The 56,591-nt window shown below is 68.7% G+C and carries 49 protein-coding genes (2 of these 49 cut by a window edge); 29 read left to right on the top strand and 20 right to left on the bottom strand.

What is annotated here, in order from left to right:
* Both SYV04_RS16045 and SYV04_RS16040 read right to left on the bottom strand, forming a co-directional pair.
* Nucleotides 1-2,850: the 5' portion of a Kelch repeat-containing protein gene (locus SYV04_RS16045; RefSeq protein ID WP_321546657.1), read on the bottom strand. Its footprint begins 1,557 nt before the window's first position; only the first 2,850 of its 4,407 coding nucleotides appear in the window; it begins with the start codon at nt 2,848-2,850; its stop codon lies beyond the left edge, outside the window.
* A 98-nt stretch (nt 2,851-2,948) separates the two neighbouring features.
* The gene (locus SYV04_RS16040; protein ID WP_321546656.1) at nt 2,949-3,665 is read right to left on the bottom strand and encodes a hypothetical protein; all 717 of its coding nucleotides are present in this window, start codon (nt 3,663-3,665) and stop codon (nt 2,949-2,951) included.
* A gap of 113 nt (nt 3,666-3,778) precedes the next feature.
* Here SYV04_RS16040 and SYV04_RS16035 point away from each other — a divergent pair, with 113 nt between their 5' ends.
* Both SYV04_RS16035 and cmk read left to right on the top strand, forming a co-directional pair.
* Nucleotides 3,779-4,747: an acetyl-CoA carboxylase carboxyltransferase subunit alpha gene (locus SYV04_RS16035; RefSeq protein ID WP_321546655.1), complete on the top strand. Its 969-nt coding sequence runs from the start codon at nt 3,779-3,781 to the stop codon at nt 4,745-4,747.
* A 13-nt stretch (nt 4,748-4,760) separates the two neighbouring features.
* On the top strand, nt 4,761-5,450 hold the full coding sequence (gene cmk / locus SYV04_RS16030) for a (d)CMP kinase (protein WP_321546654.1): 690 nt from the start codon (nt 4,761-4,763) through the stop codon (nt 5,448-5,450).
* A gap of 15 nt (nt 5,451-5,465) precedes the next feature.
* On the opposite strand, the gene SYV04_RS16025 is transcribed toward cmk, so the two are convergent.
* The gene (locus tag SYV04_RS16025; protein WP_321546653.1) at nt 5,466-7,601 is read right to left on the bottom strand and encodes a transglycosylase SLT domain-containing protein; all 2,136 of its coding nucleotides are present in this window, start codon (nt 7,599-7,601) and stop codon (nt 5,466-5,468) included.
* A 356-nt stretch (nt 7,602-7,957) separates the two neighbouring features.
* Between SYV04_RS16025 and SYV04_RS16020 the strand changes: the two genes are divergently transcribed.
* Nucleotides 7,958-8,191 carry a hypothetical protein gene (locus SYV04_RS16020; RefSeq protein WP_321546652.1) on the top strand — a complete coding sequence of 78 codons (234 nt, stop codon included), beginning with the start codon at nt 7,958-7,960 and terminating at the stop codon, nt 8,189-8,191.
* A gap of 11 nt (nt 8,192-8,202) precedes the next feature.
* Here the strand turns inward: SYV04_RS16020 and SYV04_RS16015 are convergent, their stop codons facing one another.
* The 3 genes from SYV04_RS16015 to SYV04_RS16005 all read right to left on the bottom strand — a co-directional run bounded on the left by SYV04_RS16015 (nt 8,203) and on the right by SYV04_RS16005 (nt 11,290).
* Nucleotides 8,203-9,714, bottom strand: a complete 1,512-nt coding sequence (locus SYV04_RS16015) for a CAP domain-containing protein (RefSeq protein WP_321546651.1) — start codon at nt 9,712-9,714, stop codon at nt 8,203-8,205.
* Entirely contained in the window at nt 9,714-10,010 is a 297-nt protein-coding gene (locus SYV04_RS16010) for a DUF721 domain-containing protein (protein ID WP_321546650.1), read from the bottom strand. Before SYV04_RS16010 ends, SYV04_RS16015 begins: the two co-directional genes overlap by 1 nt.
* Before the next feature lie 98 nt (nt 10,011-10,108).
* Complete coding sequence (locus SYV04_RS16005; protein WP_321546649.1) at nt 10,109-11,290, bottom strand: hypothetical protein; 1,182 nt, start codon at nt 11,288-11,290, stop codon at nt 10,109-10,111.
* A gap of 163 nt (nt 11,291-11,453) precedes the next feature.
* Here SYV04_RS16005 and SYV04_RS16000 point away from each other — a divergent pair, with 163 nt between their 5' ends.
* From SYV04_RS16000 to SYV04_RS15975, 6 genes are all read left to right on the top strand, one after another.
* Nucleotides 11,454-14,069 (top strand): carboxypeptidase regulatory-like domain-containing protein, encoded by a 2,616-nt coding sequence (locus tag SYV04_RS16000; protein WP_321546648.1) that lies wholly within the window; start codon nt 11,454-11,456, stop codon nt 14,067-14,069.
* A gap of 95 nt (nt 14,070-14,164) precedes the next feature.
* On the top strand, nt 14,165-15,043 hold the full coding sequence (locus tag SYV04_RS15995; protein ID WP_321546647.1) for a GGDEF domain-containing protein: 879 nt from the start codon (nt 14,165-14,167) through the stop codon (nt 15,041-15,043).
* A 28-nt stretch (nt 15,044-15,071) separates the two neighbouring features.
* Nucleotides 15,072-15,986: a pirin family protein gene (locus SYV04_RS15990; protein ID WP_321546646.1), complete on the top strand. Its 915-nt coding sequence runs from the start codon at nt 15,072-15,074 to the stop codon at nt 15,984-15,986.
* 13 nt (nt 15,987-15,999) lie between these two features.
* Entirely contained in the window at nt 16,000-16,326 is a 327-nt protein-coding gene (locus tag SYV04_RS15985; RefSeq protein ID WP_321546645.1) for a hypothetical protein, read from the top strand.
* Between the two features lie 74 nt (nt 16,327-16,400).
* Nucleotides 16,401-16,919, top strand: coding sequence for a GNAT family N-acetyltransferase (locus SYV04_RS15980; RefSeq protein WP_321546644.1), 519 nt, complete (start codon nt 16,401-16,403; stop codon nt 16,917-16,919).
* 254 nt (nt 16,920-17,173) lie between these two features.
* Nucleotides 17,174-17,671: a hypothetical protein gene (locus SYV04_RS15975; RefSeq protein ID WP_321546643.1), complete on the top strand. Its 498-nt coding sequence runs from the start codon at nt 17,174-17,176 to the stop codon at nt 17,669-17,671.
* Nucleotides 17,672-18,119: 448 nt separating this feature from the next.
* Here SYV04_RS15975 and SYV04_RS15970 read toward each other — a convergent pair whose 3' ends face one another.
* Complete coding sequence (locus tag SYV04_RS15970) at nt 18,120-18,638, bottom strand: hypothetical protein (RefSeq protein ID WP_321546642.1); 519 nt, start codon at nt 18,636-18,638, stop codon at nt 18,120-18,122.
* 199 nt (nt 18,639-18,837) lie between these two features.
* Here SYV04_RS15970 and SYV04_RS15965 point away from each other — a divergent pair, with 199 nt between their 5' ends.
* On the top strand, nt 18,838-19,395 hold the full coding sequence (locus tag SYV04_RS15965) for a regulatory protein RecX (protein ID WP_321546641.1): 558 nt from the start codon (nt 18,838-18,840) through the stop codon (nt 19,393-19,395).
* A gap of 4 nt (nt 19,396-19,399) precedes the next feature.
* On the opposite strand, the gene SYV04_RS15960 is transcribed toward SYV04_RS15965, so the two are convergent.
* Nucleotides 19,400-21,172 (bottom strand): lysophospholipid acyltransferase family protein, encoded by a 1,773-nt coding sequence (locus SYV04_RS15960; RefSeq protein ID WP_321546640.1) that lies wholly within the window; start codon nt 21,170-21,172, stop codon nt 19,400-19,402.
* 3 nt (nt 21,173-21,175) lie between these two features.
* Entirely contained in the window at nt 21,176-22,147 is a 972-nt protein-coding gene (locus tag SYV04_RS15955) for an SDR family oxidoreductase (protein WP_321546639.1), read from the bottom strand.
* Between the two features lie 107 nt (nt 22,148-22,254).
* On the opposite strand from SYV04_RS15955, the gene mutL reads away from it, so the two are divergent.
* The 7 genes from mutL (at nt 22,255) to SYV04_RS15920 (ending at nt 28,159) form a co-directional block, all read left to right on the top strand.
* Nucleotides 22,255-24,054 carry a DNA mismatch repair endonuclease MutL gene (gene mutL, locus SYV04_RS15950; protein WP_321546638.1) on the top strand — a complete coding sequence of 600 codons (1,800 nt, stop codon included), beginning with the start codon at nt 22,255-22,257 and terminating at the stop codon, nt 24,052-24,054.
* Between the two features lie 77 nt (nt 24,055-24,131).
* A complete protein-coding gene (locus SYV04_RS15945; protein ID WP_321546637.1) occupies nt 24,132-24,287 on the top strand; it encodes a hypothetical protein in 156 nt (51 codons plus the stop codon).
* The gene (locus tag SYV04_RS15940; RefSeq protein ID WP_321546636.1) at nt 24,287-24,967 is read left to right on the top strand and encodes a ligand-gated ion channel; all 681 of its coding nucleotides are present in this window, start codon (nt 24,287-24,289) and stop codon (nt 24,965-24,967) included. The genes SYV04_RS15945 and SYV04_RS15940 overlap by 1 nt, the downstream gene beginning before the upstream one ends.
* A 163-nt stretch (nt 24,968-25,130) precedes the next feature.
* A complete protein-coding gene (locus SYV04_RS15935) occupies nt 25,131-26,153 on the top strand; it encodes a tetratricopeptide repeat protein (protein ID WP_321546635.1) in 1,023 nt (340 codons plus the stop codon).
* Nucleotides 26,154-26,326: 173 nt separating this feature from the next.
* Nucleotides 26,327-26,839, top strand: a complete 513-nt coding sequence (locus SYV04_RS15930; RefSeq protein WP_321546634.1) for a hypothetical protein — start codon at nt 26,327-26,329, stop codon at nt 26,837-26,839.
* A gap of 154 nt (nt 26,840-26,993) precedes the next feature.
* Nucleotides 26,994-27,539 carry an ester cyclase gene (locus SYV04_RS15925; RefSeq protein WP_321546633.1) on the top strand — a complete coding sequence of 182 codons (546 nt, stop codon included), beginning with the start codon at nt 26,994-26,996 and terminating at the stop codon, nt 27,537-27,539.
* A gap of 119 nt (nt 27,540-27,658) precedes the next feature.
* Entirely contained in the window at nt 27,659-28,159 is a 501-nt protein-coding gene (locus SYV04_RS15920; protein ID WP_321546632.1) for a VOC family protein, read from the top strand.
* A gap of 2 nt (nt 28,160-28,161) precedes the next feature.
* Here the strand turns inward: SYV04_RS15920 and SYV04_RS15915 are convergent, their stop codons facing one another.
* The 7 genes from SYV04_RS15915 to SYV04_RS15885 form a co-directional block, all read right to left on the bottom strand.
* The gene (locus SYV04_RS15915) at nt 28,162-29,787 is read right to left on the bottom strand and encodes a peptidase associated/transthyretin-like domain-containing protein (protein ID WP_321546631.1); all 1,626 of its coding nucleotides are present in this window, start codon (nt 29,785-29,787) and stop codon (nt 28,162-28,164) included.
* The gene (locus SYV04_RS15910; RefSeq protein ID WP_321546630.1) at nt 29,784-30,371 is read right to left on the bottom strand and encodes a hypothetical protein; all 588 of its coding nucleotides are present in this window, start codon (nt 30,369-30,371) and stop codon (nt 29,784-29,786) included. The genes SYV04_RS15915 and SYV04_RS15910 overlap by 4 nt, the downstream gene beginning before the upstream one ends.
* A 71-nt stretch (nt 30,372-30,442) precedes the next feature.
* Nucleotides 30,443-32,326, bottom strand: a complete 1,884-nt coding sequence (locus SYV04_RS15905) for a sigma 54-interacting transcriptional regulator (protein ID WP_321546629.1) — start codon at nt 32,324-32,326, stop codon at nt 30,443-30,445.
* A 23-nt stretch (nt 32,327-32,349) separates the two neighbouring features.
* Nucleotides 32,350-33,339 carry a hypothetical protein gene (locus tag SYV04_RS15900; RefSeq protein WP_321546628.1) on the bottom strand — a complete coding sequence of 330 codons (990 nt, stop codon included), beginning with the start codon at nt 33,337-33,339 and terminating at the stop codon, nt 32,350-32,352.
* Entirely contained in the window at nt 33,336-35,171 is a 1,836-nt protein-coding gene (locus SYV04_RS15895) for a protein kinase domain-containing protein (protein ID WP_321546627.1), read from the bottom strand. Before SYV04_RS15895 ends, SYV04_RS15900 begins: the two co-directional genes overlap by 4 nt.
* A gap of 21 nt (nt 35,172-35,192) precedes the next feature.
* Nucleotides 35,193-36,290 carry a 6-phosphofructokinase gene (locus tag SYV04_RS15890; RefSeq protein ID WP_321546626.1) on the bottom strand — a complete coding sequence of 366 codons (1,098 nt, stop codon included), beginning with the start codon at nt 36,288-36,290 and terminating at the stop codon, nt 35,193-35,195.
* A 164-nt stretch (nt 36,291-36,454) separates the two neighbouring features.
* Nucleotides 36,455-36,934: a tetratricopeptide repeat protein gene (locus tag SYV04_RS15885; RefSeq protein WP_321546625.1), complete on the bottom strand. Its 480-nt coding sequence runs from the start codon at nt 36,932-36,934 to the stop codon at nt 36,455-36,457.
* Between the two features lie 80 nt (nt 36,935-37,014).
* On the opposite strand from SYV04_RS15885, the gene SYV04_RS15880 reads away from it, so the two are divergent.
* From SYV04_RS15880 to SYV04_RS15870, 3 genes are all read left to right on the top strand, one after another.
* On the top strand, nt 37,015-37,677 hold the full coding sequence (locus SYV04_RS15880) for a cyclase family protein (protein ID WP_321546624.1): 663 nt from the start codon (nt 37,015-37,017) through the stop codon (nt 37,675-37,677).
* Nucleotides 37,678-37,864: 187 nt separating this feature from the next.
* On the top strand, nt 37,865-39,256 hold the full coding sequence (locus SYV04_RS15875) for a serine/threonine-protein kinase (protein WP_321546623.1): 1,392 nt from the start codon (nt 37,865-37,867) through the stop codon (nt 39,254-39,256).
* 20 nt (nt 39,257-39,276) lie between these two features.
* Nucleotides 39,277-39,945, top strand: coding sequence for a hypothetical protein (locus tag SYV04_RS15870; RefSeq protein WP_321546622.1), 669 nt, complete (start codon nt 39,277-39,279; stop codon nt 39,943-39,945).
* Here the strand turns inward: SYV04_RS15870 and SYV04_RS15865 are convergent.
* On the bottom strand, nt 39,933-42,542 hold the full coding sequence (locus SYV04_RS15865) for a hypothetical protein (RefSeq protein ID WP_321546621.1): 2,610 nt from the start codon (nt 42,540-42,542) through the stop codon (nt 39,933-39,935). The genes SYV04_RS15870 and SYV04_RS15865 overlap by 13 nt on opposite strands.
* A gap of 276 nt (nt 42,543-42,818) precedes the next feature.
* On the opposite strand from SYV04_RS15865, the gene eutB reads away from it, so the two are divergent.
* The 3 genes from eutB to SYV04_RS15850 all read left to right on the top strand — a co-directional run bounded on the left by eutB (nt 42,819) and on the right by SYV04_RS15850 (nt 47,377).
* Nucleotides 42,819-45,221, top strand: coding sequence for an ethanolamine ammonia-lyase subunit EutB (eutB, locus tag SYV04_RS15860; protein ID WP_321546620.1), 2,403 nt, complete (start codon nt 42,819-42,821; stop codon nt 45,219-45,221).
* 101 nt (nt 45,222-45,322) lie between these two features.
* Nucleotides 45,323-45,790 carry a cyclic nucleotide-binding domain-containing protein gene (locus tag SYV04_RS15855; protein WP_321546619.1) on the top strand — a complete coding sequence of 156 codons (468 nt, stop codon included), beginning with the start codon at nt 45,323-45,325 and terminating at the stop codon, nt 45,788-45,790.
* 6 nt (nt 45,791-45,796) lie between these two features.
* On the top strand, nt 45,797-47,377 hold the full coding sequence (locus tag SYV04_RS15850) for a M20/M25/M40 family metallo-hydrolase (RefSeq protein ID WP_321546618.1): 1,581 nt from the start codon (nt 45,797-45,799) through the stop codon (nt 47,375-47,377).
* A gap of 122 nt (nt 47,378-47,499) precedes the next feature.
* Here SYV04_RS15850 and SYV04_RS15845 read toward each other — a convergent pair whose 3' ends face one another.
* Nucleotides 47,500-47,691 (bottom strand): tyrosine-type recombinase/integrase, encoded by a 192-nt coding sequence (locus tag SYV04_RS15845; protein ID WP_321546617.1) that lies wholly within the window; start codon nt 47,689-47,691, stop codon nt 47,500-47,502.
* 210 nt (nt 47,692-47,901) lie between these two features.
* On the opposite strand from SYV04_RS15845, the gene SYV04_RS15840 reads away from it, so the two are divergent.
* From SYV04_RS15840 to SYV04_RS15830, 3 genes are all read left to right on the top strand, one after another.
* Nucleotides 47,902-48,258: a hypothetical protein gene (locus tag SYV04_RS15840; RefSeq protein ID WP_321546616.1), complete on the top strand. Its 357-nt coding sequence runs from the start codon at nt 47,902-47,904 to the stop codon at nt 48,256-48,258.
* 657 nt (nt 48,259-48,915) lie between these two features.
* On the top strand, nt 48,916-49,821 hold the full coding sequence (locus SYV04_RS15835) for a DUF6310 domain-containing protein (protein ID WP_321546615.1): 906 nt from the start codon (nt 48,916-48,918) through the stop codon (nt 49,819-49,821).
* Nucleotides 49,818-50,573: a DUF5953 family protein gene (locus SYV04_RS15830; protein ID WP_321546614.1), complete on the top strand. Its 756-nt coding sequence runs from the start codon at nt 49,818-49,820 to the stop codon at nt 50,571-50,573. Before SYV04_RS15835 ends, SYV04_RS15830 begins: the two co-directional genes overlap by 4 nt.
* A 210-nt stretch (nt 50,574-50,783) precedes the next feature.
* Here SYV04_RS15830 and hflX read toward each other — a convergent pair whose 3' ends face one another.
* Entirely contained in the window at nt 50,784-52,172 is a 1,389-nt protein-coding gene (hflX, locus tag SYV04_RS15825; protein ID WP_321546613.1) for a GTPase HflX, read from the bottom strand.
* Between the two features lie 131 nt (nt 52,173-52,303).
* Between hflX and SYV04_RS15820 the strand changes: the two genes are divergently transcribed.
* A complete protein-coding gene (locus tag SYV04_RS15820; RefSeq protein ID WP_321546612.1) occupies nt 52,304-53,581 on the top strand; it encodes a DEAD/DEAH box helicase in 1,278 nt (425 codons plus the stop codon).
* A gap of 27 nt (nt 53,582-53,608) precedes the next feature.
* Here SYV04_RS15820 and SYV04_RS15815 read toward each other — a convergent pair whose 3' ends face one another.
* On the bottom strand, nt 53,609-55,327 hold the full coding sequence (locus tag SYV04_RS15815; RefSeq protein WP_321546611.1) for a B12-binding domain-containing radical SAM protein: 1,719 nt from the start codon (nt 55,325-55,327) through the stop codon (nt 53,609-53,611).
* Nucleotides 55,328-55,457: 130 nt separating this feature from the next.
* Here SYV04_RS15815 and aqpZ point away from each other — a divergent pair, with 130 nt between their 5' ends.
* A complete protein-coding gene (aqpZ, locus tag SYV04_RS15810; RefSeq protein ID WP_422723948.1) occupies nt 55,458-56,303 on the top strand; it encodes an aquaporin Z in 846 nt (281 codons plus the stop codon).
* A 227-nt stretch (nt 56,304-56,530) separates the two neighbouring features.
* On the top strand, nt 56,531-56,591 hold the beginning of the coding sequence (locus SYV04_RS15805) for a hypothetical protein (RefSeq protein WP_321546609.1). Its footprint extends 404 nt past the window's final position; the window shows 61 of its 465 coding nt (coding positions 1-61); its start codon is at nt 56,531-56,533; its stop codon lies off the right edge, out of view.

Below are 56,591 nucleotides of genomic sequence, written 5' to 3'. Positions count from 1 at the left end.
GGTGGCCGGCGAAGAGCAAGGGTCGAAGGCCGCCCCATCCAGGCTGCACTCGAAGAGCGCTCCTGCCTCGTTGCTTTCAAAGAGGAAGGTGGCGAAGGTCTGGTTAGACGGGTTGGCCGGAACAGCGACCAGAACAATCTCCGGAGGAGTCAGATCGATGGCCCAGGAATAGCTGGCCGGAGTGGGGTCCGCGTTGCCAGCCACGTCGCGCGCGCGCACCTGGAAGGAGTGGATACCCTCGGTGAGTCCTGCGTAGGTGGTTGACGAGACACAGGGACTGAAGGTGTCCCCATCCAGACTGCACTCGAAGACAGCCCCCGAGTCCGTCGAGACGAAGGAGAAGGTAGCGACGCTCTGGTTCGAAGGGTTGGGCGGCGTGTAGATGATCGTCGTGTCCGGAATCAGCTCGGCTACACGAATCACCTGCAGGCCGGTGAGGGCGTTGACGGTGAGGGACAGCAGGTAGTGGCCCTCAGGCACCATCGGCAGGGTGGCTGTGACATGCCCAGGGGAGAAATCATGGAAGGGGAAGGCAAACAGCCGGCCCTGTTGCATGTCCATCAGGCTCAGCAGCGGAAAGTCCGTGGGGGAGCTGTGGGTCGTGCCGCTGCTGGCCTCCGAGAGGCCACGGAGGAGCGTACCGTAGGCGCTGAAGATGCTGCCCGGCTCCAACGTGTCGCCAGGTGCGGGGATGAAGAGCCTGGGTTTCCAGAAAGGAATGGTCCCCGTGGGCTCATACTCCTCGGCGCTGGAGAGCTCCCCCGCGTTCCCAAGGCCCCCCGTGAGGAGCAGCTGGCCCGAGGGGATCACCGTGGCGGTGGGCGAAGTGCGGCCGGCGCTTTGGAGGCCAGTGGTCTTCGAGATGCCGGTGACCGGGTCATACTCCTCGGTGACGAGGAGCCGGATGGTGTTGTCTCCCGAGGTGATGATCACCTTGCCGGAAGGCATCAGCACGGCGACGTGGTTGCGGCGTGGCGTTGCCAGGTTGCCGGTGCTGCTCCAGGTACCCGTGGCCGGGTCATAGACCTCGGTGCTGGTCAGCGCGGTGGAGGAGGTTTCCCCCCCTGTGACGAGCACCTTGCCCGAAGGCAGCAGCGTGGCGGTGTGGCGGGAGCGGGCCCGCGACAGAGCGCCGGTGAGGCTCCAGGTACCGGTGCTGGGATCGTACAGCTCGGCGATGGCAAGCGCGCCCGAGGTGCCAACTCCGCCGGTGACGAGCACCTTGCCCGAGTGCAGCAAGGTGGCCGTGTGGTAGGCGCGGGCCCGGGTCAGGATGCCCGTGGCACTCCAGGCGTGGGTGTCCGGATCGTACACCTCCACGCTGGCCAGAGAGGCGGTGTACCTCCCTCCGACGGCGAGCACCTTGCCCGAGGGCAGCAACGTCGTGGTGTGCCCCGAGCGGCTCTGGGCCAGGGTCCCGGCAGGGCTCCAGGTGCCGGTGAGTGGGTCGTACTCCTCGGTTTGGGGAAGATCGATCGTGGAGCCCGTGCCGCCGGTGACGAGCACCTTGCCCGAGTTCAGCAGCGTGGCCGTGTGGAAGAGGCGGGCCTGGGACATCGCGCCCGTGGGAGTCCAGGTGAAGTTCGTCGGGTCGTACAGCTCGGCGCTGGCATGAAGGGTGGTGGAAGCGTATCCCCCCGCGACGAGCACTTTGCCCGAGGGCAGCAGCGTGCCGCTGTGGCCCTGGCGGCCCACGCTCATGGGGACGGTGGAGCGCCAGACGCCCGCGGAGGGATCGTACAGCTCGACGCTGCTCAGAGCGTCCGGGTCGTTTCCCCCTCCCACGACGAGCACCCTGCCATCGGGCATCAGCGTGGACGTGTGCTGGTAGCGGACCTGGGACATGGAGGGAGCGGCGCCCCAGGTGCCCGTGGACGGGTTGTACAGCTCGGCGCTGGCCAGCGTGTCCACCTGCTTTCCCCCCATGACGAGCACCTTGCCCGAGGGCAGCAGCGTGGCCGAGGAGCGGTCGCGGGCCTGGGCCATGGAGCCCGTCGGGCTCCAGGTGTTGGGGACCGGGTCGTACAGCTCGGCGCTGGCCAGCAGACCCAGGCTGTCGTTGTATCCCCCCGCGACGAGGACCTTGCCCGAGGGCAGCACCGTGGCGATGTGGTCATAGCGCGCGGTGATCAGGGGGCTGAGGGTGCTCCAGGTGCCGGTGGCCGGATCGTAGAGATCGTTGCGGTTCTGCGCTCCCTCGGGATTGCCCACGCCTCCGGAGACGAGGACCTTGCCCGAGGGCAGCAGCGTGGCGGTGTGCCAATAGCGGGCCTTCGGGAGGGCCCCGGTGGCGCTCCAGGTGCCGGTGGCCGGGTCGTACAGCTCGCTGCTGGCCAGATAGATGCCGCTGATCCCGGCGGTGACGAGCACCTTTCCCGAGGGCAGCAGCGTGGCGCTGTGGCCCTGCCGGGCCCGCGCCATGCTGCTGGTGGGCATCCAGGTGTTGGTGGTCGGATTGTACAGCTCGGCGGTGGCCAGGGTGCTGACCCCGGTTGCCCCGCCCGCGACGAGGACCTTGCCCGAAGGCAGCAGCGTGGCCGTGTGGTAGGAGCGGTTCTGGCCCATAGGGCCCGTGGCGCTCCAGGTGCCGGTGGCCGGGTCGTACACCTCGGCGCCCGCGCGATTTTGCGAGGCGTTCAGCCCTCCGGTGACGAGGATCTTTCCCGAAGGCAGCAGCGTGGTGGTGTGGCGGAGGTGGGCCTCCCGCATAGGCGGCCCCAGACGCCAAGCCGGTGCCAGGAGCGGGGCGGCGGCGTGCTCGAGTGGCGGCTCGGAGTCAGGACCCTCCACGGGTGTACACGCCAGGGAGAGGCAGGCGAGGACCGCCGCGAGCCGCGAAACGCGATGCATGTGTTTTCCTTGCAACAACTCGTACCGAGGGATGTTGACAAGGATGTGAGCACGCTCGCCCGAGCGTTGTCCATGTACCTGGGTGCCAGGGCGCTGTTCTACGCGTCGCACTCCGAGGGGAAGTCGTAGAAGTCACCCAGCCCTTTGAACGACAATTTCCCGCTGGTGTCATCGCCCGTGATGGTGCCGGTGTCGGGCGCCTGCCCCGGGAAGCTCACCTCTACCTTGCGTCCCTTCACCTTGTAGGTGCCGGTGATCTCCTCCTCCTTCATGGAGCCGTCTTCCTGGGGCGTCTTCTTCCAGCGCACCACCTTGCCGCCGTCCTGGAAGGTCAGCTTGCCGATGGTCCCGTAGACGCCTTGCGAGTGGGCGTACCACCGCACCTTCTTGAGGATCTCCGGTACGTCCGCCGTGCGCGTGGGAGCGCGCCCCAGCAGGCGCTGCCATCCCAGCGTCTCGCGGATGGGCTCCAGGTCCGCGTCCTCCTTGGCCCGCTTCAGCCGCTTCGGGTCCAGCTTCACTGACGCGATGAGGTACTGGAGGATCGTCGAGGGGTAGGCCTCGTACTCGCACACCTTGCCCTGCTTGCGCAGCACGCCCAGCGTGGCCGCCACGTTGTACTGGGCCAGGGCGTGCTTGGGGTCCTTGCCCACCGCCTCCCGGAACTTCTCCAGGGCTTCGGGGTACTTGCCCTCCTGGTAGAGGCGGAACCCCTCCGTGTTGAGCACTTTCGCGGTGGTGGCCGGCGGGGCCGGAGTCTGGGCCAGGGCCAGGGGGGCGAGCAGCAGGGACAGCAGCAGGGCGGTGCGCGGCATGTCTCTCTCCGGACGGTGTAGGCAGCGGCGCCCATTCTACGCAGCGCATCACCGAGGGTGCGAAGTGGCTTGCGCGTTGAAAGCCCCCGGGGGCAGGTGCTAGGTGGGGCGCCATGGCGACCAGTACTGGCTACGCGCTCGACTTCGAACGCCCCCTCATCGAGCTGGAGAAGAAGATCGAGGAGCTCAAGGCCCTCTCCTCCGGTGGCACCGCGGACTTCACCTCCGAGATCGCCAAGCTCGAGAAGAAGGCCAAGAAGCTCCAGACGGAGATCTTCAGCGATCTGTCCCGCTGGCAGGTGGTGCAGCTGTCGCGCCACAGCGCCCGGCCCTACTTCCAGGACTACGTCCACCACCTGTTCACCGACTTCTTCGAGCTGTGTGGGGACCGGCACTTCGGGGAGGATCCGTCGATCGTCGGCGGCTTCGCGCGCTTCGATGGCAAGACGGTGATGCTGCTCGCCCACCAGAAGGGGCGTAGCACCAAGGAGAACATGGCGCGCAACTTCGGCATGCCGCGCCCCGAGGGCTACCGCAAGGCCCGCCGGCTCATGGAGCTGGCCGAGCGCTTCGAGAAGCCCATCCTCACCTTCGTGGACACGCCGGGCGCCTACCCGGGCATCGGCGCCGAGGAGCGCGGCCAGGCCGAGGCCATCGCCGTCAACCTGGAAGTCATGAGCCGGCTGAAGGTGCCCATCATCTCCGCCGTCATCGGCGAGGGCGGCTCCGGCGGCGCGCTGGCCATCGGCGTGGGCAACCGCGTGCTGATGCTCCAGAACAGCGTCTACTCGGTCATCTCGCCCGAGGGCTGCGCCTCCATCCTCTTCCGTGACTCCACCCAGGCGGACAGGGCGGCCGACGCGCTGAAGCTCACCGCCAAGGACCTGCTGGGCATGAAGGTCATCGACGAGGTGGTGCCCGAGCCCGCGGGCGGCGCGCACCGCGACCCCGCCAAGGCGGCCGAGAACCTCGGCAAGGTGCTGCGCAAGCACCTGAGCGAGCTGGCGGAGCTGACGCCCCAGGAGCTGGTCAAGGATCGCTACGAGAAGTTCCGCGCGCTCGGTGTCTTCTCCGGGCGCTGAGGAGAGTGCGCGCGTGAGACCGTTCATCGTCGCCATCGACGGGCCCGCCGGGGCCGGCAAGTCCACCGTGTCCAAGCTGCTGGCGCGGCGGCTGGGCTTTGCCCTGGTGGACACCGGCGCCATCTACCGCTGCGTGGCGCTCATGGCCCGACGCGAGGGCATTGCCTCCGACGACGACGCGAAGCTGGGCGAGCTGCTCTCGCGCATCCACATCCACTTCCAGGTGGTGGGCGAGGACAACCACGTCTTCCTGGACGGGCAGGACGTGTCCTCGGAGATCCGCACGCCGGAGATCTCCATGGGCGCCTCGCAGGTGTCCAGCCGCCCCGTGGTGCGCTCGGGCCTGCTGGCGCTGCAGCGGCGCCTGGCGATGGAGGCGGAGAAGGGCGCCATCCTCGAGGGCCGCGACATCGGCACCGTGGTGTTCCCGGACGCCGACGCCAAGTTCTTCCTGGAGGCCTCGCCCGAGGTGCGCGCCCGGCGCCGCTTCGAGGAGCTGTTCCAGAAGGGCGTGGAGAGCAGCCTGGAGCAGGTGCTCTCGGATCAGACGCAGCGGGACCGGGATGACTCGGCCCGCGCCGTGGCGCCGCTCAAGGCCGCCGAGGACGCGGTGCGGCTGGACTCCAGCTCGCTGCCGCTGTCCGAGGTGGTGCATGAGATGGAGAACGAGATCCAGCGCCGCCTGGCCCGGCGCGGCGCCTGAGCTTCTGGGCAAGCCTCAGAAGTTCACGCCTTCCACCGCCGGAGTGGGCACCGTGAGCGCCAGCGGCGGGCGCTCGGCACCGCCTCCGTAGAAGGAGCGGTAGAGGTACAGGTCCGCGACCACCTGCTTCACGTAGCCGCGCGTCTCCTTGAAGGGGATCTCCTCGACGAAGAGATCCAACGGGAGCGAGCCCTTCTCCTTCGCCCACTTCGTCACCGCCTTGGGGCCCGCGTTGTAGGCGGCGGCCGCCAGCACCGGGTGCGAGAAGCGCTTCATGAGCTGCGACAGGTACCAGGCCCCGTAGCGGATGTTGAGGTCCGGCGCGAAGAGCTCCGCCGGGTTGGGCTTCGGCTCCGCCAGCCGCTCGGCGATCGCCGTGCCCGTGGGAGGGATGATCTGCATCAGCCCGCGCGCGTCCGCCGAGCTCGCCACCTCCGGGCGGAAGGCGCTCTCGCGGCGCATGATGGCCCACACCAGGTGCTTCTCCACCTCGTGGCGCGTGGCCGCCGCCTCCACCGCCGAGGCGAAGGCCTTCGGGTAGAAGGCCGCCAGCGCATCCGGAGCGCGCGCCCCGAAGGCCCGGCCCCACAGGTGCCGCGCGGCCACCGCGTGGGCATAGCCGTACTCACCGAGCTGCAACAGCGCGTGGACGAAGGGCAGGGCCTGCTCCGCGGAGCGGATGCGCGAGGCGCGCGACTCCACCTCCTCGGCCGCGTCCGGGAAGAGCCCCGCCTGGCTGAGCGCCACCGCCAGCTCCAGCTCCGGAGGGCGCGTCACCGTCATCTGCCGAGGCGGCTCCGGGAAGGCCGTTGGCGGCGCGCGGCCCAGCGCGCGCAGGCGCTCGTTGGCCAGCAACGCGTAGAAGGAGGCCGGCGCGGTGCTGATGACCGTCTCGTACGCCTGCGCGGTGACGTCCGCGGCGGTGCCGCCCAGCTCCTGGCTGCGCGCCATCCAATAGCGTGCCTGCGGCACCAGGCTGCTGCGCGGGAAGCTGTCCACCAGCCGGCCCAGCTCCTCGCGCGCCTCGGCGTACTTCTCCAGCCGCAGGAGCGCCAGCGACCGGAACCACATGCCCTCGTCCCGCCGCCGCGAGCGCGGATAGCGCTGCTCGTAGAGCGCGAAGGACTTCACCGCCTCCTCGAAGTTCCCGCCCTGCAAGTCCAGCCAGCCCGCGAAGAAGGCACCCTCATCCCCCGCGGACTCCTTCGGCCACGTCTTGTCCAGGGCGGCGAACAGCTCGCGGGCCCGCGTGTTGTCGTTGGCCCGCAGCGCCCGGCGCGCCATCACCAGCGCCGCGTCGGAGGCCACCGAGGGCGGCCCCTTGCGCGCCTCGGCCAGCGACTTCTCCGCCTCCTCCAGGCGCTTGCTGGAGAACAGCGCCTGGGCACGCACCAGCGCCACCTCCGCCTTGGCGGCCGGCGTCTTCACCAGCTTGCGCGCCTCGGCCAGCTCCAGCTCCGCCAGCGCGCGCTCCGGCTGCCCATCTCCCTGCAGCGCCCGCGCCCGGCGCACGTGCTCGGCCAGCGTCAGCCGCGCCGGCGGCTTGGACGCCTCCAGCTTCGCGAGCGCCTCGTCCGCGTACGGGTGGGTGGCGTAGCGCAGGGCCACGGCGCGCAGGTCGGCGCGGGCTCCCTCGGCGTTGCCGGTGGCGGCGCGGGCCTGGGCCCGCTGGTAGAGCAGCTCCGCGGAGGGCGTCTGGGTCGCGGCCAGCTCCAGCAGCGGAGCGGCCTTGGCGGGCTTGCCAGCCTTCAGCAGCGCCTCACCCAGCCGGGCCCGGGCCCGGGGCGCCAGCGAGGGCGGCGCCTTCTCCAGGGCCCGTGAGAAGGCCTCGGAGGCCCCGTCCGCGTCCCCTGAGTAGAACAGCGCCTGACCCAGGTAGTAGGCGTGGAAGGCCTCCAGCAGCGGAGGCGAGGGGTGGGCCTCGAGCAGCTCCACCGCCTGCCGCGCCTCTCCCTCGGAGAGTGCGAGTGTGGCCGCCAGTAACGCGATGCGTCCAGATTCCGGGCACTTGCGCTCGTGGCAGGCCTTCAAGTCCTGTTGGACGAGCCCCACCGCGTCCGGCCGGTGCAGCCGCACGGCCTCCAGGGACGTCGGCGCCTGAGCCAACGCCACCCCCGAAATCAACCCCACCACCAGGCCACTCCACTTCATCGGTAGTCCCTCGCCGATCGCACCCATGAGGCATTCTAACGCAAGCCCCCACTGGGGCATTCCCTCGGGGCGGGGAGGGGGGGGTGGTTTGACAGCCGCCCCAACACGTCCTAGATCGCGCGCCGAAGCACTCCGGGCGAGTGTTCGCCAGTCAGCACGATGGGGGCGCTCAACCGGGCCAAATGTCATGTAGGTGGGCATGTGACCTCGACCCATTGCGTCACGCAAGGCGCCTCATTAGGTTGCGCCGCTGTTTGACATCCGGCCTTCACACAGGGTGAAGCCGGAGGTCAGGTTGCACTGCTGGTTCAGAAGAGCTCGGGGGGGAAATTGCTTACCTGGGAGGGCTCCGTTCCATGAAGCCGTGTCCGTCCGATCTTCCGCAGACCATCAACCCCGAGGCTGGCCCGAAGCGCGCTGGCGTCGAGACGCACCGCAACCTCAACTGCCACCACTACGACAACTGCCTCGATGAGGCGGTGCGCCGGGGTTGGCAGTCGTTCTCTTGCATGAAGTGCCCGCTGTACCAGAACGTGGCGCCTCCGCAGATGGGCATCGAGGCCTACGCCACCCAGCGCCGCCCCGTCTGAGCGTCTGAGGTTCAGCGCGGCGTGGTGTAGATGACCACCACCCAGTACTTGCCCCGACCGAAGGTCTGAGAGTCTCCGCGGATGATTCCCACGCCCACCTGGGTGTTGCGGGCATCCAGGAGGCTCTTGGACTCGGGCACCGTGGTGGGGTCCTCCGCCACATAGAAGTCCACGGCCGTGGTGGCCACGTCCACCATGGCGCGGAAGACCCGGTCGTGAACGCGGCTGTCGGGCAGGTGCGCCTTGGGCGTGTCCTGCTTGAGGGCCCGGCGCACGTGGTCCATGGCGATCTGCTCGAGCACCTCGCTGCGCTCCAGCGGGGGCAGCTTGCGCTCCGCGCGCTTGGCGTCGAGGGCCTTGTAGGCCTCCACCAGCGGGTCGGCCGTGGCGGCGATGCCCGCGGAGGAGAACACCTCGGTGACGATGGCCTGGGGCCGTCCCTCCACCGTCTGGAAGGCCACGCCGATGCCCACGTGGGTGAACTGGGGCGAGAGCAGGTTCTTCCGGTGGCCAGGGCTGTGCTCGATGCCGAAGTGCGCGGACAGCGGGCCGGGGGCCAGCCCCAGGTTCTCTCCGGCGCTGCGGTAGGCGGGGCCCGCGCCCTCCAGGCGCTTGCGCAGGTCCGAGCCGTCCGGGGCCACGTGGGCGAAGAAGCCCTCGCGGGCCATGCGCTCGCTGTACTTCTGGGCCACGGTGTCCAGCGCCGCGGCCGGGGCCAGCGGGGGGAGCTTGTGGGCCTTGCGCAGGTTGTTGATGCGCGAGAGCAGGGCCTCGCGGGCCTCGGGCACGGTGGTGGGCTCGGAGTCGAAGCCGGGCTCCTGCTCGCCGCGCTCGCGCGGGCCGCCCACGTCCACCAGGAACAGGGCCGCCACCTCGGGCCCCTTGGTGGCGCGGCCAATCACCTCCACGGTGTAGGCGCCGGTTTGGAGGAAGCGCAGCTGCGAGCAGAAGCGCGGGCCGGTCTCGCGCGTGAGGGGCACGCGCTGCACGTTGCCGTCGGGCAGGGTGACGTAGACCTCGGCCGAGCGCAGGGGCGTGGCCAGCTCGCCGCACAGCACCTGGGTGGAGCCGGGGCGCGAGTAGTTGCGCGGGAAGTGGACCAGCTCCGCCTTGCGGTCGGCCATCAGCAACAGCAGCGCGGCGCGCTCGCCCGCGGTGACGACGCCCACGCCGTAGTGGGTGGTCGGCTCGGTGTTGAAGTCCTGGCGCGCCAGGAAGGTGTCGATGGCCTGTGAGTGCTCCCAGGCGCGGATGATGAGGGAGCGAGGGCTGGGGTCGGCGCCGCCCGAGTCGCTCACCGCCAGGGTGAGCGCGTGCAGATCCGGGGCGCCGTTGGGCATCTGCGGCCCGAGCGCCTCGCGGGCCAGCCTCCGGGCAGCCTCGGTGAGGGCCTTGTCCTGCACCGGCGCGCGGCGGCCCACGCGCTCGAACTCGCGCACCACGTGCAGGGCGGCCTGCTTCTCCATGGACTCCGGAGTCAGCGGCGTGGCGGCCACCAGGGCGGTGAGGGCCAGCGCCAGCATCAGCCCCCCAACCGGAACGACAGCGTCTTCACCGTGCCCGCTCCCAGCCTGGCGTTGAGGCGCTCCACCAGGGAGGCCTGCTCCAGCGACAGGGTGCGGGCCCACTCGGCGCTCGCCACGGTGACCACCAGCGTTCCTCCTTGCAGGGTGTAGGGAGAAGAGTGCTTCGCGATCTGCGCGCCTACCGCCGCGGCCCAGACGGGCGCCAGGGCGTGCCCCTTGCCAGACTCCTCGGCGAGTCGGGCCAGCACCCGGGGCATGAGGGCATTGAGGGACTTGGGCAGTTCGCGCGCCATGTGCCCCGAATCATCGACCGGCCCGGCGGGAAAGCCAATGAAGAGCGCGGGGGTCGCACTCCGCGTGACGCGCCCGGTCGCTGGCCGGGCGTTTCGGCTCAATTCTCCGGCGAGGCGGGGTGCTGGACCTGGGCGCGGATGGCGGCGACGAAGGCCTCGCTGGTGGGCGGGAGGCCATCGCCGTGGTTGGAGTGGCTCCAGGAGGGGGTCTCCCACTCGCCGAGGACGGTGCGCAGCGTGCCATCCTCCAGGGCTCCCAGCTCCAGGGTGAAGTAGCGAGCCGGAGCGGGAGCGGCCTGCTTCTTGGCGGGGGAGGTCCAGGCGTGACAGCCCACCAGAATGGCCTCCGCCACGGCGCGCACGGGGGGCAGCTTCAGCACCGCCACCACCGAGTCGTCATCGACGTGGAACTCGACGCCCAGCCCGCTCGAGGCCAGCACCTCCTCCTTGGGGACGTCCTCGCCGACGAGCCCCCAGAGGTGCTCGAGGAACGCCACGGCGCCCTGGTGCAGGGCGCCCAGGAATCGGGCGGGATCCTTCAGGAACAGGTGGGGCACGACCCGGTGCGCAAATTCGTAGTGGTGCCGGCGCGGATGGGGCAGGAGCTGGGGCGCCGAACCGGGAGGGGTACTTGGGCCCGTGAAGGGGCGGGCCTGGCTCAGCGCGGGAGTCACCTTCACGGTGCGCTCCAGGTGGGCCAGGGCGCGCCGGGCCCGGGAGAGCGGGTGCTCCGGGAACCGCTCGTCATAGCGGGCGTCGTCGGAGCGATTGCGCCGCACCGGGCCCCGGTCCGACGGCTCGTAGGGATCCTGGGCCCACTGCTCCTGCATCCAGCGTTGGACCTCCTCCTGGGTGGAGAGCTGGACCTGCGCCATGGCCTCCGCGAAGACGCTGCTGTCCCGAACGCCGGTGGTGCCCTGCTCGGGGCACTGCACCTTGAGCACGTAGCTGCACTCCGCGAAGGGCAGGGTGAGCGTCGCCAGGTAGGTCATGCCCTTGGGCTGCTGCGGGAACTTGAAGACGGTGCGGATGGCGCGCAGGCCCGCCAGGGGGACGGTGTCGACCTCGACGATGCCACCGCCTACCTCGTGCATGCTCTTGCGGTAGGTGGCCCTCAGCCCCGAGAGGTCCTCGAGCGGCACGGGGATGTCGGGGGGCTCGGAGAAGAAGTGAAGCGAGAGCAGATCTCCCGAGGCGTTGAACCAGTAGGCCTCTGACTCCGAGTGCTGCTTGGGAGTCCACCCGGTGAGATCGAGTCGCAGGTCGTCGAGGGAAGGCATGGGCAGCGGACGGTAGTCCATTTGGGGCCGTGCCGGCGCTACCCACGAGGGCAGCCGGGCGGGCGCGGGCCCGGAACGCGCGGCAGCCTGGGCGTGGCGGTCGCGCACCGGTCCTGCTGCCTGTAAGGTCCGGGGGATCGTCTTTGTGAAGAGGGAGTCCGCGATGAACGCACCCACCCGCCTGGTGCTGATGCTGGGGTTGCTCTGCGTGGGGTCGGCGCTCAACGGCTGCTCGGCGGCCGACGAGGATACAACGCCCATCCCCACGCCCCCGGCGAAGGATCCGAACGCGCCGTGTACGGTGGATCAGGACTGCCCGGATCCGTCGCTCTTCTTCTGCAACACGGTGGCCTCGCGGTGCGAGCCCGCCTGCCGCACCCGGGAGGACTGCTCGGCGTTGCGGCGCGGGCCGTATTCGCTCAACGAGTGCGACCGCAATCCGCTGGGCTGCCAGTGCGATACGGGCAAGTGCGTGGCGTCGCTGTGCTGGCGGGACGCGGACTGTGACAAGAAGGTCTGTCGGGATGGCCATTGCGTGGAGAAGGAGTCCATGGCGGCCGCAGCGTCCTGCCGGGTGATACCGGACTTCGTCATCGGCACCCAAGGGACGCGCGTGCGCTTCGATGTGGCGGTGAGCGACGCGGAGGGCGAGCCGGTGGTGCCCGCTGGGGGCATCTCCTGGGCGGCGGCGAGCGAGGCGGTGGTGAGAGAAGGCCTGGGCACGAGCACGAGCGTGATCTTCACGCTGTCGGCGCCGGCAGAGGCCATGGATGCGGTGGAGGTCCGGGTGGGCAACGCCTCCTGCCGCGCGCGCGTCACGGTGCTCCCGGTGGAGGTGGAGGCCGGGCAGGTGCGCGTGGTGGTGACGGATGAGCTCACGGGACGGCCGCTGCCCGGCACGTGGGTGGTGGTGGCCGACGAGGCGGGGAGCGCGACGGGCTCGGGCGTGGCGGACGCGGGCGGAGTGGCGCAGGTACCAGCCTCTGGAGTGGTGAGCGTCACCGCCTTCCACGCGGACTACGGCTACCTCACGCTGGCGCACTACGACACGGCGTCCGGTTCGCGCGATCTGTCGCTGCCGCTGCGGCGCAACCCGCTGGCGGCCTACGGCGGGACGAAGGGCACCTTCACGAACCTGCCCGTCTCGTCGAACCTCCACATGGGCTTTGCCGGCATGTCCTTGCCCGGCCTGGGCCTGGATTTGACGAACGAGCAGATCCTCGGCCCTACCAAGACGGTGCCCCTCAACATGGGAGGCTTCTCGCGGGACCTATCGCTGCCGCAGGGCGCATTCCTGGCGCTGCCCTCGGATTCGACGCCGGGGTCGTACGCCGCGCCGGGCGTGGCGGGGGTGTGCGACGCCAGCCTCGCGGGGGACCTCAACCCCGAGGATGCCCTGCGCGCCGGGGCGTGCGGCACGCGCACCGCGTGGGCGCTGGCGGGAGACGTGCCCCCCACGGAGCTGCCTCCGAGCCTCTTCGGCCCCACGGTGGACATCGGCCAGGTGCTCGCGCAGAGCATTCCCCTGCTGCGGCGCTTCCACTCGTCCGTCGTCCGGGACGTGCAGTTCCGGCTCGTGCCCACGCCCGGGGCCGAGACGGGCGCGCCGGACTTCCAGGACACCGCGCACTACACCGCGCTGGACCATGACTTCCAGCAACTGCCGCTGGGCTTCCAGTTCGCCGTGCGTGTCCCCTCGTTGCCGCGCTACCGGGGCGCCTTCCTGGACGGAGCCTTCGTGCTGGGCGGGGTGGACGTACCGGGGCAGGGCGTGGTTCCGCTAGGGCTGGGCTTCGCGGTGAACGTGGCGCCGGCGGACCCCAACACGGACCTGCAGGCGGGGCTGCCCGCGCCAGGGCTCGTCAGCGTCCGCATGGCTCCCGCGCACCACGGGCTGGAGGGCTACCCCTACCGGCTGCTCGTCTTCGCCAATGCCAACACGAGCCTCAATGACGCCTCGGCGGGCGCGGCGAGCAGCGTGCTGGTGGAGCCCCTCCCCAGCCTGCTCTTCGATCCCAAGGGCGCGACGCCCCTCTCGGTCGCGGGCAGCTTCCTCCCGGTCCCCGAGGGGGCCCGCTACAACTTCGACTCCGCTCCGAACGGGGGTTTGGCGGGCCGGCAGTTCCGCTTCGTCAGCGATCCGGGGCTGAGCGGAGTCTCCGTGCTGCGCGTCGTCCTCACCAACCGGGTGGGGCGCCGCTGGACGGTGCTGCTGGATCCGGCGCACGCCACCACCGGCTTCCGCCTGCCCGTGCCGCCCGCGCCCTTCGAGGACCGCACCTACTCCGGAGATGTCACCGGCTCACGCTCGCAGTTGCTCGTGCAGGCGATCTCCGCGCGCGCGGAGGACGGCGGTCGGTTGGGCCCGGTGGCCCTGGTGGAGTCGAATGACCTCCACCTCGGGCGGTTGAGCGACTTCATCCGCGCTGCCTCCTTGCTCGATTACCGCCGCCCCGAGGTGTCGTGGCTCGTCCCCGAGGGGGACGGGCTGAGCGTGCCCCGCGAGTCCACCGTGCGCGTGCGGACCACCAGCTTCCGGATCGGCAGCGGGCCCACGGACGACGGGTACGTGCAGCTCTCCTTCAACGGGGGAGCGGGCTGCGAGGGCCAGACGGTCCGCGGGGACGTGGACGCCTCCCAGGGGCGCGGCGAGGTGGACCTGCGGCTGCCCCCGGGCTGCTCCGGATTGAGCTTGCTCGTCACCGCCACCCTGGTGGACCCGACGGGGGCGCCCCTGCGCCCGCCGGTGTTCAGCTCTCGCCGGCTCAACATCCCCTGACCCATGGAGTAGGGTGGGGGGCTCACGTTTTCCCACCCTGAGGATCAGACCGGGGGTGGATTTCGCGTTTTGCGGAATGTTATGTTTGGGCCGTTATGGCGCAGAACGAGACCGTCGTTACGATCATCTCGAAGATCTCCGAGCAGCCGCTGAGTCTGGAGGCGGCGCTGGTGGTGATCTACGGGTTGGATCTGGGGCGCAAGTACGACCTGGGCAAGCCGGAGATCATCATCGGGCGCGCGTCCAAGGCGGACATCTGCGTCGATCAGGAGTCGGTGAGCCGCAACCACGCGTGCATCACGAACACGAAGAAGGGCGTGCGTGTCCGGGACCTGGGCTCCACCAACGGGACGTTCATCAACGACGATCTGGTGGAGGGCGAGCGGGAGCTGTGCAACGGGGACCTGGTGAAGATCGGCCGGACGATCTTCAAGTTCATCGCCGGCGGGAACATCGAGGCGGCGTACCACGACGAGATCTACCGGCTGACGACGATGGACGGGCTGACGCAGGTCCACAACCGTCGCTACTTCGACGAGCAGCTGGATCGGGAGCTGTCTCGCAGCCGGCGCTATGAGCGGGGCCTGTCGCTGGTGATGCTGGACATCGATCGCTTCAAGCACATCAACGACACATATGGGCACCTGGCGGGGGACTATGTCCTCAAGCAGCTGGCCTCGACGGTGCGGGTGAAGATCCGGCGCGAGGACGTGTTCGCGCGCTACGGCGGCGAGGAGTTCGCGATGATCCTGCCGGAGATCGACTTGAAGGGCGCCCGGACGTTCGCGGAGAAGGTGCGGCAGATGGTGGAGCAGCAGCAGTTCACCTTCGACAAGCACTCGATCCCGGTGACGGTGTCGCTGGGGGTGGCGGAGTTCGCCTCGGAGCACCGCGGCGCGTCGGATTTGGTGGGCGCGGCGGACGAGCGGCTCTACGAGGCGAAGACGGGCGGTCGCAACCGCGTGTGCGGCTGAGGCGCTGGGGTTCTCGGAGGGAGAGGCGATGAGTCCGCCGTGGGAGTCGTCGGAGGTGGAGCTGGTGCTGGCGGCGCGGAGCGCCGATCTTCCGGGAGGTCTCCACGTTCTGCGCGCGTTGCCCCAGGCACAGCGCAGGATGGTGGGGCCGTTCGTGTTCCTGGATCAGATGGGGCCGGCGGTCTTCTCGCCGGGGCAGGGCATGAGCGTGCTGCCGCATCCGCACATCGGGCTGTCCACCGTCACCTATCTGTTCGAGGGTGAGGGCATGCACCGCGACAGCCTGGGGACGATCCAGCGGATCCTGCCTGGGGACGTGAATTGGATGACGGCGGGGCGTGGCATCTCCCACTCCGAGCGAACGCCGCCCGAGCTGCTTCAGCAGGGCGGCACGATGTTCGGGATCCAGATCTGGGTGGCGCTGCCGAAGGTGTACGAGGAGGGGGCTCCGACGTTCGTACACCACAGCGCGGACACGCTCCCGGAGATCGAGGACGGGGGCGCTCGGATTCGCCTCGTGGCGGGTGCGCTCTATGGGGCGCGGTCGCCGGTGAAGACGCACTCGGAGCTGTTCTACGCCGTCGCGAATCTGGAGGAGGGCGCGGTGGTGCGCCTGACGGCCGAGCACGACGAGCGCGCGGCGTATGTGGCGCAGGGCTCGGTGGAGGTGGCCGGAGGCGTGCTCCAGCGTGGAGAGCTGGCGGTGTTCCAGCGAGGGGCGGAGGTGCTCCTGCGGGCGGTAGAGCCCTCGCGCGTGCTGTTGCTGGGGGGAGAGCCGTTGGAAGGCCCTCGGCATATCTGGTGGAACTTCGTCTCCAGCTCGAAGGAGCGCATCGAGCAGGCGAAGGCGGACTGGCGGGAGCAGCGCTTCGGGAGCATCCCCGGAGAGACGGAGTTCATCCCGCTGCCGAGTCCCACGCCTCGGCCCGTGAATTATCCGTAGTTAGGGCCGACACGTGTTGGTGAAGGTGGATAAGTGGGACTCAGGCGAGCACGGCACTTTGGACGAAGCGGCCGTTCGCAGGCTGTTCCAACCCAACGAGAACTACCGCATCTCTCGTGACTGGTTCCCGGCAGGAGCGGAGTTCTCCGGCGCCAGCCGTGAATGCACCTGCTTCATCCTTGCAGGGGGCTGCATGCTCAGGGGTGACGGTTACGAAATCTCTCTCACCGCCGGAGCTGTCGTCCATCAGCCAGAAGGCGGCTACAAGCTCAAGACGCAGGCGGGGGTGGAGATGGTCCGAGTCTGGCTGCTGCCACCTGCATTGCGGCCGTACCAATGATGCCTGACCAGAGGTGAGAACCCTCCAGTCGAGGCGCATGAGCGGCATAACCTGAACTCTTGGGAGCGAACTTGGTGAACCCCCTGACGATCCGCCCTGCGACGGCCGCCGATGCCGCGACGCTGACGGCCCTGGGTGCGCGCACGTTCCGTGACACCTTCGGTGCCCACAACACCCCCGAGGACATGGAGGCGTTCTTCGCCTCGCACTACCGGGAGGAGATCCAGCTCGCGGAGCTGGCGGACCCTCGCAACCTGTACCTGCTCGCGGAGGTCTCCGGGACTCCGGCCGCCTTCGCGCTGCTGCGCGACAGCCCGCCTGAGAAGGGCGTGCCTGGGAGCCGCCCGTTGATGCTGATGCGGCTGTATGTGGACCAGCCGTTCCTGGGTGCCAAGGTCGGCGCCGCGCTCATGAACCGCTGCGTGGAGGAAGCCCGCGCGCGGGGCCATGACGTTCTGTGGCTGGGCGTCTGGGAGCACAACACCCGCGCTCGAGCCTTCTACGCGAAGTGGGGGTTCTCCGAGGTAGGGGAGATGACGTTCCTTCTCGGTAACGATGTCCAGCGCGACCATGTGCTGGCGCTCTGGCTCTGAATCAAAGATTGCTATGAGGGACTGCCCTTCCGGTAGACATGGAGGATGGGCCAACGAAATTCCCGTCAAGTGACTTCCTCTTGGCGTCGACAAGAATCGGGGCCATGCCTGCAGTGTCTTGGCTCTTTTTCTCACGCGAGGAGCCTTTTGTAAGACAGCGGAGCCTCCCCCCAGGGCAAGCTGACGATCAAACTCGGACGTCACACCTTGCCCTCTTCCCTAGCGGGAAAACCAGCTGGATTTGGAGGAGCAGCATGAGCGTTGGAGGCGCAGATAAGAGTGGGGGAGCAGATTCTGCCGCTAGAGCTGCAGACGCTGCTGCCAAGTCCGCAGACGCTGCCGCCAAGGCGGAGAAGGCTCTTGCGGAGAAAGCCAAAGTAGAAAAAGCCAAAACAGAAGAAGCCAAGGCGAAGCAAGGGTTCGCGGATTTCTTGAGGGATTTCTTCGAGCCTGCTCAGCAACCTTCAGTCAGAGGATGTCCGGACGAGTTGAGAGATTACCGCGACCTGAGTAGTTTCGCAGAGCAAAGAGGCTTCACAGTCACTTCCACGACAGGAGGAAGGCACAATGTCGGCAGTGCCCATTACGAGGGCAGAGCCGTCGATGTGCGAACGCGTAACCACACCACGGCAGAGGTCGACACCTTCGTGTCCGACGCTCAAGCCTGCGGAATCACGGTCCGTGACGAACGGACTAGACCTGCTGGGCAACGAGAATGGAGCGGCCCCCACGTCCATCTGGAAGTGCCATAAGCGTTAGCAATATCGGGGGCTCCACTCTTGCTCACCTCCAGGTAAATGCGTGCAGGCTCTGGCTTTGAGAGAAGGATGCCTCCTCCCGACTGTACTTCCGACAAACCTGTCTGATGTTTGACAGGTTTGTCCAGCGCCCCTTCAGAGGGTGGTGAGGCAAAGCGAGCAGGCGAAGCACGCATTGCTTGGCTTGGCCTCTGGGGTCCTGGACTCTCTGACGTGCCGTCGGAGGGCCCGAACTCGCCGGCCGCCTGTTCGGAAATGTCGGGGGTTTTGGACGCAAAAGTCCCGACATTTCCGAACAGTCACGCTGATAGGGCAGCTGCGTAGCCCTACCTCGTCTGCTGCCGCCGGAAGGTGGCTCGGCTTCTCTGAAGCGGACCCGGCACAGGATGCAGGGGCAAGACGCCTGCCTCCCTGCTCCTGCTCAACACCCTCTCAGACGAAATCACACCAAGGTCGCCAGCCAGACTTCGTGATCAGGCAAAGCCTTTCCGAGAGTGGAGAGCGCTCGAGCGAACTCAAGCCTGTGATGCCCTTCGATGAGAAGCAGTGGTGGAAGTTTCCCGTAGGCTGAATTAGGGGCGTCGTTCGCGTTCTCCAAGACGATGATTGGAGCAGGCCATGTGCCATGCTTCTCCATGTTCAACCAGAGCCAGTGGTCACTAAGCCAGTGCTTAGGTTTGATGAGGTCTCGCTGCCAGTTGCCGTGGTTGCCCCAGGTAAACCCAAAACGAATTTCAGCAAGTCGAGCATTTGTCCACCGCTCAAGTCGAAACCGAAGCCGGGCTAGATCGAGCCAGTAGTGCGGCGACTGATCCCAGTGCCGATGGAGCCAGTGCTCAGCAACAGATACAGGGACATGCGGTATGCGGTGCTGTACCCGTGCATGCCACGTAGTGAAGGGCTCTTTTTCGTCGTCCTCTTTACGAGGCGCAATATCGGCAAAGGTTGTGTAGAAGTTCACTGGCCCCTTTTCCTGCTGTCGTGAAAGATCGTCTAGCTCAGCCCGAGTCCGACTCGATGACTGGAACTACATAGTGATCGAGGCTGGTCCAGTGGTTCCTACGGCCCGACCTTGAAGTGAAACGCGCCTGCTGGGTAGCCGAGCGGGCGACTTCGAAGGTACTCCGCAGGTCGGACGGGGGTGCTACACACGAGGCTCCATGGATGAGCCGAAGGAACAAAGGGACAAGCCCAAGGGGCCGAAGAAGCCTCGGAAGGTGTCTCCGCGTTATCTGGAGAATGCCGCGCTCCACTACCTGAAGCGCTACGCGGCGACCGTGAGTCAGCTCAAGCGTGTGCTCATGCGCAAGGTGGACCGCTCCCTCCGCGTCCACGGGGGCGACCGCACCGAGGCGCTTGGCTGGGTGGACGCGCTCACCGAGAAGCTCGTCCGTGGCGGGCTCATCAATGACCAGGCCTACGCCGAGATGAAGGCGCAGTCGCTGCGCTCCTCCGGCCGGAGCGCTCGGGTGATTGCCCAGAAGCTGCGGATGAAGGGCGTCGCCGCTGAGCTCGTCACTCAGAAGCTAGCCCAGGTCACCGCCGAGGTGTCCGAGGACGTGGCCGCCCGCATCTGGGCCCGCAAAAAGCGCCTGGGGCCCTTCCGGCGCGATGCCGCCACCCGGCAGGAGAACCGGCAGCGAGACCTCGCTGCCCTGGCCCGTGCCGGCTTCTCGTTCTCCACCGCCAAGAAGATCATCGACGGCGCAGCCGAGTAGCCCCTCAGCCCGCGAAAACCGAGCGGCGCTCGCGCAGCAGCGCTTGAATCATCCCCTGGATGGACTCGCGCGTGCGCTCCGTCAGGCGCTGCACCGCCGCCAGATCGTCCGCGTCCTCGGGACCCAGCGCATCCACGGAGATCGGCTCCCCGAAGCGCAGCGTCCACTTGGCCGGCAGCGGCACCGGGCCCGTCAGCGGCAGGTACGGCACACCCAGGAAGCCCGCCGGGATTCGCCCCAACAGCGGAGATGTCTCCTCGGCGCCCACGATCGCCACCGGGATGATGGGCGCTCCCGTGCGCAGCGCCAGCTTCACGAAGCCGCCGCGCCCGAAGCGCTTGAGCTGGTAGCGCTGCGCGAACGGCTTGCTCAGCCCCTGGTAGCCCTCGGGGAACACCAGCACCGGGCGCTGCTCGTCCAGCAACCGCACCGCGTTCTCCGGGCAGGCCCGCACCGCCCCCAGGCGGTTGAAGAGCGTCCCCAGCATCGGCGCGTGGAAGACCTGGTCTTCCACCAGCCAGCGCGGCTCTCGTAGATCCGGTCGCTCGCGCAGCAGCGTCATCGCCGCCACCAGCCCGTCGAAGGGCAGCGCCCCCGAGTGGTTCGCCACCAGGATGGCCCCTCCCGAAGGAACCTGCTCCACCCCCTGCACCGACACTCGCCAGTAACGCTCGTACAGGAAGTCCATCAGCGGCTGGAGCCCGGTCACCAGCTCCGAGTCCCGCCCGTACTCATCCAGCGACGTGCTGCCGGCCGTGCCCAGCCCCGCGCGCACCGCGCCCACCAGCCCCTGCGCCGCGCCCATCGCCCGGCCCACCGACGCGCTCGCGAGCGCCTGGATGGCGATCTCCTTGGCCATCGAGAACACGCCCACCGAGCGGGGCATCGACGGCTCCGACTCCGCGCCCGCCTGATCCGTGAAGAAGGGCTCCCGGGCCGTCTCCCGATCCTCCGGAGGAGGCACCAGGGACAGCGGCACCGCACGCTCGGGCGGATACTCGTCCTCGCCCCCGTCTGGCAGCTCCACCTCGGCTTCCGCCTGCACTCCCGCGGTGTCGACGCCCTCCGAATCCTCCTCCTCCGACAGGGCGTAGGCCGTGTCGATGACCGTCCTCTCGGCGGAGTTGCTGGAGGGCAGCTCCTCCTCGAACGCCGAGCTGAGCTGCGTCCGCTCTTCCTGGGGCGCGAGCGCTGCCTCGATGATGGCCTCGGCGGCGGCTTCGGCGGCCTCGGCCACCACGGCGGTGGCCAGCTCCCGGTTCCAGGTGTCCTCCAGCGAGCCCCGGGGCGCCACCGACGCGCCCTGCTGCGTCTGGATCGATCGCATCGTCTCCACCGCGACCTCGGCGGCGGCTTCAGCGGCGGCTTCGGCGGCCTCCATGGCCGTGGCAGAGGCCAGCACCTGATCCACCTCCTGCTCCTCTGGCGTGCGGGGCAGCGTGTCCTTCGGAGACTCCGCCACTACCGGCACGCGCGAGGGAGGACGGCGACGTGGTGTCTGGGGCGCGGCGGGCTCCCGGAGCCGGTTCGTCTCCTCCTTGCCTCCGCCCGCCTTGCGGCCCTTGGCGGGCGCGGCCTTCTTCTCGGGCGCGGCCTTCTTCGCCGCCGCCTTCTTGCCACCGGTGGGCGCGGCCTTCTTCGCCGTCTTACCGGCCGGGGCCTTCGCCTTCTTCGAGGCCTGCGCGGGCTCGGGAGCTTCGGACGACTGGGGCTCGTCGGAGCGCTGCGCGGCGCCCCTCTGGAACGGATCGTTCCCGAGCACACCCTTGGTGGCCATGACTCAGCTCCTCCTCAGCGCCGCGGCGGCATCCCGCGCGTGATGGATGGGAATGAAACCGAGCGCGGACTCGGCCTGCTCGCCGTCCGCGACCCAGCTGTAATGGATGTAGTCGAGCAGGGCGATGGGCAATCCCGCCGCTCCGGCCGCGCCCACCGCCTCCAGTGCGTGCAGCGCGGCCCGGTACAGCGGCCCTGGCAGGGGCAGCGGCCGCGAGCCCGCCTGGCGGATGAGCCCCGACAACGGCAGCACGCCCTGGCCCACGATGTTGAACTCGCCCGAGGCCTCCGCCCGCAGCGCCAGGTGCAGCGCCCGCGCGGCGTCCTCCTCGTGGATGGCCTGCCAGAGCGGATCGAACCCCAACAGCGTGGGCACCACGGAGCGCTTGAGCATCCGCGAGGCCGGGTTGTCCACCGAGGGGCCGAGCACGGGCGCGAAGCGCAGCACCAGCACCCGCGTGTCGGGGTTGCGTTCGCGGAAGGCGCGCACCTGGCCCTCCACCTGCACCTTGTCGGTGACGAAGCGGCTCTGGGGGCAGCCCCACAGCTGCGCCTCCTCGCGCAGCAGGGCAGGGTGCTGGCCCCGCGCGCCGTACACGGCGGTGAGCGAGGGCACCACCAGCCGGGGCAGCTTCACGCGTCCCGCCGCCGCCAGCACGTTGATGGTGCCGGCCACCTCCAGCTCATGCGCCAGCGAGCCGTTGCGCATGGCCCCGTACGAGAAGGCCAGGTGGTAGAGCACGTCCACGGGCTGTTCGGAGAGCGCCTCGGTCAGCTCGCTCTCGGCGTCGTGGCGCGTGAGGTCCACCCGGTGGTAATCCACCTTGGAGCCCTCGGGACGGGCCACGTCCAGGACGAGCACGCTCGCCACGGCCGGATCCTGCTCCAGCAGCGGCATCAGCAGCTTGCCGAAGTCCCCACTGGCGCCGGTCACGGCGACGCGCAGCCCCCTCTTGCCTGCATGGGTCGCATCCATCGGAGCCCAGCGTGTTAGCTAAGAACTGGAGAATTGTCAGCCTTTCCCTGGCCAACGTCCCAGGTGTTGCGCACGGCGCACTACCCTGAGAGGCTGAAGTCGCTCCCATGGCTCGCATCGCTCGACTCAGTGACGACCTCATCAACAAGATCGCCGCCGGCGAGGTGGTGGAACGCCCGGCCTCCGTGGTGAAGGAGCTGGTGGAGAACTCGCTCGACGCCGGCTCCCGCACGGTGCAGGTGGCGCTCGAGGGCGGAGGCCTGCAGCGCATCGTCATCTCGGACGATGGCCACGGCATGGGGCGGCAGGACGCGCTGCTGTGCCTGGAGCGCCACGCCACCAGCAAGCTTCGACAACTGGACGATCTGCAGACGCTGGCCAGCAAGGGCTTCCGGGGCGAGGCGCTGCCGGCCATCGCCGCCGTGTCGCGCTTCACCCTGCACACCGCCGAGCCCGACGCGCAGGTGGGCACGCGGGTGACGGTGGAGGGGGGCTCGCCGCCCCAGGTGGAGGACGCGCCGCCCCGCGTGGGCACGGTGATGACGGTGGAGGACCTCTTCTACAACACGCCCGCCCGGCTGAAGTTCATGCGCCGGGGCGAGACGGAGCTCAAGCACGTGGAGGAGGCGGTCATCCGCATCGCCCTGGCCCACCCCGAGGTCTCCTTCCTCGTGGAGCACGGCGGCCTGCCGCTGTTCACCAGCCCGGCCTGCCCGGGAGATCCGACCGAGCGCATCGCCGCGGCGCTCGGCAATGACGTGTACCCGCACCTGTTCCCCGTGGAGGAGCGGCGGCTGGGCATCACCGTCACCGGCCACATCGCCTCGCCCGAGTACACGCTGCCCACCGCGCGCGGCATCTACACCTTCGTCAACCACCGCTACGTGCGGGACCGGGGGCTCATCGGCGCCATCCAGCGCGGCTATCAGGAGTACCTGCCGTCCGGGCGCCAGCCGCTGGTGGTGCTCTTCATCGACGTGGAGCCGCACGCGGTGGACGTGAACGTTCATCCGCAGAAGCTCGAGGTGCGCTTCTCCGACTCGCGCGGCGTGTACGACGCGGTGCTCGCCGCCGTCGTCCGCACGCTCCGGGCCGCGCCCTGGCTCGGCTCCGCGCCCCCGGAGTTCGACCCCCAGCGCCAGGCCGCCCACTACGCCCACGCCGTGGAGCGCTTCCTCACCCGCGCGCAGGAGGCCGCCTGGGGCGCGCCGCTGCCACTGCCCTCGGCCGCGGACGCGCCCTCCACCGCTACGTCGCCGCTCCCGGTGCCCATGGGCCGGGCGCCCGCCTTCGGCCAGGCCCTACCGCTGCTCAACGAGGCGCCGCCGCCCGGCTACTTCGCGGCGCTGCGGCCCATGGGGTTGCTCGGCGGGCGCTTCCACGTGTGCGAGGGGCCCGGTGGCACGCTGGTGGTGCTGGACCCGCACGCGGCGCTGGAGCGGGCGCGGCTGATGGACTTCCACCGCCTGCTGGAGGAGGGGACGGGCCCTGCGCCCTCGCTCTTCGGCACCACGGTGGATCTGCCGGTGCCCTCCGCCCGCGCGCTCACGGGGGGACGTGAGGCGCTCGCCCGGCTGGGCTTCGACGTGGAGCCCTTCGGTGGCACCAGCTTCGCGCTCAAGGCGGTGCCTCCCGGCCTGGAGGGGGCCGATCCCCGAGGGCTGCTGGAGGCGCTCGCGCAGGCTTTGCCGCCACCCGGCACCGCGCTGGATGCGGTGGGGCTCGCCGAGGCCCTGCGGGTGATGGCCTGTCACGCCGCCCAGGGCCCGGCCTCGAAGCTCACGGACGCGCAGTTGCGCGCGCTGCTGGGAGAGCTGGACGGGGCGGACTTCCACCCCACGTGCCGCCACGGCACCGTGGTGGTGCTGGAGATGCCCCTGCTGGAGCTGGAGCGCCGCGCGCGCTGAAAAATTGACGCTCCAAGGGTCGCTGTTACGGTGCGCCACACCCCTGTAGCACTTCGGGCAGAAGCGAGGACGGGCGCATGCGAGGCGTAATTACCCTCCGGGACGTGCTGGCCAACCTGAACCTCGTGCTCCGGGAGTACGGGGCGTTGTGCGTGGTGCGCTGTCTCATCGCTTCCGTGTGTCGCCAGCAGACCACCTTCCTCGAGATCGCCCTGCGTCGAAAGGGCCCGTGATGCCCCGCGGTTCGTTCCTCAGCCTCCTGTTCACCCTCGCCGCCTCCACCGCCCTGGCCCAGGACGAGGACGGCTCCGCGCTCAAGGGGGGCAGCCGCATCTCCGTCCAAGTCGGCGGGCGCTTCGCCTTCAACAACACCTTCTATGACAGCTACTACGCGCGCCCGGAGAACGCGGGCGTGGCGCGTGCGGCTCCCTCGCGCTTCGGGCCGCTCGTGGTTGGCACCTTCGCGTATTCGATCACTGACTCGCTCGAGCTCGGCATCGACCTGTTCGGCACCCTCCAGCAGTTCGATCTGACCAACCAGCCCCGGCTGACCACCACCTCCTACGGCGCGCTGCTCGGCATGCGCTACCAGGCATGGTGGGACCTGGGACCCCACGGCACGGTGCCCTTCCTGGGCGTGCTCACCGGCCCGATGCTGGCCTCGACCAAGTTCGACGGGGGGAAGGTGCGAGAGACGCTCTCCCAGACGTGGGCGGTGGCCACGGGAGCGACCCTGCGCCTGAGCCCTACCTGGGGCCTGTGCGTCGAGTACCGCCACGTCTTCGCCCGAGCCGCTGTCGGGCAGCCCGACCAGCGCTTCAGCTCCCTGAACGCGGGGGGCAGCTGGGTGTCGCTGGGCGTCACGTACAACTTCCCCCACCAGCCGAGCAACCCGCTGGAGCGCCCCTTCTAGCGCGCGAGCGCTCGTCCCGTTGCCTGCTCCGGGATGACGTGGCGGAAATGAGCGGGCCCCACAGCCCTGTTCCCGGTTCCCGAAAAGACGTTGATCCGTCAGGGGAACTTTACGAATGCGCGAGCCGGCCGAAGTCCTTTCCGGACCCACCAGGAAGATGTCCATGGCAACTGAGCAGAAGCCCGTCGAGGTAGACAAGGAACTGTCGGAGATCCGCAAGGAGGTGATCGAGGCACGCAACCTCGTCATCAAGACCGACAACCTCCTGAAGAACCTCCATGCCGAGGTGAAGGCCGTCGGCAAGCGCCACGAGGACTTCCAGCGTCGGCAGTGGATCTCCTCCGGCGTCGCCTATGCCCTGTTCGCCATCCTGGTCGTGGGCGGCGCGGTGATGGTCAGCAACGCGCGCACCTCCACCGCGGGCGCCGAGCGCGAGCGGCTGGAGAAGAACGTCGCCGAGCTCACCTCGCAGCTGGAGAAGCAGCGCGCCGAGGTGGCCGCCAACCAGACCGCGCAGCGCTCCGCCAACGAGGTCTACAAGCTGATGACCACGCTGCCGGGTGACGAGCGCCTCAAGGGCATCGACGCCCTGGTGAAGCTGGACACCACGCGCCTGTCCGGGCTGGAGCGCCAGGCGCTCAACGACCGGGCGGAGCTGCTGCGCAAGGAGATCGGCCAGTCCGCCTTCGAGCGCGGCAAGGCCGCCTTCCGCCGCAACGACATGAAGGGCGCCGCGGAGGACCTGGCGCGCTTCATGGCGATGAACCCCACCGAGGCCGACGCGCTGGACGCCTCCTTCTTCCTGGGCGCGGCGTACAACAGCACCAACCAGCACGAGAAGGCCGTGCCGCTGCTGGTCCGCTTCGTGGACGGCGACAAGAAGTCCAAGACGCGTGACTACGCCATGGTGCTGCTGGCCCAGTCGTACCAGGAGACCCACCAGCTCGATAAGGCGCTGGAGACGGTGCGTGACGCCATCGCGTCCTACCCGGCCACCCAGTACCTCGGCGCGATGCGCGCCCGGCTCAACTCGGTGAAGCGCCAGATGGGTGGCCCCGAGGCGGCTGCCGCTCCGGTGCCCGCGCCCGCCGTGGCGGCTCCCGCGCCGCAGCCCACGACTCCGGCGGCGGCGGCTCCGGCCCCGACCCCGGCGCCTCCGGCCGCGGCCACCCCGGCGCCCCGCTAGTGGCGTCGTTCCCGCTCCTCTCGGGGAGCGGGACAGGGGCGGGTGTTGGGTTTCACGCACCCGCGATTCCGTGATTCCGGCAGGGGTGGGGGAGACTCCCGCCCCTGTCGTCCTACCTACCGCATCAGTCAGACGTTGCCATGCGCCTGCCTCGGTCATAAGACCAGGGGTGCGTGTCTGACGCCGACCCCCGGAAAGACCCCCGCTTCCGTCCCTTTCGAGCCGCCGCGTACGGGGTGCATATCGCCCTGTCCACGGTCTTCTGTCTCTGGCTCACCTGGAACGTGGGGCACTCCGTGGCGGCGATGACGCCCGAGCGTCAGCCTCCCGCCGAGCAGGTGCTGTCCTTCCGAGAGTGTCTGGAGGGCGCGCAGTCCCTGTGGATGGAGCTGGAGACCAAGCGCGAGACGCTCGTGCGCACCGTGCCCGCCAGCAACGCCGACCAGGAGTGGATGAGCTTTCGCACCCAGTGGCTGAGTCGGCTGCGGGAGCGTGAGAGCCAGTGCGCCCTGGGCTCGCGTGAGCGCGCCGAGCTGCGCGCCGTCTTCGTCCGGCTGGATCAGGTGCAGGACCACTACACCATCCACGCGGTGCAGTACGCCCTGGAGGTCGGTCGCGCCGTGGACGCGCTCCAGGACGCTTTCGTCACCGCGCGCAAGAACCCCGCGGCTGGCCGTCTGCCCTGACGGAATCTTGCATCCCCAGCAGACGGGGTAGGGGGAGACAGGCGCCGTCTCGGAGACCCTCGTGTCCTGCTGTTAACCTTCCGGCGGGCACTCAGGCGCGGGCTGTTGCGCTTGGGGGTCTGAAATTCTCGTTGTCTCAAGAAAGGTGTCGTTCATGAGTGAGTCGTTGCCGGTCACGGAGAAGCAGATGGGTGGCCTCTGGGATAACCACCTGAAGGCGGAGTTCACCCACAAGAGCCCTGAAGAGGCGCTGTCGACGATGACGGGCAACCCCCATGTCGTCATCGTCCCGAACATGACGGGCGGCAAGGGCACCGAGGAGCTGGGCACCTTCTACGCGAAGTACTTCCTCAACCAGCTGCCCGCGGACATGGAGATCCTTCCCCTCTCGCGCACCATCGGCCGCGAGCGCGTGGTGGACGAGCTCGTGCTGCGCTTCACCCATGACATTCGCATGGACTGGGTGCTGCCCGGGGTGCCGCCGACGGGCAAGAAGATCGAGTTCGCGATGGTGGTCATCGTCACCATGCAGGGCGACAAGATCGTCTCCGAGAACCTGTACTGGGACAACGCGACGATCCTCCTGCAGGCTGGGCTGCTCCATGACAAGAAGCTGCCCGTGGTGGGGGCCGAGAGCGCTCGCTACATGCTCAACCCCACCGAGCCGCTGAACCAGCTGATCCACCGCACGCAGCGCTAGCACCCCTTCGCAGCATCGAGGTACCCCACCCGTTCGCGCGCGGGGAGGGCTCCTCCTGGCCAAGAGGCCCACCCAGGGAGTAGGGTTGCGGCGACTCACATCCCAGGGAGGATGCACCCATGAGCAAGAGCGCGCTGCCCGGCTTCACTCGTGTCGATCACGTGGCCCTGACGGTCCCGGATCTCGACAAGGCCGTGGAGTTCTACACAGAGACTTTCGGAGCCACCGAGCTGTTCCGGCTGGGGCCCTTCGACGCGGCCGAGCTGCCGCGGATGCCGGACGGGCGGGACTGGACAGAGGCGCACGTCAACGTGCCCGGCGCGCGGGTGTTCCTCGCCATGCTCCAGCTGGGCCCGACGCTGAAGCTGGAGCTGTTCCGGTACGAGCTGCCCAAGGACGCGAGGACCACGCCGCCGCGCAACTGCGATCTCGGCGGGCACCACATCGCCTTCCAGGTGGAGAACCTGGAGGCGGCGGTGGCCTACCTGCGCGCGCGCGAGCTGCGGGTGATGGCGGGCCCCATCGTCATCCCCGTGGGGCCCGCGGCGGGGATGCGGACCCAGTACGTGCTGGACCCTTGGGGCAACCAGCTCGAGCTGGTGGAGCTGCCCAAGCGCTGAGGTCAGCGGGTGGGCAGGGTGGCCGCGTAGTTGCCCACGCTGTCGGCCAGCGTCTGGGCGAGCAGCACGGCGGTGGGTTTGCCCTCCACGTTCACCACGCGGAAGAAGCGGATGGACGCGTAGGCCGCGCCCGGGGGAGCGTTCTGCAGCCTCTCGGTGGGGACGCTCACCAGCCCGGTGACGCGGCGCCCCTTGGAGAGGGTGAAGGGCGCCAGCACCTGGACTTCGGCGGGCAGCACGGTGACGAAGCGGCTGACGCGCGGCAGGTTCTCACCGGGGATGAAGTCGAAGCGGTACTCGCCCGGATCCAGCCGCAGCGTGTAGAGGCCGTTCTCGTCGGTGGGGCTCTCCGCCTCGACGCCCACCGCGGGGCGGGGCCAGCCGCTCACCTGGCCCACGGGCTCGGCCACCACGCGCGCGCCCGCCGCGGGCGGACCGTCTGGCCCCAGCAGCGTGCCCTGCACACTGACTTTGTTGGTGCAGACGATGTCGGGCAGGGTGGTGCCTCCCCGGGGAATGGGGGTGGCCTGCAGGGTGATGCCGGCGGCCGCCTCGGGCGGAGGCACCACATAGAGCGTCAGCGGCGTGTCCGGGTGGCTCGGCAGGGAGCGCAGCTCGAAGCGGCCCTCGGTCCCGGTGAGTACGGAGCGGCTGCGGAACTGCCCGCCGCCGCCCACCTTGCCCTGGAGGTACACGGAGGCCTCCGTCACGGGCTTGCCCTCGCGGTCCAACACGCGGCCCAGCACCGTCACCGGCTCGCCGTAGTCGCCCAGCTCCAGCGGCGTGGTGACGCCGGGGCGGGGGTCCACGGTGAACGTCTTCTGCGGCACCAGATCCTCGGTGCGGGGCGCCGTCACCTGGACGAGCACGTGCTCCAGCCGCGCGGCGGAGGGATCGAGCGCGAGGCTGAACTCGCCGGTGCCCCGCGCCACCGGGACGCGCTGGGAGAGGGGCCGCAGCGCCTCGTCCACCGCCTGGACCTCCAGGTCGGCGGCCACCAGCAGGTTCTCCTGGCGCACCACCTTGCCCGTCAGTCGGGTGAGGGAGGCCTTGGCGGGCAGCAGGAAGTCGAGCGCCACGCTCTGGCCAGGCTCCACCGCGCGGGTGTCGACCCGGGGGGGCACTTCCAGCTCCGAGGCGAGCAGGGTGATGGAGAAGCGGCCCGCGCCCACCGCGAGCTGATAGCCGCCGTTGTCCGGCACCAGCACGCCCTCGTAGCGGCGCGTCACACCGGGGATGAGCAGGCTCTCTCCCGAGGCGCTCACGGTGACGCGGTTCGAGTACGCGGTGGTGTTGTTGCCGGGGGTGGGCAGCAGCGTCTCCTGCCGCACCTGGCCCTGGAGCGTGGCGGGCCCGAACAGCTGCAGGTTCTGCTGCGGCCGGAGGTTCTCCACCGGGAAGTCCTGCGCGTGCAGGCCGTTCTTCGGGTTGGCGGTGACCTCGACGACGATGTTCTGGCCCGGATCGCCGCAGCCGTCGGCGAAGCACACCTGGCCCTCGGCGCACTCGGCGTCGCTGCGGCACACCAGGCGGCTCGGGTCCGCGGCGTCCGGCAGGTAGGCGCACCCGGCGCCGAGTCCCAGTCCTGCCCAGACCAGTGCCAGCAGGACCGCTCGCATGCTCCTCATTGGCAGTCTCCGCGCACGGTGCTCACGAACCACGCGTAGGTCACCACGTAGCCCGGGTTGATGAGGAAGCCCCCGTCCGCCAGGGGCACGCGGCGCTGCTCCGGCTCGCGGTTCACCAGCCGCGCGTCGCTCACCAGGGCCTCCACCAGGTGTACGCCCGGCTCGCTCAGGGGGCTGTTGGCCGCGCGCAGGTTGATGCGCAGCGTGGCCCGGTCTCCCCGCTGGGGCTGGCCGTTGTTGGTGAGCTGGAACTCCCGGTAGAAGCCGGTGGGATTCTCGGTGTTGTAGTCCAGGTACCAGCTCACGGTGATGAGGTCATCCACGTCGGGATCCTCGACCGCGACGGCGAAATCCAGCTCGCACAGGTCATTGGTGCCGAAGTCCTGGATGATGCGTTGAAGGGGCTGCACCTGCGTCTCCAGGATGCGGGGGGGGCGGTTGCGACGCTGGGGCAGCTCCGCCAACAACGTATCGTCCTGGGGGATGAGGCACCCGCCCGCCACCCACGCCACCCATGCCAGCCCCAGCCAGCGCAGCAGAGGTCCAAGCAATCCCTTGGCCAACGGGGTAGCGGAAGATTCCATAGGAAGCACGGGAGGTTCGCGGGTGTCGGACGCCGAGGCTCGGGGCGGACCGTGACAGTGGCGTCACGGCCCTACAGCAGCTCGTCTTCCTCGGGGGGCAGGGGCTTGCCCGTCTTCTCGGCCTCCATCTTCTCCAGGTGGCGGAAGATGGTGCGCGGGTCCACGCCCAGGTCCTTGGCCGTCTTGGTGCGGTTGCCGTTGTTCCGGGCGAGCACCTCGTTGATGTAGCGCTTCTGGAACTCTTCCTTCGCCTGGAGCAGGGGCATGATGGGCTCCAGGTTCTCCGGCTTGAGGTCCAGGTCATCTGGCCCGAGCAGCGGCTTGTCGGCCAGCACCACGGACTTCTTCAGGCGGTTCTCCAGCTCGCGGATGTTGCCCGGCCAGGCGTACTTCTTCATGGCCACGGTGGCCGCGGGGGTGAAGCCCTTCACCTTGGAGCTGAACTCCTTGGCGTACTTCTGGAGGAAGAAGCGGCCCAGGACGATGACGTCCTCGCCGCGCTCGCGCAGCGGGGGCAGCTTCAGGGTGACGACGTTGAGCCGGTAGTAGAGGTCCTCGCGGAAGGTGTTCTTCTTCACCTCGTCCTCGAGGATCTTGTTCGTCGCGGCCACCACGCGGATGTCCACCGGCTCACCGCGGTTGTCTCCGACCTTGTAGACGACCTTCTCCTGCAGCGCGCGCAGCAACTTCACCTGGAGCTGCAGCGGCATCTCGCCGATCTCGTCCAGGAAGAGCGTGCCGCCGATGGCCGCCTGGAACTTGCCGGCCCGGGTGGCCACCGCGCCGGTGAAGGCGCCCTTCACGTGGCCGAACAGCTCGCTCTCCAGCAGGTTCTCGGGGATGGCGCCGCAGTTGATGGTGACGAAGGGGCCCTTGGCGCGCGGCGAGTGTCGGTGGATCTCCCGGGCGATCAGCTCCTTGCCGGTGCCCGTCTCGCCCGTAATCAGCACGGAGATGTCCGTGAGCGCGATCTTGTCGATGCGCTTGTACACGTCCTTCATGCCCTGGCAGGAGCCGACGATGTCGCCGTAGCGCTGGTCCTCGAGCTTCTTGCGCAGCTCGGTGTTGTCTAGCTTCAGCTCGTTGACCCACATCGCGTTCTGCAGAATCAGCGAGGCCTGGGCGCCGAAGATGGTGAGCATGTCCAGGCTCTTGGGCTCGAAGCGGTTCACCAGCCGGTCGTTGCCCACGTAGATGAGGCCGAACAGGTCTCCCTTGTGCATCAGCGGCACGCACATGACGGAGTGGACCTTGAGGTTCACCACCGACTCGCTCGCCTTGAACTCGGGCGCGTCGATGGCGTCGGCGAGGATGAGCGGCCGCTGCTCCTTGACCACCTTGGCGACGATGGAGTCGGACAGCTTCTCCACCGCGTCCTCGATGTTCTCGCGCGAGAGGTTGCGCGCCACCTTCACGCGCGGCTCGTTGCTCTCCATGAGGATGAGGAAGCCCTTGTCCGCGCGCGTCACCTCGATGGCCTCGTCCATGAGGCTCTCGAGGATCTTCTCGAGGTCATAGCTGCCCATCAGCCGCTCACTGAAGGTGGTGAGCCGGCGCAGCATCACCAGCTCGCGGCCGGGCACGCCGGGCAGCTCCGCGGTGTGCGAGTCGGAGCTCGCCTCGGCCGCCGAGGGGGTCGAGGATGGCGGGGGAGCGGCGCGCGGAGCGGGGGCATCGTCGCGGGCGAAGATCAGCTCGGTGCCACCCACGCGGATGACGTCCTGCGAGGCCAGCACGTGCGAGTCGCGCTTCTTGCCGTTGATCTGGAAGGTGGCCCCGAGGCTGCCCACCTCGTAGCGGCTGCCGTCGAAGCGCACGTGCAGGGCGCTGTCGGGCACGGCGGGGTCTTCGAGCTGCACGTCGTTGTCCGGCCCTCGCCCGATGCTGGTGATGCGCTTGAGCAAGGGGACCGAGCGGACCCTTCCGTCGGGGGTGCGGACGTTGAGGCTGGCCATAAGGTTCCTGGGAGGGCTCCCGGCTAGAAAGTCAGGGTGAGGCCGGCGCCGAGCCCGCCGGAAGTGGGATACAGCTGGAGGCGAGCCGTGGGGCCGCTCTCCTTGGGTGTAGCAGGAGACGCGGGGGGGCGCTCCTCGATGGTGGTCTGGGTGACCTGATCCTCGTGGCGGTAGAGCGCGTCCGCCGTGCCCAGCGCGTAGACGGTGAAGAAGCCGGTGGCCGCGCCGATCTTCAAGAGCCGCCACGTGTCGGCCTGCCGCGAGCGGTTGGTGGGGATGTAGCGCAGGGTATAGACGGCCTTGCCCGTCTCGGTGAGCACGTCGTCCACCTCGACGGTGGCCGTCTCGAAGAGGGACTCGTAGGCGAAGTAGGCGATGACGCTGGTGACCGCCAGGGCGCCCTCGGTGGCGGCGAAGACGATGCCCAAGCTGTTGCGGCCCTGCTGGAACTGGCCCGCGCCGAAGGGGACGAAGTTCACCAGGAAGTTGCGCTTCTCCACCGTGCGCACCGTCACCTGGCGGGCCAGGGACTCGGCGCGGCGGCGCTGCTCCTCGGCGGCCAGCCGCTCGCGCTCGCGGCGCTCGGCCTCCACGCGCGCGCGCTCCTGCCGCAGCCGCCGCTCCTGCCTGAGGAAGTCCAGCTCCGAGTCCATCTGCTGCTTGAGCTTGTCGAAGTACGCCACCGCCGGCGGAGGCACCACGAACGGATCCAGGCTCCGCTCCGGGTCCAGCCGCAGCAGCGCGGAGAAGTGCCGCTCGGCGTCCTTCGTCCGCTGGAGGTTGAAGGCCGCCAGGCCCGCCAGCTCGTGCAGATCGGCGAGCTGTTCCTCGCTCAGGCTGCCGCGATCGATCCGCGCCGCGGCGCGCTCGAGCACCTCGGCGTACTTGCCATACTCGAAGCTGGCGCGGATGGCGGCCATCTCCGTGTCCGTGTCCTGCGCGCGCGCGGCCCTGGGTGCCAGCAGGAGCACCGGCAACAGGTAGAGCAGCAGCGGCAGCAGGCCCCGGCTCATTCGGCGACGAGGCTCCCGCGCAGGGTGATGGGCTTGCCCGGTTCGACCGCCACGACGCGTTTCTCGGTGCGGTAGCCTGGGTAGCTCACCTCGTACTCCACGCGGTGCTGGAAGCTGGCGGGACCCCGGGGCGAGCGGATGTCGAAGGGGCGCTCCATGCTCTCGCGCGCGGTGCGCAGCTCCTCGTTGATGCGCACCTGGGCCTCGGCGGGCTGGTAGTCGAAGGAGAGCCGCGAGGGCTTGAGCTGGGCGCGCAGCCGGAAGACGTTCTCGGCGCCCGGCGCCACGTCGATGGTCTCCACCGCGTCCTCGCACCACTCACAGCGCACGGTGACGGTGTGCGCGCCGGGGGCCAGCTCCAGATCGTGCTGCGCCAGCGGCTGCGGGCTGGGGGCCAGGTCGTCCACCTGGATGGCGCCGTAGGGGCGCACCAGGATGGAGACATGCACCTTCGCGGGACGCGGGGCCTCGGGCTTGAGCGGCGGCTTCCGTGCGGTGGAGGACTCCTCGGGCGAGGGCTCCGGCGTCGGGGGCGCGGTCTCCTCGGGGACGGGGAGCGGGGTAGGGGGCTGGAGCGGGGCGTTGATGGGGTCCGGCTCGCCGCTTCGCGGCGTGGGCGCTGGTTCCGGCGGCTTCGTGGGCAGCGGCGTGTCCGGTACGGAGGGCGTCGCGGGCCCCGGACGCGAGCGGAAGAGGAAGTAGCCGCCCGTGCCGAGCGAGGCGAGGACGGCGAGCGTCACGGCCGCCTGGACGCCCCGCTTCATCCACAGTCGGCGGCGGCGGGCGCGGTTGAGCCCGTCGAGCATCGCCAGGGCGCGGGCGTTCTGCCCGTCCAGGGCGAGCACCTGGTTGAGGCTGGCCAGGGCGCGCGGGGTGCGCTTCTCGGCCAGCAGGCGCTCGCTGCGCTCCAGCAGCGAGGCGACGATGCGCTGGCGAGCGGCCTTCTTGTACGAGTCCGGGTCCACGAAGAAGGAGGCCAGCTCCTCGTTCACGCGGGGGAAGCCGAGGCCGGTGAGGTAGTCGGCCAGCGCGTCGCGCAGCTTCCCCGCGTGCGGGTATCGGTGGCGCCGGTCGCGCTGCAGGCAGGTGGTGATGATCTCCGCCAGCTCATCCGAGAGCGACGCCACGCGCCGACGCGGATCCTCGTAGGTGCCGTCGAGGATGCGCTTGAGGGTGGCCGTGGTGTTGGACGCGGTGAAGGGCAGCCGTCCGGTGGCGAAGCCGTAGAGCATGATGCCCAGCGAGAAGACGTCCGCCTCGGGGCCCGCCTCGAGGCCTTCGATGATCTCCGGAGCCATGTGGGCCGGCGAGCCCACCAGCGTGCCGGTGATGGTCATCCGCTCCTCGGTCTCCAGGAGCTTGGCGATGCCGAAGTCCATCAGCTTGAGCACGCCGTCCTCGCGGACCATGACGTTCTCGGGCTTCAGGTCGCGGTGGATGACGCCGGCCTCGTGCGCGTGGGCGAGCGCCGCGGCCAGCTCGTGGATGATCATCGCGGCGATCTCGGGCGGCTCCAGACCGCCCTCGTCCAGGTACTGCCGCAGCGTGCGGCCGCGGATGTACTCGGTGACGATGTAGGCGTTCTGCGAGTCGGCCGCGGAGAAGTCGAACACCTCGAGGATGTTGGGGTGGTGCAGGCGAGCCACCGCCTTGGCCTCGCGGGCCAGGCGCCGGCGCGACTCGTCCCTGCCGGCCAGGTGCGGGTGCAGCACCTTCACCGCCACCTCGCGATCCAGCGCGGTGTCCAGGCCCTTGTACACGACGCTCATGCCCCCCGAGCCCAGCTGCTCGAGGATGCGATAGCGCCCGATCTGGCGGCCGACGAGCGTCATCGTGTCCAGGCGTCCCCCGACTCAATCGCCAAAGCTGATCCCCATGCTCTTGGCGAAGCGCACCGTCTCGCCGGTCGGATCCACGCGACGCTCCTTGCGCGACTCGGAGAGCGAGGCGGTGACGATCTTCCCGTTGCGCAGCGCCACCATGTGGTCCCACTGCCCGTCGCGCACCAGGTCCAGCACCTTGCAGCCGTAGAGCGTCGCCAGCACCCGGTCCGCCGCCGAGGGCGTGCCGCCGCGCTGGAGGTGGCCGAGCACCGTGACGCGGATCTCCGCCTCGATGTGGCTGGCCAGCAGGTCCGCGCACACCTTGCCCGCGCCGCCCAGGCGCACCACGCCGCGGCCGGGGATCTCATGGGCCTTCTCCACCACGGCCAGGGTGCCGCCCACGGGGTAGGCCCCCTCGGCGATGGCGATGATGGAGAAGCTGCGCTTGCGCGTGGCGCGGCGGCGGATCTTCTCGACGATGGGCTCCACCCGGTAGGGGATCTCCGGGATGAGGATGACGTCCGCGCCCCCGGCGATGCCGCTGTCCAGCGTGAGGAAGCCGGCGTTGCGGCCCATGATCTCCACCACCATGACGCGGTCATGGGACTCGGCGGTGGAGTGCAGCCGGTCGATGGCCTCGGTGCAGATGCCGCGCGCGGTGTCGAAGCCGAAGGTCTGATCCGTGCCGGACAAGTCGTTGTCGATCGTCTTCGGGCAGCCGACCACGCGCAGCCCCTTCTTCGAGAGCATGTGGCCGATGGTCAGCGTGCCGTCCCCGCCGATGGCGATCAGCCCGTCGAGCTTCAACTCCTCCGCGCGGCGCAGCACCTGATCGGACAGGTCCTTCTCCACCCACTGGCCGTTCTCCTTCACGGGGTAGATGAAGGGATCGGCCTTGTTGGAGGTGCCGAGGATGGTGCCGCCCTTGGGGAGGATGCCTCGGGTGTCCGCTTCGGAGAGGGGGCGAGTGAGGTTCGGCTCGACCAGGCCCATGTACCCGTTCTCGATGCCGACGAACTCGTGGCCGAACTCATGGCTGCCCCGCTTCACGAGCCCGCGAATGAGCGCATTGAGTCCGGGGCAGTCTCCACCGCCGGTAAGGACTCCAAGTCGCAGGGGACGGGGCATAAAGTCGGACGCGGGTGTCAGAGGAGAGGGTGGCGCCTATGACAGCGGCGTCGGGGCGGGATTGTAGGAGCCACCCTCCAGGTGCGCAACGCGCGAATGGTGCGCTGCGCCGAAGGTGGGTCCGGGCTGTCCCCCCTCCTTATAAGGAGCGCGAACGCGGAGGGTCAGTCCCGCTTGAGGCGGCGCCGGGCCGCCACCCTGTCCAGGAGGGCATGCAGCAGGGGCTCGGGCTCTTTGGGCAGGGCGCGGTCCGTGGGGGAATGGACGGGGGCGGCCTGGGCGAGCCGGTAGAGCTCGATGAGGCGCTCCTTGATGAGCTCGTTGTCGGGGCGCTCCTGGAGGGCACGGCGGTAGGCGGCGGCGGCCCCGGCGTAGTCTCCGAGCGCGAAGAGGCGCTCGCCTTCCTGGATGGGAGAAGAGGGACCGAGCGGCAGGCGTTCCTCCTTGGGAGCGGCGGCCTTGGGGCTGTGGAGCTCCATGGGCTGGAGGGACTCCCGGAGGAGGGCGAGCTTCTGCGCGAGCGCTCCGTCGTCGGGGAACTCGCGGGCGAGCGCCTCGTAGAGAGCCACCGCCTCGGCCAGTTCTCCGCGCCTCAGGGCGCGCTCGGCACGCGCTTGCATCTCGGCCCGGGCATCAGGAGTCATCGCGGGGCGCAGGTTACCGTACGCGAATCATGAGGGCACGCGGTTCCTCTTCGGTACGCTTCGGGAGGGAGGGAAGCGCGATGCGCCTGATCGATCTCAGCCACACCATCACTCCGGGGATGACGACGTACCCTGGCCTTCCGGGGCCGGTTGTCACGGACCACCTGAGCCGGGAGGCCTCGCGGTCGCACTACGCGTCGGGGACGACGTTCCACATCGCGCGTATCGAGATGGTGGCCAACACGGGGACCTATATGGATGCGCCGAGCCACCGGTGGGAGCGCGGCGCCGACCTGTCCCAGCTCACGCTCGAGCAGACGGCGAACCTGGAGGGCGTGTGCGTGGAGGCGCCGCCGGGAGGGCGAGCCATCGACGCGGAGGCGTTCGCGGGAGTCTCGGTGCGTGGGCGCGCGGTGCTGGTGCGGACGGGCTGGTCGCGACACTTCGGGACCGAGGCTTATGGGTCGGGCCATCCGTTCCTGACGGCGGAGGCCACGCAGGTGCTGGTGAAGGAGGGCGCGGTGCTGGTGGGAATCGACTCGCTCAACATCGACGACACCGCCGCGGGCGATCGGCCGGCGCACACGGGGTTGCTGGGGGCGGGGATTCCGATCGTGGAGCACCTCACGAGGCTGGAGCAGCTCCCCACGAGGGGCTTCCGCTTCTTCTCCGTGGCGCCGAAGTTCAGCGGTGTGGGGACCTTCCCGGTCCGCGCGTTCGCGCTCGTTCCTGAACCGTCATAGCGACGGCAGGCCGCTGTTCGGAAATGTCGGGACTTTTTACGCCACAAAAGTCCCGACATTTCCGAACAGGTGTTCGTGGGTAACCGCCAACCCGCAAGGCGTGTACGCATCGCGGAGTGTGTGCCCTATGAGGTAGGGTTCCTTCTTCCAACTGGGAATGCCTCCCGGTGCGAGCCAGGAGGAGCCCATGGAGAAGTTCCACCCGGTGGATGCTGGAGCACTGCGGCCTGGCACCGAGGTGGGTCCCTGGCGGTTGGTGAGCGTGCATCGCAAGGGTGCCTACGGTGCCCTCTACCGCGCCGAGAAGGCAGAGATACCTGGTACCGGGACCGTTGCGCTGAAGCTGGCGCTCCATCCGATGGACGAGCGCTTCGAGCGGGAAGTGGAGCTGCTGTCACGCATCGACCACGCTCACGTGCCGAAGCTGTTGGACGCGGGGGAGTGGACGGCGCCGGATGGGGCGCGCTTCCCCTACGTGGTCATGGAGTGGGTCGAAGGCGAAGCGCTCTACGAGTGGGCCCGAGACCAGCGGCTCACCTCTCGCTCGGCGCTGAAGCTCCTGGCCCAGGTGGCCCGCGCGCTGGAGGCCCTTCACGCGGTGGAAGGCGTGCATCGAGACATAAAAGGGGACAATTTGCTGGTGGCCGGAGGCGGCCGGGCCGTGCTGGTGGACTTCGGCTCGGGGTGTTACCAGGGCGCGCGCGTGCTCACGCACACGGTGATGCCTCCGGGCACCCCGCGCTACTGGAGCCCCGAGGCGCAGCTGTTCCAGTGGCGCTTCGGACGCCGGACCTCGGCGCGCTACGAGGCACGGCCGGCCGATGACGTGTACGCGCTGGGAGTGATGGCGTACCGGCTGGTGACGGGCAGCTACCCTCCGGAAGCCCTGGAGTGGGAAGAGGCCCTGGATTCGCCCCAACCGGCGCCACCGGAGCGGATGGCTCCCGAGTCGCTGGTGACGGTGTGCCCGGGACTGGCGGCGCTCATCCGCCAGATGCTGGCGAACGAGCCCACGGCCCGCGGAAGTGCGGCGCAGATCGCTCAAGCACTGGAGCGCGTGGCAAAGACAGCGGGGCGGCAGGCGAACCGGCCGATCACGCGTCGCCAGGGTGGCGAAGCTGTTACCAGCATGGCGCAGCCTGTGAAGTGGCGCCCGGCAGTGGCGTGGCTGGGCTGGATCGGTGCGACAGCGCTGAGTGTGCTGTTGGTGGTCAGCCACTGGGGCGGCGAGCCCCAGGTGCCCGAGGAACGATCCGCCCAGGCGTTGCGCGGCACTCATGCTGGAGGCGAGGCGGACGGAGGAACAACGGCCCTCGGAGACGTCGCCTCCACAGCTACAGGACATGCGCAGATGCCCGAGCCAGGGAAGAAAGGGCTGGGCATGGAGATGCCGAAGACCCCATTCCCAGGTCAGCGCCAGCCTCCGTGTGAGCCGCCAGAGATCGAAGCGAATGGAGGATGCTGGGTGCTCTTGGGGAATGTGAAGCCCCCGTGTGGCCCGCGCTCGTACGAATGGAAGAAGGGCTGTTACTGGCCCTCCTTCCCCTATCAGCGTCCCGCGACGTCAGAGCACCCGTAGGGAGCTATTCTCACCCCTCCATGCTTCTCACCTCGCTGATGGCCGGGCTTTTGCTGGTCCAGGGTGCGCTCGGCTCCGAGCTGCGCAAGGACGGCTACAGCTTCCGTCCGCCCGCGGGCTTCCGGATGGTTCGACAGGAGCCGTACGCGGGGACACGCGCGGGAGCGGTGGCACTGGAGAGCACTGCACCCCGAGTGCTCTCGGCGGCGTTGTCCGAAGGGGAGGGGCCCGAGGCGGCGATGATGCTGGTGGCGGTGGTCGAGCGGACGTTCTCGGCCAGCCCCTCCGAGCGGGACGACTTCGGAGCGGCGGTGGTGCGGCACTTCGACAAGGAGCTGGGGATGACGCTGGTCCCCGAGCGGGTCGAGCGAGTGAAGGGGCCGGTCCCGCGCGTGGAGGTGCTCGGGACGCTGCGGGAGGCGGGGCAGGTGAGGACGGTCCTGGTGGCAGGGCTGGCCTCGGAAGAGCGGCACGCGGTGGTGACGGTGAGTGCCCCTGCGGCCCAGTGGGAGTCACTGGCGCCCCGGGTGCAGGCCTCGCTGGAGACGTTCCGGATGGAGCCTCCATCCCGAGGAGGACTGTCTCGCCGGGCCGCGGGCGCGCTGGCCGGTGCCCTGGCCGGCGCCCTGGTGGCTTCGTACACGGCGTGGCGTCGCCGCAGACGCGAGGGTCCGTCTCAGGCCGCCTGAGCGGTCCGCATCCACAGTGCGTGGACGCGATCCGCCATTGCGCCCGCTTGCGGCAGCCAGCGCACGAGCCACATCTGCGCCCACGCCGGCAGCGAAGCCGAGGACTCCAAGATCCCCAGGAGCTGGGGGTACAGCTCGACAGGCGCCGACTCGATCCACTGCTGGAGCCGCTCATCCCCGCGCCGTGCCGCCTCGTGGGTGAGTTCCATCGCCCGCTGCGGGAACCGCTTCCAGAAGGACTGAGTCAGGATCTTCGCGGACCGGTGGTGGGGCAGCAGCAACTCCAGGCACTCCGCGTCCAGCTCATCCCGCTCCTTGAACAGGCTGCTCGCGGTGATGTCGGGCCGGCGCGTGAGGACCTCCCGGAGGACGACGTTCCGCAGGCGCGGAGGCACGGCCTGGAGGTTGGCGGCGAGCTCCGGCAGGCGCGCGTCCGAGAGCGTCGAGCGGAAGTCCTCGGCCGTCAGGTGCTCGTCGATGAAGCGCCGCAGGGGCGAGTCGGGCTTCTCCTGCGTATACAAGTCCGGTCGAGTCGCCAGGCAGAGCTTCCAGAACCGCGCCGCCATCCGTTGGCGCATCTCGGCGGGGCGCTGGTTCAAGGCCTCCAGGAGCCAGCTCAGGGCTTGAGGCTCGCGCGTCAGGGCCCTCAAGTGCTCGGCCTCCAGGGCCCATCCGCGCTCCTCGGCCACCAGCAGGCACGCCGGCAGCAAGAAGGCGGGCAGGTGCGGAGGCACCGAGGTGCCCTGGCAGCGAGCGACCACCTCCGGAGCGAGTGCGAACAGCTCAGCCGTCGGCGTCACCGTGTTCATCCATCCCGGAAGGCGGCTGAGCGAAGGCTGGGTCCAGCCCGGATAGAGCCACTCGAGCCCCGGCACGAGGAGCGGAGACGCCTCGACCCGAAGGCTCCAGGCCCAACAGTCCTCCAGCCACTGCGGCGGCGTCTTCCACGTGGCGGTGCTGTGCCGGGTGAGCGGCACCGGGGCACCGCCGTCGATCCGAGTCACCAGCGTGGTGCGCTGGAGATTCCACAGCGGCATGACGCGCGCGGCATCCAGGCGAACGCCCTCCGTCCGCAGGCGACGCCCGAGAGCGGCGAACAGTGCCTCCACCGCGCCGACGGAGCCCAGCGAGGACAGGCGGAAGCCCGCGACGGCTCGGCCCACGAGCTCGAGCAGCTCCCGCTCCTTGAGTTCATCGAGCAGCCCGTCGATCACCTCCCAGCGGCCGGGACCCACGATCCAGTGTCCCCACTGCTCAGGCGAGCTCGTTTGCAGCGCTTCCATCACGAGATCCTTGGCCATCAGGCTGGCCAGCCATGCGAACCGGAAGCTCCAGGTGCCATTGCCCTGGGGTTGGAAGAACCGGGCGGAAACAAGGTGCAGGAACGCATCTTCCCGACGGGTGGTGCCGAGCGCCGCGAGCAGCTCCGAGCTCTTGTGGGCGCGCTCCTTCTTCGACTTGAGGGTGACCATCGCCTCCGTGAGGCGCTTCACGGTCGTGAGATCGAACGGAGCCTCCGGAAGGAACTCCAGCCAGCGCTCCTTGGGCAGCGGCGCGATCCAGGGCTCCATCCCCTGGAACCAGCGGTGGACCAGGGTGCGAACCGCCTCCTGCCCCTGGTAGCGAAGCCAGAGCTCCTTGGGCGTGGGGCTCTCCTCCTCGCGGGAGAAGCGCCCCTTGAGCCACGGCTCCGTGAACTCGCGCCGTGCCTTGAGCTTCCAGGCCTTCCCGCCAGCCTCATGCGCGAAGGCACACAGGGGCAGCAGATCGCCGGGCGTCGTGAAGAGCCGCGCCTGGGGATCCTCTCGCTCCACCCAGGCGGAGAGCTCCCGAGGGTTGATCTGCGCGCCCGGATCGACGCGCTGGGAGATCCACTCGATGAACCGTGTCCGCCACTGAGCGTGCGGCTGCCAGGAGCGATACTCGGGCCACTGCGGCCCCTCGGGGTCGGGGCTCTCCTTGCCGCTGCCGCCCGTCTGGCGACGGGGATTGCGGATCGCCCAGCAGGGGAAGGGCGCGATGACGAACACCGCGTCCTCCCGAGCCAGGAGCTGTTGTTCGATTGCCTGATCCTCATCCTCGGCCCGCTCCACCTCGATGAGCACGGGCTCGGAGCGGGGGAGCTGCGCGAGGGCCTCGGAGAGCGTGGAGGCGTGGACGAGGCGCGCCCCATACCGATAGTGGTGGTAGTGGACCGTGAAGCTCCGCCCCGAGCCGGGAGGCGCATGAATCCAACGCGAGCGCGGCCCCAGGGGCTCGAACCAGTCGTCGTTGCCCAGTAAACAGGGCGTCTCCTGCTCGGGGTCGAACGGCCGGGCGCGAGGAAAGTCCTCGAACGCGAAGAGCCCGATGCCCGCGGTCCGGGCGAGCTGAAGTTCCGCGAGGTCCACTTCCAGTGCGTGGGCGAGGGCCTCGGCGGCCTCGGGGCGCTTCAGCCACCAGCTGCGCTTGCCGCGCTGGAGCTCGAGCAACTTGATGCCGATATTGCGGTGGCTCTGGGTGGGGTCGTCCCACAGCTCGAGCACCCGCTTGGCGAGTGCGTCACGAGACGGGAACCCCGCCCGCTGCGCCAGCTCGTCGATGTTCAGAGGCATCATCCCTCCCGTAGGACGCCTTGAGCAGCGGTGCTTCGAAATGCTTCGAAATGCTTCAGGCGATTTATAGCAACTACGTGGGCGACGGGCCAGTCCTGACCCGAGACAAGACCCGACGGGTTGGCCAGACCTGCTCGAAGGGGAAACCCGGTTTGCGCCGATGTCGGTCCGGGCGCGAGAATTGGAGCCCTTCCAGGTGGCCCTCGAAGCCGAGCGGGAGGCCGCACCTCATCCCCAGCGCGTGTCGTCCCTCTCCTCGGTCCCTCCGGAGGCAATCCCATGAAGACGTTCCACCCCCAGCGCCGCGTCAAGGGTGCGCGCTCGCGAACCTCTCCCCAGCGCGCTCCGGTAAATCCGTGGCAGCCGGTGATGATGCGCCGTCGCACCTTCATGTCGGCGCTGCTGGGCGCCACGGCGATCGCCGCGGCCTGCAGTGACGACACGCTGGTGAAGCCCACCGAACCGCCTCCCGGCGTCTACATCCCCCAGGTGAAGCCGGGGGAGGATCTCCTCGCGTACCTCGACCGCACGCGTGGCGGCTTCGATCAGGCCACCTTCAACAAGCTCATCGGCGCGGCCAACCCCTTCAAAGAGGGAGACGAGGCCGCCGCGCTCGCCGCGGCGGATGAGACGTCCCGCGTCAACGCCCGCACGCTGCTGTCCAACACCCGCATCGGCGACCTGCGCGCGCACCCGCTCTTCGACGACGGCCTCTTCCAGCTCATCGAGCAGGGCGTGGACTCCTCCCAGGCGGCCCAGGTGTCCACGTGGACGATGGGAGAGCTCAAGCGCTTCCTGCTCGACAAGAGCGAGGCGGAGATCAAGGCCATCATGGGAGGGCTGAGCAGCGACGTCATCGGCTGCATCGTCAAGCTCATGAGCAACGAGGAGCTCATCGCCGTGGGCCGCAAGGTCTTCAACCCGCTGCCCGGGAGCAACCTCGGCGCCAAGGGCTACCTGGGAGCGCGCATCCAGCCCAACTCGCCCACCGACAACGTGGAAGACATCCGCTGGCAGGTGCTCGACGGGTGGGCTTTCGGCGTCGGGGACGTGGTGCTCGGCACCAACCCGGTCTCGAGCGACGTGTTCTCCGTGCAGGCGGTGGAGCTGGCGCTCAAGGACCTGCTGGATACGTTCGATCTCGCGGAGACCTTCCCGCACTGTGTGCTGTCTCACATCGACATCCAGGCCGAGGTGGAGACGCGGACCCCGGGCTCGACCGCGCTCTGGTTCCAGAGCCTGGGCGGCACCGAGGGCGCGAACAAGACGTTCGACGTGACGATCCCCAAGATGCTGGATCACGCCTCCAAGCGCACGGGACAGTACGGGCTCTACTTCGAGACGGGGCAGGGCGCCGACGGCACCAACGGCCACGGCAACGGCTTCGACATGGTGGTACACGAGTCGCGCAAGTACGGCTTCGCGCGCGTGCTCAAGCAGAAGGTGGCCACGGCCCAGCTCGGTGCGGGCAAGCCGGCTCGGCCCTGGGTCCACGTCAACGACGTGGCGGGCTTCATCGGTCCGGAGGTGTTCCGCTCGAAGGAGCAGCTGGTGCGCTGCTGCCTCGAGGACATCGTCATGGGCAAGCTGCACGGGCTGATGATCGGCCTGGACGTGTGCTCCACGCTGCACATGGAGGTGACGCTGGACGATCTGGACTGGTGCCTGGATCAGATCATGCCGGCCAACCCGGGCTACCTGATGGCGCTGCCCACGAAGAACGATCCGATGCTGAGCTACCTCACCACGGCGTTCCAGGACCACGTCCGCATCCGCAGCAAGTTCGGCTACAAGGTCGAGGACCGGATGTGGTCCTTCTTCCAGCAGCTGGGCGTCGTCGACGCGGAGGGCCGGCCGGGGCCGCACTTCGGTGATCCCTCCTGGGTGTATCTGCAGTACCGCCGCAAGAAGGGAGACACGCGCTCGGAGGCGGACATTCTCTCCGAGGCGCGCGCGCAGATGACCGAGGTGCGCAAGCGGGGCGTCTTCATCGCCGAGGGCCACGGCGCCAACACGTGGGACCTGAACGCGGACCTCGATCGCGAGGTGCGCTTCCTCTACGAGGACGCCAAGGCGAGCATCTTCGCCGAGCTGCCCGCCACCTTCGCGCCGTCCATCGCCCAGGCGGTCACTGTCGCCACCGAGTCCAAGGATCGCCAGGACTACATCCTCCACCCGCCCACGGGCGAGGAGCTCTCGGCGGGCTCGCTCGACAGGCTGCGCTCCCTGCGCGACAGCCAGGCGGGCCAGTATGACGTGCAGATCGTCATCTCCGACGGGCTCAACGCGTGGGCGCTCACGGACGAGGGCCACCTGGCGCCGTACCTGCAGCGGGTGCGCTCGGATCTGGAGGCGGTGGGCTTCAAGGTCGCCCCCGAGCACATCATCGTCAGCGCCGGGCGCGTGCGGGCCGGCTACCGGATCGGCGAGACCCTCTTCGGCGCGTTGCCGGATCGGAACTCGCGCCGCGCCATCCTGCACGTGATTGGCGAGCGGCCCGGCTCGGGGCACCACGCATACTCCGTCTACATCACCGCGCCGGGCGTGGACACGTGGGCACAGGAGGGCGCGGTGGACCACAACATCACCCGCGTGGTCTCCGGCATCGCCGATACGGCCCTGACGCCGAGTGCCGCCGCGGCGGAGACGGTGAACATCCTCAAGCAGATGGCGCCGCGCTAGGCGCGCGAGCAGCGGGAGAATGGGCTGGGCACGTCATCAGTCGTTGCCCGGCCCGGGCCTTCCTCATACCGTCGGGGGGACGGAATTTTTCGGGAGGCCACGTGGGACAGCGCGACGACAACGAGCGGACGGAACTGGCGGTCAACCCGCTGTACATGATGGAGGGGATGGAGGCGCTGAAGACCTCCTCCCTGTTCGGCCAGCTGAACGAGGCGGAGCTCAAGACGCTCTTCCAGGCCGGCGAGCGGCGCGTCTTCCAGGATGGGGAAGAGCTGGTGAAGAAGGGTGACGACCTGGACGCCTTCTGGGTCGTGGTCAGCGGCCGGGTCGAGGTCGCGCGGGATGGCAGCAGCACCGAGCAGGGCGCGGCGACCTTCTTCGGAGATCGCGCGCTGGCCGGCACCGTGCCCTCGCCGCTGTCGTGCCGTGCGGTGGCGGAGGGAGAGGCCCTGCGCTTCTCGCGCGCCAGTCTGGTGAAGCTCTCCCGGGAGTTTCCCAAGCTGGGGGTGAAGATCCTCTGGGTGCTGCTGGAGAACGCCTACAAGAACCAGGACTCCGAGGAGGACTGACCCCAGATGATGCGCCGCCTGCTCTCTGCCCTTGTCCTGTTTGGCTCGACGTCGCTCGCGGGATGCGCGACGTCGGGCGCTTCTTCCGCCGCCGAGGTCCAGCGGCCTCGCATCGAGTTCACCTCGAAAGAGAAGTTCGATGCGTCCGCGGTCCCGGCGTACGCGGGGCGCCATGACGAGACGTACGCCCATATCGACGCCAACCTCGCCAGCCACTTGGAGAACCTGCGCCGGTGGGTACGCCAGCCCTCGGTGAGCGCGCAGAACCAGGGCGTTCAGGAGATGGCGACGATGCTCCGGGACGACCTGCGCAAGCTGGGGTTCAAGGAGGCGGAGCTGGTGCCCACGGATGGGCACCCGGGCGTGTGGGGTTTCTATGACGCGGGGGCGGAGAAGACCCTCGTCGTCTACATGATGTACGACGTGCAGCCGGTGGAGCCGACGGGCTGGCAGGTGGGCGCGTTCGACGGCGCGCTGGTGGACCACGCGCTGGGCAAGGTGCTGATGGCGCGCGGCGCGACGAACCAGAAGGGGCCGGAGCGCGCCTTCCTCAACGCGCTGGAGTCGATCATCGCCACGCGCGGCAAGCTGCCGGTGAACCTGATGGTGGTGGCGGAAGGGGAGGAGGAGCTCGGCTCTCCGCACTATCCGCAGGTGATCGACAAGTACGCCGAGCGGCTGAAGAGCGCCTCGGGGGTCTTCTTCCCGTTCAACAGCCAGGGGCCGTCGGGCGACGTCTCCATGTTCATGGGCGTGAAGGGGATCCTGTCGTTCGAGATGGAGGCGCGTGGCAGCACGCAGGGCGGACCGATGAAGTCGGAGGTCCACGGCTCGCTCAAGGCGATCACGGACTCGCCGGTGTGGCGGCTGACGCAGGCGATGGCGAGCCTCACCACGCCGGATGGGAACTCGATCCGCGTGCCGGGCTACTACGCGCCGATCCGTCCTCCGAACGAGGAGGAGCAGCGCCTGGTGAACGGCATGCTCGCCGAGTGGAGGGCTCGGGAGCCGGGGATGCGGCAGAGCCTGGGCGTGCAGGAGTGGGTGGACGGGATGAGCGGTGATGATTCGCTGCTGCGCTACCTGTTCGACACCACGCTCAACATCGACGGCATGTGGGCGGGCTACACGGGCCCGGGGATGAAGACGATCCTGCCGCACAAGGCGACTGCGAAGCTCGACTCGCGGCTGGTGCCGGACCAGACGCCGGAGGAGTCGCTGCGGCTCATCCGCGCGCACCTGGATGCGCAGGGGTTCACGGACGTGGAGACGCGGCTGTTGAGCGGCTACCCGCCGGCGCAGACGTCGGTCTCCTCATCGATCGTCCAGGCGGCGATCAGCGCCTACAACAAATACGGCATCACCCCGAGCGTGGCGCCGCGACTGGGGGGGAGCGCGCCGTATTACATCTTCACGGAGCGGCTGAAGCTGCCGCTGGTGGCGGGCGGTATCGGCCACGGCTCCGGGGCGCATGGGCCTGACGAGTACATGCTGATCGAGCCAGTCGCGGGCTCCAAGATCGCCGGGCTGGCGGCGATCGAGAAGTTCTACGTGGACCTGCTCTACGCGTTGGCCGAGGCCCGCTAAACCCCGTGCTCTGTGGAAGAGGCGGGTAGGGGAGGGCCACGGGTTCAAGTCCCGTACTCCTCGCCAATAGAGGGGCCTGGAATCGAGAGGGAAACCTCAAGGATTCCAGGCCCTTCGTCTTTTCAGCCCCTGGGCTTCTCCATCGGCGCGATCTTCGTCTCCAGGATGTCTCCAGAAATCTGGGAGGCGGCCTCATCCAGCAGGCTGATCGCCGCGTCCTTGGCTGCCGGGCTCAGGTGCATGTACCGCTGGGTAGTGGAGAGGTTCTTGTGTCCGGCCAGTTCTTGGATGGCCTTGGCGGGCGCCCCTCGCATCGCCAGCTGCGAACAGAATGTGTGCCGAAGGATGTGGAGCGCTCGTGTCACCGGGGCCCCGCCTGCTTCTGTGCCTTCGCCAGCCAGCTGAAGGACAGCCAGCACCACTACAAGTATGAGAAAACTGGCTGGGTGATCTTGCTACTCCTGATGCGGAGCAACATTTTCCTAATCGGTGATCCGTGGTGTCCTCCATCGGGAGTCTAGAAAATGAGAAAGCTCTACGTTGTGTTGACGTTGGTGCTGACGAGCATCGCATCCAACGCCTATGCGGTAGATCCCGCCCTCGTCAACAACACTTGGTGGAGTGTCGGCGTGCTGAGGGATGCGACGATGACCAAAGACTCGCCGCACCCGACGCCATGGGTCTTTCAGTTGGATGGCACTGTCCGTGCTGGAGGGTTCTGGACAGGCACGTGGGTGTCATACCCAAATCAGAATAAGGTATGGGTCACCATCAAGACTTCGAGTGGTGCGACCGATTCGTTCGACGTCACGTTCCTGACGTCAAACTGGTTTGTCGCGACACAGAACGACCAGCTCTACCGGTATGGGGATCGGTTGTAGTCATCCGCTTCACCCACCGTACCCTCCATTAAATCGGTGCTCTAATCAATTGGTCGAGAGTCATCCGCTCGCGAGCCAACGGCGAGCGAGAGGGGCGCAGGTTCCAGTCCCTCTCGCCTCGCAAATAGAGTGGCTCAGTGAGCCCCGGGCTTCGTCTCCAAAATGTCTCCTAGACTGGAGGAGACTCCGGGTGACCAGCGGGACTGGCGGGACTGGCCCGTGGACTCGAAGTACCCAGATTCACTCACGATTCAGCGAAAGATTCAGCGAAAGGCGTGTGCCGTCGCGGGTTTAGGGTACTCCTCGTCCACGGGTTCAAGTCCCGTACTCTTCGCTAGAGAAAGCCCAGCAATCCCTCAAGGGTTGCTGGGTTTTTCTTTTCCCGCCCGTCCCCCATGTGCCCTCAGTGTCCCCTCCGGCGTCTCTGGCCGGTGCGGCGTCGTGCTGGGGCACAGGCCGGTCGATCTGCTGCGCCGCGCTCTCCCGGGCCTCTGGTGCGCATTCCCCGAAATCGGAAAACTTGGCCCCTCGCTGCGAGAGCTTTGAAACTCCACCCGGCCCCGAGCTTCGGGCACGGTTGCGCCCATGACGGCTGGCATACTCCAGGAGGGACGAGCCTTGACCCATAGCCCCCCGCCTGATTGAAAGGACGCGGCCATGCCGCACCGAACGTGCATCGCACTCCTGTTCCTGCTCTCAGCCTGCGTAACGATGGATCCGAGCCCGGGAGAGCCGGAGGCCACGAGCCCGAGACTGACCAATCTTCAGCGTGCGGCGCTGTACCCCTGGACGGATGACGGGCAGTGCGTGGTGCGAGACGCCTCCAACGAATGGCCTATCCTGGCGGAGAGGTGCTTTCACGCTCTCGATCGCGACAGGGTCAGGTTTCGGGATGTCACCCGAAGATGCGCTGTCGCCTACGCGGGTGCAGCAGCTCCCGCAGCCGTGGCCCTCTGTGTCTTTGCGGCACCCGAAATCGTCGTCGGTGCTGTGATCGTTATTGGCGCGGTGGTGGTGGCAGCCGCCATCCAAGAGGGGATTGATGCTTATCAACGGAACGCATCCCGCGAGCGCGCGAAGCCCAAGGCTCAAACGCGGACCGCCAAGGAACCGTCAGCGAACCAAGCGCCGAAGCCAGAGGGGTCGCGCTCCGGAGACATCTTCCCCCCAGTGCCGACAGAATCCACTCCTCGCAGCCCGGAGTGCAGGCCCGTCCCGGTCCCGCACGCAGGCAAAGATGATCCACATAACGAGTGCGCCGATAAGTTTCCGCCGAACCGCTATCCCGGCATGGACGTGCTCGTCGGCGGCAAGCGCTTTGATGCGCTGCAAGTCGGCGTACGTGTGCTGTGGGAGATCAAGACCTATCAATTTGACACGTACAGTGACTTCCTCCAGGAGCAGGTGATCAGGGACCAAATAAGAGAGTTTGAGGAAGAGCGCAGCATTGCGCGGGTCTGTGGATATGGCTTCGTCATTGGGGTGAGCACCGAGGCACACAAAGCCGCGCTGCTGGAGGTAGACGACAGCTTTGATATCGCCGTCACCGGGTGTGAACGATGACCACTCGAACTCGGTTCGTACTGAACGTCTACGCTTCAGTTCTCATGGGCGACGATGGCCGCTCGCTCGCTGCCATTGAAGGTATGGAGAGGGCGCTTCCCGGCTTGCGATTGGCGTGGGAAGTCTCAAAAGAAGGGCAGCTCATCGAGCTACCGCAGCGCGACGTATGGCTTGCTGAGGCAGCTGCACGTGGGGAATTCCCTCTCGTTTGCAATGGTGACGAGAGCTATCCGGTGATGATTTCAGGGCGGCGCCGACCCGCGAGTACGAGTTCAGGGGGCCAGCCACAGCTTCAGGTCCATGCGAAGCTGCCGCAGGGCGCGGCCGTCGTCGCGGCAGCAGCAGATGTGCTAGAGCACGTAGCGGAGGGCGTCCGCGCACAGTGGGGCCTCATAGCCCTGTCACCCATGATGCAGGTCATTGCGGACCAAACAGGCCCGAAGCTCTATGGGCCTGAAAAGCCACCACGGGGCTTGCCTGCACTCAAGTTCCCAGAGGCAATCCCCGCACCTGAGATTCCGCGTCACCTGGGGTGGCTGAACTATTGGTCTGCCGCTGCCGCGAAGGCCATCGGGTTCCCGGATCCTGCTCGCGATGCCGAGTTGCTCACGCGGGCGCGGCCCACGGCATCGGGAGGGTGGGTTGTGCAGCTCACGGATGCTCCGCTTGATCTCGACAACCCCGCCCACTTGGACGCGCTCAAGCGGGCCTACGAACGCTTCCCGGTGATCGGCGGGCGCGCGGCACGGTGACGGACCAGCTCGTGGCGCGCTGCGCGGGTGCTGGCGATGGTAGGGTGCAAATCCAGGAGATCACCCACCCTTGATCGGTATGAGTTCGCCGTGCCCCGTCTCGACACGGCGATCGAGTTGAGCTGATGGGTGCGAGCGGCGGGCGCTTGAGGGGTAGACACGCTCAGGGCTTCCACATGCCTCCGGGGGGGCGGCAGGCTGCTGCGTCGCTCAGGCTCCGAAAGCCTGCGTGAGGCGCGCGATGGCACCGGGCAGGCCGCGCACGCGGAGCTTGCGACCGCTCTCATCGAAGGCCTCGGAGAGCACCGTCGTGTGCTCGTACACCTCGCTGATGCGCGACTGCGAGGCGTAGGGAATCACCAGATCCGCATCGACCATCGAGGCCGCGAAGGCGCGCAGGATGTGCTCGCGCAGGAGCCCCACGTCCTCCGGCCGGTGCGCGGAGAGCAGCAGCGCCTCCGGGTGGCGCGAGCGCAGGGCCTCCTGAGCCGCCGCATCCAGCCGGTCCACCTTGTTGAAGAGGAGCTGGCTCGGGACGGTGTCCGCACCGATCTCTCGCAGCACCGTGCGGGTGACCTCCAGTTGCGCGTCCCAGGTGGGATCGGACGCATCCACCACGTACAGCAGCAGCGAAGCCTCGAGCGCCTCGTCGAGCGTGGAGCGGAAGGAGGCGACGAGATCGTGCGGCAGCTTCTTGATGAAGCCCACCGTGTCCGAGACGAGCACGCGTGGACGGCTCTCGGGTTGCAGGGCCCGCACCGTGGTGTCGAGGGTGGCGAAGAGCTGGTCGGCCACCAGCACCTCGCTGCCGGTCAGGGCGCGCATCAGCGAGGACTTGCCCGCGTTGGTGTAGCCGACCAACGCCACGCGCAACTGGTCGCGACGCGCGTAGCGGCGCTGGTCCTGGTCCTTCTGGATGGCGGCGAGTCCCTCGCGCAGCTCGGCGAGGCGGTCGCGGATCTTCCGGCGGTCGAGCTCCACGGCGGAGTCTCCGGCGCCGCGGCCCTGCTGCCGCTCCCTTCCTCCGGTGGACTCGCGCAGGCGGGGCGCGAGGTAGTTGAGCCGGGCGATCTCCACCTGCATGCGCGCCTCGTGGCTGCGCGCGTGACGGTGGAAGATGTCCACGATGACGCCGGTGCGGTCCAGCACCTGCGCCCCGGTGGCCTTCTCCAGGTTGCGCAGCTGGCTCGGAGAGAGCTCGTGGTCCACCACGACTGCCGTGGGACGCCGTGCCTCCTCGCCCGGGGTGTCCTCCGAGGGTGGTGCGGCCTCCTCGTCCTGGGGCTCCTCGGGCTCCTCGGAGGCGTCCGCGGCCTCCCAGCGCTCGCGCGCCTTCGAGGTCCGGTCCTGAGCGCCAGAGGCGATGACGCCGCTGCCGCCGGTGAGCTGCGCCAGCTCCTTGAGCTTGCCGGTGCCTAGCACCGTCCCGGAAGCCAGCCCCTCGCGGCGCTGGCTCACGGTGGCCACCGCGTCGTAGCCCAGCGTCTTCACCAGCCGGCCGAGCTCCGCGAGGTCCGCGGCGTGCTCCGCGTCCGAGACGCCGGGGAGCTGTACACCGACAAGGACGGCACTGGGACGGGGAGGGTGGGTCTTCAGCATGCGGATGCTCATAACACCTGCGCCGCCCGAGGCCCTCTGGCAAAACTCCGAGCGCTTGCCCGCCTGGGTGCCATCGGAGGCGTGGGCGGGATAGTCTCCGCGCCCCTCTTGTCACCCGAGCCCCCCAGTCCATGACCTTCACTTCCCTCGGCCTCTCGGAGCCGCTCGCCCGTGCCGTGGCCGACCTCGGCTATGGCGCGCCCACGCCGGTCCAGCGCGAGGCCATCCCCGCGGTGCTGCGGGGCCGCGACGTGTGGGCCTGCGCGCGGACGGGCTCAGGGAAGACCGCCGCGTTCGTCCTGCCCCTCCTGCACGCCCTGAGTGCGCACCCGGGCCGGGCCCCGAGACAGGTGCGCGCCCTGGTGCTCGTCCCCACGCGCGAGCTCGCCGCGCAGATCTCCGAGGCGATTGGCCGCTATGGGCGCTATCTGCCGAGGCCGCTGAAGACCTGTCTCGCGGTGGGCGGCGTCTCGATCAACCCCCAGATGATGGCGCTGCGTGGTGGCGCCGACCTGGTGGTGGCGACGCCCGGACGCGCGCTGGACCTCGTGAAGCAGAATGCGCTGCGGCTCTCCTCGGTGGAGACACTGGTGCTCGACGAGGCGGACCGGCTCCTCTCGCTAGGCTTCTCCGAGGAGCTCACGCGCCTCCTGGAGTTGCTGCCCGCCCGCAGGCAGAACCTGCTCTTCTCCGCGACCTTTCCGCAGGCGGTTCAGACGCTCGCGGCGCAGCTCCTTCACGAGCCCACCCGCGTTAGCGTGGACTCCTCCGAGCCGCCCGCCGACACGCCCGAGGCCCTGGGCACCATCGAGCAGCGCGCCATCGAGGTGGACACGGACAAGCGCACGCCGCTGCTGCGCCGGCTCATCGAGACGCATGCGTGGTCCCACGTCCTCGTCTTCGTGGCGAGCCGCCATGGCGCTGACCACGTCGCGCTGAAGCTGAATCGCGCCGGCATCCTCGCGGCGGCGCTGCACGGTGAGTTGAGCCAGGGCGCGCGCACGCAGGCGCTCGCGGACTTCCAGGCCCAACGCGTGAAGGTGCTCGTCGCCACGGACGTGGCTGCCCGCGGTCTGGACATCGAGCGGCTGCCAGCGGTGGTGAACTACGATCTGCCGCGCTCCACCGTGGATTACCTGCACCGCATCGGGCGCACGGGCCGCGCGGGACAGTCCGGTGTGGCGGTCAGCTTCGTTACCCCGAGCACCGAGGCCCACTTCCGCCTCATCGAGCGCCGTCACCACCTCAAGCTCCCGCGCGAGCGCCTCGCGGGGCTCGAGCCGACCGAGCTCGCCCCGCCGGTGCTGGACCCGCAGGGCGGCGTGAAGGGCAAGCGCAAGAGCAAGAAGGACAAGCTGCGGGAGGCAGCGGCCGCGGCACAGAGCCCCACGCGCAAGCGGCAGGGGTAGGCATGTGCCCTACGGGGCTGCACGGCCTCACGCCGGCTGCAGGAAGCGTCCGTCAACGAGATGGTCGATGACCTCTCGCGCCGAGTTCGGGTCGAGCTTCACCTTCGCTCCCAACTGCGTCACCGCGCTGGCGACCGTCGTCGGTTGCTCGAAGGCAGCCAGGGTGCTCAGGAGAATCCTGCCGTCCTCGCCCTGATCCAGCGTCGGGTCGGTGAACCTTCGCGGGCTGACCGAGGGTGCGCAAGCCAGGCCTGTGCCGTCGATGGACCGCACGACGGTCACCTGTTCCTGCGCCACCTTCGCCGGAACCCGGTGGTGTCCCAACCAATCGCCGAGCTTGAACCGGAGCGTCGAGGGGGCGGTGTTCCGCAGGCGCGTACGGCCGTTGATCGCGATCCTTCGCCTCGCGTCTCGGTGCTTCCATGCGAGGGAATCCACGTGATCCGACGTGCGCTGCACCGCTTTCTCGAGCGCCGCGTCGCGGAAGCGCAGCATCGGCACCGACACGTCGCCGGGCTCGCGTCGCTCGAAGTAGTCGAGGAACTCCGTGAACGTTCGCGCTTCGGTCTCCATGTCGAACCGCGCGGGGTGCTCGGTGACGAGCGCACCGGGCTGCGCTTCGAGTCGCTGGTAGCCCACCACGCAGTCGAGGCTGATCACGCGCTCCACGAGGCGGACTTCCTCTTCGAGCGTGGCGGCGCTGGCGAAGGGGAGGCCCGCGATTCCGGAGATCTCGATACCCAGGTTCGGATGGCGCCGGCAGCTGTCGATGAGCTTCAGCAGCTCCTGGTCCGTTGCACATGGCTTGAGCAGGCCGCGCCGCATCTGCTCGAGCCGCTGCTGCTCCGAGAAGCAACCGATGTCGAGCACCATGTAGACCTTCTCGAAGGTCCGGGCCAGCGCGTCGATGAGCTCGATCCGGGCCACTCCCCACAGGAAATACGTGCAGGAGTGGCGTGAGAGATCGACTCCCGCCCAGGTGCTTTGCAGGAACTCCGCCGAGCTACCCGAGAAGTCGTAGCGCATCTGCCACGTCTGGTGGGCGATCTCCTGGTGGTCGCGGCGCACGCTCTCCTCGGACCGCAGGAACGGCTTCGCGCGTCCGAACGCCGCCTTCTGGTTGCCACGAGCCCCGCCGCAATAGAGGCAGTTCTCGCCGCACCCCTTGCCGGGAGCGACCCACCCCGAGAAGGCGTGGCGATCCTGCTGACTCAGGAAGATGTCGTTGAAGTGCGAGTAGTAGATGTCTTCGCTGTTCTTGGCGCCTTGCACGTACGCCAGGGGCAACCGCCGCGGGCTGCCGTCCGGATCCCGGGTGACGCAGTTGGGAGGGGAGGGATCGCCCTGGCAGAGCGCCAGCAGCGGCAGCTCGCCGTCGCCCAGGACGATGTGGTCGATGCAATCGAACGCGTTCAGCTCCCGCCACCAGTACGACGCGCTGTTGCCGCCCACGACGATTCGGATCTCGGGGTCGATCTTGCGCAGCGTCCGAGCCAGGAGCAGCGCGCGGTGGATGTGGTGGAACCACTTGAGGCTGATACCGACGAGCCGGGGCCGCACGCGGGCCACCAGGGCTTCGAGCGAGCGGACGACCTCGTCCTCGGATTCGTCCCCGTCGTAGAGCCGGACGAAGGCCTCGATCCCTCCTCGTCGCAGGTAGCCCGCGAGATAGAGGATTCCGCAAGTGGCTTCGCCGGTTCCGGCGCCGAGGAGGAGGACTGGAGAGAGGACGCGACGGCCATGCATGAGACGAAACCCGACCTTCCGAACGTCGCGAGTATAGACGGTCGGGCCTGGTCCCTGCGGGCAATTGCCTGCGGGACATGCATGAGCAGTGTCACGAGCAGTGAACTCTTGTGGTGGAGACGCCTCAGTCCTGGGCGCTCCGCCGGTGAGGCTGGCCATGGCGAACCCCCCTGTGAAGGTGGCTGCTCGGTCGAGGAGCAGCGAGGCGATGCGTCGGTATCTGGCCGAGCTGGTCGGGACCTTCGTCCTGGTCATCGGAGGCGTGGGCGCGGCCGTCCTGGCGGGTGATCGCATCGGCTTCCTGGGCGTCTCCTTCGCGTTCGGGCTGTCGCTGCTGGCGATGGTCTATGCCATCGGTCCCATCTCGGGCTGCCACATCAACCCCGCGGTGACGGTGGGACTGATGCTCTGCGGGAAGATCGAGCGCCGACACGTCCCCGGCTACCTCATCGCTCAGTGCGTGGGGGCAATCATGGCGGCGGGCATCGTGCTCCTGATGGCGAAGGGGGGCCCGGAGGGCTACTCGGCCGTGGCTCAGGGGCTGGGAGCCAACGGGTTCGACGCTCACTCGCCGGGCAACTACGGGGCGGGCACGGCCTTCCTGGCCGAGGTCGTCCTCACCTTCCTCCTGGTGTTGACCGTGCTGGGGGCCACGGATGCTCGGGCGCCCGTGGGCTTCGCGGGCCTGGCGATCGGCCTCGTGCTCACGCTGATCCACCTGGTGGGCATTCCCCTCACGAACACCTCGGTGAACCCCGCGCGCAGCCTGGGGCCCGCGGTCTTCGTCGGTGGCTGGGCGTTACAGCAACTCTGGCTGTTCATCGTCGCGCCGCTGCTGGGCGGAGGGCTGGCGGCGGCTGTCTACCGCACGGTCCATCGCCCGGCGGTGGAGATCCCCGCCGCTCGGGCCGAGCAGGCTCTGGAGAGCGAGCGAGCCGAGCGGGTCGCTCCTCAGCGTCCGGCCGAGAGTCCATGAAGTGCTGGGTTCGTGACAGGAGGCGTCCGTCCACCGCGTGACGCCTCCGTCCGCGCCAGCAGACGGGTATCCGTCCCAGCCAGCCAATCCTCCGCTCCGAAGGGGAGTGCCTCCGCTGCCTTGGAGGAAAGCGAAGCAATGCCCCACGGTTCAATCGAAGTATCGGTGCGGGTGCTCTATCCCTGGGACGCTTTCTTCACTCCGGCGATGCCGGGAGGAGCCCACAAATGATGACCGCGAACGCCATGCCCATGAACATGCCCAACCAGAACATGCCGATGATGGGCA

The sequence above is a fragment of the Hyalangium ruber genome (assembly GCF_034259325.1).
GTDB classification, from domain to species: domain Bacteria; phylum Myxococcota; class Myxococcia; order Myxococcales; family Myxococcaceae; genus Hyalangium_A; species Hyalangium_A rubrum.
This window is presented reverse-complemented; position numbering and strand designations above follow the sequence as displayed.

Coding starts and splice junctions, on each gene's coding strand:
- SYV04_RS15975 (WP_321546643.1), top strand. CDS start 17,174: ATGAGCGTTGGAGGCGCAGATAAGAGTGGGGGAGCAGATTCTGCCGCT.
- SYV04_RS15890 (WP_321546626.1), bottom strand. CDS start 36,290: ATGCCCCGTCCCCTGCGACTTGGAGTCCTTACCGGCGGTGGAGACTGC.
- SYV04_RS16015 (WP_321546651.1), bottom strand. CDS start 9,714: ATGCTGGCGCTGGCCCTCACCGCCCTGGTGGCCGCCACGCCGCTGACT.
- SYV04_RS15905 (WP_321546629.1), bottom strand. CDS start 32,326: ATGGCCAGCCTCAACGTCCGCACCCCCGACGGAAGGGTCCGCTCGGTC.
- SYV04_RS15830 (WP_321546614.1), top strand. CDS start 49,818: ATGACCACTCGAACTCGGTTCGTACTGAACGTCTACGCTTCAGTTCTC.
- SYV04_RS15990 (WP_321546646.1), top strand. CDS start 15,072: ATGAGTCCGCCGTGGGAGTCGTCGGAGGTGGAGCTGGTGCTGGCGGCG.
- SYV04_RS16025 (WP_321546653.1), bottom strand. CDS start 7,601: ATGAAGTGGAGTGGCCTGGTGGTGGGGTTGATTTCGGGGGTGGCGTTG.
- SYV04_RS15915 (WP_321546631.1), bottom strand. CDS start 29,787: ATGAGGAGCATGCGAGCGGTCCTGCTGGCACTGGTCTGGGCAGGACTG.
- SYV04_RS15920 (WP_321546632.1), top strand. CDS start 27,659: ATGAGCAAGAGCGCGCTGCCCGGCTTCACTCGTGTCGATCACGTGGCC.
- SYV04_RS15935 (WP_321546635.1), top strand. CDS start 25,131: ATGGCAACTGAGCAGAAGCCCGTCGAGGTAGACAAGGAACTGTCGGAG.
- SYV04_RS16000 (WP_321546648.1), top strand. CDS start 11,454: ATGAACGCACCCACCCGCCTGGTGCTGATGCTGGGGTTGCTCTGCGTG.
- SYV04_RS15925 (WP_321546633.1), top strand. CDS start 26,994: ATGAGTGAGTCGTTGCCGGTCACGGAGAAGCAGATGGGTGGCCTCTGG.
- eutB (WP_321546620.1), top strand. CDS start 42,819: ATGAAGACGTTCCACCCCCAGCGCCGCGTCAAGGGTGCGCGCTCGCGA.
- SYV04_RS15865 (WP_321546621.1), bottom strand. CDS start 42,542: ATGATGCCTCTGAACATCGACGAGCTGGCGCAGCGGGCGGGGTTCCCG.
- SYV04_RS15965 (WP_321546641.1), top strand. CDS start 18,838: ATGGATGAGCCGAAGGAACAAAGGGACAAGCCCAAGGGGCCGAAGAAG.
- mutL (WP_321546638.1), top strand. CDS start 22,255: ATGGCTCGCATCGCTCGACTCAGTGACGACCTCATCAACAAGATCGCC.
- SYV04_RS15820 (WP_321546612.1), top strand. CDS start 52,304: ATGACCTTCACTTCCCTCGGCCTCTCGGAGCCGCTCGCCCGTGCCGTG.
- SYV04_RS15995 (WP_321546647.1), top strand. CDS start 14,165: ATGGCGCAGAACGAGACCGTCGTTACGATCATCTCGAAGATCTCCGAG.
- SYV04_RS15870 (WP_321546622.1), top strand. CDS start 39,277: ATGCTTCTCACCTCGCTGATGGCCGGGCTTTTGCTGGTCCAGGGTGCG.
- SYV04_RS15910 (WP_321546630.1), bottom strand. CDS start 30,371: ATGGAATCTTCCGCTACCCCGTTGGCCAAGGGATTGCTTGGACCTCTG.
- SYV04_RS15835 (WP_321546615.1), top strand. CDS start 48,916: ATGCCGCACCGAACGTGCATCGCACTCCTGTTCCTGCTCTCAGCCTGC.
- hflX (WP_321546613.1), bottom strand. CDS start 52,172: ATGCTGAAGACCCACCCTCCCCGTCCCAGTGCCGTCCTTGTCGGTGTA.
- SYV04_RS15945 (WP_321546637.1), top strand. CDS start 24,132: ATGCGAGGCGTAATTACCCTCCGGGACGTGCTGGCCAACCTGAACCTC.
- SYV04_RS16005 (WP_321546649.1), bottom strand. CDS start 11,290: ATGCCTTCCCTCGACGACCTGCGACTCGATCTCACCGGGTGGACTCCC.
- SYV04_RS16040 (WP_321546656.1), bottom strand. CDS start 3,665: ATGCCGCGCACCGCCCTGCTGCTGTCCCTGCTGCTCGCCCCCCTGGCC.
- SYV04_RS15900 (WP_321546628.1), bottom strand. CDS start 33,339: ATGAGCCGGGGCCTGCTGCCGCTGCTGCTCTACCTGTTGCCGGTGCTC.
- SYV04_RS16010 (WP_321546650.1), bottom strand. CDS start 10,010: ATGGCGCGCGAACTGCCCAAGTCCCTCAATGCCCTCATGCCCCGGGTG.
- SYV04_RS16020 (WP_321546652.1), top strand. CDS start 7,958: ATGAAGCCGTGTCCGTCCGATCTTCCGCAGACCATCAACCCCGAGGCT.
- SYV04_RS15895 (WP_321546627.1), bottom strand. CDS start 35,171: ATGACGCTCGTCGGCCGCCAGATCGGGCGCTATCGCATCCTCGAGCAG.
- SYV04_RS15940 (WP_321546636.1), top strand. CDS start 24,287: ATGCCCCGCGGTTCGTTCCTCAGCCTCCTGTTCACCCTCGCCGCCTCC.
- SYV04_RS16035 (WP_321546655.1), top strand. CDS start 3,779: ATGGCGACCAGTACTGGCTACGCGCTCGACTTCGAACGCCCCCTCATC.
- SYV04_RS15885 (WP_321546625.1), bottom strand. CDS start 36,934: ATGACTCCTGATGCCCGGGCCGAGATGCAAGCGCGTGCCGAGCGCGCC.
- SYV04_RS15955 (WP_321546639.1), bottom strand. CDS start 22,147: ATGGATGCGACCCATGCAGGCAAGAGGGGGCTGCGCGTCGCCGTGACC.
- SYV04_RS15850 (WP_321546618.1), top strand. CDS start 45,797: ATGATGCGCCGCCTGCTCTCTGCCCTTGTCCTGTTTGGCTCGACGTCG.
- SYV04_RS15815 (WP_321546611.1), bottom strand. CDS start 55,327: ATGCATGGCCGTCGCGTCCTCTCTCCAGTCCTCCTCCTCGGCGCCGGA.
- SYV04_RS15845 (WP_321546617.1), bottom strand. CDS start 47,691: ATGCGAGGGGCGCCCGCCAAGGCCATCCAAGAACTGGCCGGACACAAG.
- SYV04_RS15960 (WP_321546640.1), bottom strand. CDS start 21,172: ATGGCCACCAAGGGTGTGCTCGGGAACGATCCGTTCCAGAGGGGCGCC.
- SYV04_RS15875 (WP_321546623.1), top strand. CDS start 37,865: ATGGAGAAGTTCCACCCGGTGGATGCTGGAGCACTGCGGCCTGGCACC.
- SYV04_RS15880 (WP_321546624.1), top strand. CDS start 37,015: ATGCGCCTGATCGATCTCAGCCACACCATCACTCCGGGGATGACGACG.
- SYV04_RS15840 (WP_321546616.1), top strand. CDS start 47,902: ATGAGAAAGCTCTACGTTGTGTTGACGTTGGTGCTGACGAGCATCGCA.